We start from the raw sequence: 55,673 nt of genomic DNA, 5'->3' as shown, positions 1-55,673 counted from the left end.
ACGTTGAACGCGGTGCCGCCATGGATGGCGCAGATCGAGATTACGGCGGACTGCAGCGGATCGACGTTGCGGGCGACGATCGACTGCAACGCGTTGACGATTTGCGCCGCGATCAGGACGCTGTCGACCGCCTTGTGCGGCCCGGAGCCGCCATGGCCGCCCTTGCCAGTGACCTTGATTTCGATCGCATCCGCCGAGGCCAGCATCGCGCCGTGCGAGAGCGAGAAATTGCCTTCGGCAAGTCCCGGCATGTTGTGCATGCCATAGACCTCCTGAATGCCCCAGCGGGTCATCAGGCCGTCGTCGATCATGGCCTTGCCGCCTGCGCCGCCTTCCTCGGCCGGCTGGAAGATCACGATCACGGTGCCGTCGAAATTGCGGGTCTCGGCGAGATGCTTGGCGGCGCCGAGCAGCATGGCGGTATGGCCGTCATGCCCGCAGGCATGCATCACGCCAGGGTTCTTCGAAGCGAAGGGCACGCCCGAGGTTTCCAGGATCGGCAGCGCATCCATGTCGGCGCGCAGCCCGATCACCTTGCCGGACGATGCGTTGCGGCCGCGGATCACGCCGACCACGCCGGTCCGGCCGATGCCCGTGACGACCTCGTCGCAACCGAAGGCCCGCAGCCTGTCGGCGACGATGCCGGCGGTGCGATGCACCTCGTAGAGCAGTTCGGGGTGTTCATGGAAGTCCTGGCGCCAGGCGGCCATTTCGTCGGAGAGCGCGGCAATGCTGTTGATGACGGGCATGAGAGGGGAATGAACTCGCTGTGTGGAATGGAGGGCCTTCGGATGCGCGCCAGTGTGCCGTCGCCAGAGCGGCAGCGGCACGAGGCGACCGGGCACTATCGCCCGCTCGTCGGACCATAGCAAGTTGGCCCAGAGGCAAGTTCCGGGCCGTCAAGCCTCGCTTGCAGACGACCAGGGCGGCGTGGCGTGGGCAAAGCCGCGCCAGGCCTCGCGCAACGCGGCTTCCACGCCGTTCATCGCATGCGCCTGCCAGCCGGTGATCGCCGCGGCCGCGATGGCGCCGTCGGTCGAGTCCGCGCCCAGTCCTGCGAGCAGCCGCGTGGTGGTCGCCATGTCGTTGTAGCCACCGAGCTGTTGCTGCAAGGCGGCGAGCCTGCGGGCGTATTTCCGCGCCGGCTTGCGATCGCTGTAGAGCGGCAGCAGGAAGTCGACGCTGTAGCGCAGCTTCTTCAGCGCAAGCCGCAGCTTGTGGCGCTGCTCCGGTGTGAGCGACTTGAAGTGTCGGCCGCGCTTTTGCACCTTGGCATGCCGTGCCTGCAGCACGGTGGCGGCAAAATCGATCGCGGGCTGGGCCAATTGCCCCAACGTCTCCGGCGAGATGTCGCTGCGCCAGCCGCGCGTCTCGATCCATTCGCCGAGCCCCAGCAGGAACGATGTCGCGCGGCGGTCGGACAGCGCAGCACGGATCCGGCGATAGGCGGTGGTGCGGTGCCGCTCGGCGATCTCGCCCAGCGCCGCAAAGCCGCCGAGCGAGGGGCAGGCCTTGGCAACGACCGGCAGGGTCTCGGTCTGGAACACGTCCCAGTCGCGCGCCGCGGACAGGCTCTGCGCCAGCCAACGTGCGTCCGATCGCAGGCTCTCCAGCCGGCTCCAGGCGCCGATCGTGTGCATCAATTGCAGCGCGGCGCGCAGGCGGCGTAGCGCGACCCGCAGCTGGTGCACGCCTTCGACATCGCGGCCGTCCTCGGCCGCCGGAATGGATTGGAGCAAGTGGGTGAAGCAGCCGCGCAGCACGACCGCAAAGCTCTCGTCGAGCGAGACGGCGGGATCGAGGCTGAGCTTGCGCGGCTTCTCGGCTGTGGGCGCGCGATGGGCGGCGAGATCGAAGCCGCGCGCGGACTTGGCATGGATCGAGGGACGCAGCGGACCGTGCTCGGCGAGCCGCCGCGCGATCTCGTAGATCGCCACGGTGCTGCCGCTCTTCAACTCGAGCTCGATCTCGTTGACAGGCAGCGTGCGCTCGCCTGCGGTGATGACACCCTGATCGAACGCGACCTCGACGGTTCCGGTCGGCAGATCGAGCAGCCGCTGATGACGATGGATGTCGGAGACGAAGACGGTCTCGAGCTTGTCCTCTGTCAAGCCGTCGCGCAGCCTCGCTGGGATGAACGGCAGCGCCAGTGCCAGATCGGGCTGAAGCGATGAGACGCTCGCCTCCCACTCGCCGCGCCGCAGCGGGTTATCGGTCTCTTGGGTTTCCTGCGTCTTCACGGTCTGCACGAAACGGCTGCCGATCTGCCGGACCCGCAAGGTGAGGCCGTTGCGCCAGAGCAGGCGCTTTCGCGTGTCGTAATAGACGGATTTCAGATGCCAGCGTGCGCCCTTGTTGCGGGCATGGGCCGTGATGACCGGGGCGTCGTCGAAATCGGCCAGCCGCCCCGGCTCGACCAGGAGCTTGAGCTCGATCTCATTGCCTGGCGGCACCTCGGGCAGCACGAGCTCGGGAGCCGGTAGGGCACTCGGCGCGTCCGGCCGCAGCGCCGTCACATTCCGATCGGTATCGGCAACAACCGGACCCTCGATCTCTTTGCGCACCGCGGCTGCTGACGTGCGGCCGGGCCCGACAGCAAGACGCCCGTTGCCGCGGGCCAACGCAGTCGCATCAGACTCCCGCATGTCGTCCATCGATTACAGTTTTATGACAGAGCTCGACCATAACCGATGCAGCGGACGAGGAACAGTGGGAAGCGAATGACCGATTGCGTGCAGCATCGCGCATGCGCTGTGGCATGCATTGATATTCCTCAAGCCGTTCATGACACTAGAGCCCCGTTCCGATTGAATCGGAACGGGGCTCTAGCTTTTTGTTTTGACGCGTTTTCTTGACGCGAACCGGTGTCCACTTCGCTTGAAAACGCTCTAGCCGGCGCGGCAGCGACCGGCTTGCATATGTGGCCGACTCAAAAAGCCGTGTGGAGCGGCGCGGCGATTCCCGCTGGCGTGCGTGGGTTCCGTCAAATCGCCTTCACTCCGAGCCAACCCGTATAAAGGCCGACCATCACGATCAGAACAGCCGACGCATAAGGCGCCTGGCGTACGTAGTGGCTGAAGCCGCTCCATCGCCGTTCGATGTGGCGCAGGCTGAGCGCTGCGAGCACGCCGGCGGACACCATCGTGATCGCGAGGCCGATGCCGAAGCAAACGACCAGCGTGAAGCCAAGGCTGAGCTGCTTGAGCTGCAGACAAAGCAACAGCACGGTGATCGCGGCGGGGCAGGGGATCAGGCCGCCGGTGAGACCGAACAGCAGGATTTGCCAGGTGGTGACGGTGCGACCCGCAAAGCGTTTGCGGATGTCGGCGGCATGCGCGCGGGCATGTGCATCGTCCTCGTCGCCGAGATTCATGTGCGAATGATCGTGCTCGGCGAACGTAACCGTGAATGCGTCGCCGCGCAGCGACAGCCTGGCTTCGAAGGCGTGCGGCTCGGGAATGTCGTCGATGCTTTCGAGAAAGCCATCCTTGACGACAAACCGGAACGATTGCGTCGCACCATCGTCGCGGACGGTCTCAAGCTGGATTTCGTCTGCTGCCGGCAAGGGACCGCTCTCGCTCTCGATCCGGAAGCGTGGCGGCACGCCGTCCTCGAAAATCGCAAGCGTCAGCACCGCATTGCCGGTCGCGATGCGCTGCGCCTCCTCGTGATGATGGTGATGATCATGCTCGCCATTCTGCTCGCGCCAGGTCCGCCAGGCCATCCAGGCTGCGATGGCGATGATGATGACCGCGGAGGCGATCTGAAAGTAAGCCTCGCTCTGCTCGCCATTCCATTCGCGGCCGAGATAGAGCCCGCCGAGCGCCACGGCCCATACCACTGCAGTGTGCGAGATGGTGGCGGAGAGGCCGAGCAGGGTGGCCTGCAGCACGGTGCCGCGGATCGCGATGATGAAGGCCGCCATCATCGTCTTGGAGTGGCCGGGCTCGAGCCCATGCAACGCGCCGAGCAGAATCGCGCTCGGCACGAACAGCCACGCGTGAGCGGTGCTCTGCTGCAGGAGCTGCGCGAGGTCCGTCATCGCTTCACTTCAGATAGGTTCTGACAACGTCGATCAGGTCGGCCGCGCCCCTGGCCTTGTCCGGGTCTTTCTCGCGCGCGGGGTCGACGACGTGATGGCGGATGTGGTCCTCCAGCAGTTCGGCGGTGAGGCCGTTCACGGCGCCGCGGACCGACGCCACCAGCATCAGCACGTCGGCACAGCCGAGCTCGCTCTCGAGCGCGCGCTCGACCGCCTCGATCTGTCCCTTGATCCGCCTGACGCGGCCGATCAGCTTCGACTTGTGCTTGATGGTGTGCGACATGCGCGTAGCATAGGGGGGTACCCTATGTGAAGCAAGTGCTCGGGGAATGCAATCGAGCAGTCCGCGTCGAGGGCGCGCTGACGATCCGACAGCCAGCGCCCGACCTGAACGCCGGATCGGGCGGTGATCGATCTTTAGTCTGACAGTATGACTATTGACCTGTGGTATCGCTCTGCTACTTTGAGGTGCGCGCCTCATTTTGCAGGCTGCAGCCGAGTGGTCGTGCCGTCATTTGCAGATCGCGGATGACGGTCGGTTTTTCGTGCGGCGGGATGAGCAAAGCGGGGGCGTTCACCAAGACGACACGACACCATAACGGTATAATGGCGCTCTAGCCTCGACAGAAGGGTGGGCGGCAAAAATTGGGGAGGAGTTTCATGAAGCGTTTCGTCGCTGCCGGTATGTCCGCGGTATTTGCGGTCGCTCTCGGTCTCGGCTCGGCACAGGCGGCCGATAAGAAGGTGCTCGCGTTCGTCGTCAACGGCGCGTCCGACTTCTGGAAGATTGCCGAAGCCGGCGTGAAGAAGGCGCAAGGCGAGCTGCCCAAATACGATCTGCAGTTCAAATATCCCGAGCAGGCGGCCGCCGCGGTGCAGCAGCGCATCCTCGACGATCTCGTCGCTGCCGGCGCCGCTGGCATCATGGTCAGCGCGATCGATCCGAAGAACCAGACCGAGGTGCTCAACAAGGTGGCTTCGCAGACGGTTCTGTTCACCACCGACTCCGATGCCCCGCAATCGAAGCGCATCGCCTATATCGGCTCCTCCAACACCGATCTCGGCAAGGATGCCGGCAAGCTGATGCTGAAGGCCCTGCCCAATGGCGGCAAGTGCGTCGGTTTCGTCGGCCTGCCGGGCGCCGACAATGCGCGTGAGCGGATCGAAGGCGTGAAGGAGGCGATCAAGGGCTCGAAGGTCGAGCTGGTCGACGTCCGAGGCGACGAGATCGACCAGACCCGCGCCAAGCGCAATGTCGAGGACGTCCTCGCCGCCAATCCGGATGTCAGCTGCCTGGTCGGCTTCTACTCCTACAACACGCCGCGCATCTACGAGGTGCTGAAGGAGGCCGGCAAGCTCGGCAAGATCCAGATCATCGGCTTCGATGAGGATCCGATCACGCTCGGCGGCGTCAAGGAAGGTGCCATCATCGGCACCGTCGTGCAGCAGCCGTTCGAGTGGGGCTATCAGGGCATGAAGCTGATGGCGAAATATATCGAGGGCGACAAGTCGGGCATCCCGGCCAACGGCATCATCATCGTGCCCGGCAAGGTGATCGAGAAGTCGAACGTCGACGACTTCATGGCCCAGATGAAGCAGATGCTGAAGAAGTAGCTGGCGGGGCGAGGAACAGGTCGGGGCCTCATGGTTCGAGACGCTCGGCTTCGCCGAGCCCTCACCATGAGGATTCGCACTTGCTCCGCGAAAAGACCCTCATCCTGAGGAGCCCGCCGGAGGCGGGCATCTCGAAGGATGTCTGCAGCCGTTCAGAGATGTCAGCCGCCGTGCGCCGTCGGCACCGCGAGCATGAAGTGTCGTCGCAATGCCCGAGCCGTTTCTCGAACTGGTCGATATCAGCAAGGAGTATCCTGGCGTGGTCGCGCTCGACCGCGTCAGCTTTTCCGTCTCCCCGGGCGAGGTGATCGCGCTGCTCGGCGAGAACGGCGCCGGCAAGTCGACCTTGATGCGCGTGCTCGGCGGCGTGGTCGCGCCGAGCAGTGGCGTCATCCGCGTCGACGGCGTCGAACGGCGCTCGCTCGACGTCACCGATGCGATCAAGGCGGGCATCGCCTTCGTCCACCAGGAGCTCAACCTGTTCGACAACCTCGATGTTGCCGCCAATGTCTTCATCGGCCGCGAGCCGGTCTATGGCGGGCCGCTGAGGCTGGTCGACCGCAAGCGTCTGCACGCCAAGGTGCAGCCGCTGCTGGATCGGCTGGGCGTGGATTTCGCGCCGGATACGCCGCTCGCCGACCTGTCGCTGGCGCAGCGCCAGCTGGTCGAGATCATGAAGGCGCTGTCGCTCGATGCGCGGCTCGTCATCATGGACGAGCCGACCTCGAGCCTGACCTTGTCCGAGACCGAGCGCCTGCTGAAGGTCATCGCCGGCCTCAAGGCCGAGGGCGTCAGCATCATCTTCATCACCCATCGCCTCAATGAGGTGATGCAATGCGCCGACCGTGCCGTGGTGCTGCGCGACGGCCGCATGGTCGGCGCGCTGACGCGGGCCGAGCTGTCGCCGGCGGCGATGATCCGCCTGATGATCGGGCGCGATCTCAAATCGCTTTATGTGCCGCCGGCCGCGCCGCCCGGTGAAGCCGTGCTCGATATCGTTGGCGCCGTGACCGACACCTATCCCGAGCGCGCCGTCAGCCTGCAGGTCCGCCGCGGCGAGATCTTAGGGCTGGCCGGCCTTGTCGGCTCCGGGCGCACCGAGCTTGCGCGCGCTGTCTTCGGTGTCGACCGCCTGCAGCGCGGCGCGATCCGGCTCGAGGGTGCGCCGATCCAGGTGACGAGCCCGCGGGCGGCGATCGCGCATGGCATTTATTTGATCCCGGAGGATCGCAAGGGCTGCGGCCTGCTGCTTGACCTGTCGATCGCCGAGAACATCTCGCTGCCCGATCTCGCCTCCTATCTGCGCCTGGGGCTGGTGGACACCGAGCGCGAGACCGAGAACGCGAAAGACCAGCGCGAGCGCCTCAAGATCCGCGCGCCTGACGTGGCGACCGCGGTCGGCACGCTGTCGGGCGGCAACCAGCAGAAGGTCGTGCTGGCCAAATGGCTCTCGATGCGGCCGAAGGTGCTGATCTTCGACGAGCCGACCCGCGGCATCGACGTCGGCGCCAAGCAGGAGATCTACGATATGCTGCGCCGGCTCACCGACGCAGGCGTTGCGATCCTGATGATCTCGAGCGACATGGAAGAGGTGATCGGCGTGAGTGACCGGATTGCGGTGATGCACGAGGGCGCGATTTCAGGCTTTCTGGAGCGCAGCCAGTTCAGCGAGCACAACGTGCTGCAGCTGGCTGTCGGCCACAGCATATAGGCGAGGTTCCCGTGCAGAAGAAAGATCTCAGCCTGCTGATCCTGATCCTGGTGGTCGGCGCCGTCGTCGCCTTCATCAACCCGCGTTTCCTGCTCGCCGGCAACTTGTCCAACACCGCCAATCAGGTTGGATTGTTCGGCATCTTCTCGATCGGCGAGGCCTGCGTCATCATCATCGGCGGGATCGAGCTGTCGGTCGGCTCGGTGATCGCGCTGCTCGGCGTGCTCTTCATCGACCTGATCGTCAATCATGACGTCGACTGGATCGCGGCCGTCGCGCTGATCATCGGCGGCGGGCTGTTGATCGGCGTGGTACACGGCCTGCTCGTCACCAAGATGAAGATCCAGCCTTTTGTGGTCACGCTGTGCGGGCTTCTGATTTATCGCGGCGCCGCGCGCTACTACACCGAGGATTCCACCGCCGGATTCGGTTATGGCGCGAGCTTCCCGACATTGGAATGGCTGACGGCGGGCCGCACCGACGTGCTCGGCTTCCCGCTGCCGCACAGCGTGATCGCACTCGCCATTGTTACTGCAATTGCCTGGGTGGTGCTGCACCGCTCGGTGGCCGGCCGCTATCTCTATGCGGTCGGCAAGAACGAGGAGGCGGCGCGCTATTCCGGCATCCGCTCCGATCGTGTCGTGATCTCGGCTTACGTGATCTGCGGCGGGCTCACCGCCTTCGCCGCGATCCTGATCGCGATGTACACGCGATCGATCTCGCCGGCGGTGCACGGCTCGTTCTACGAGCTCTACGCGATCGCTGCGGCCGTGCTCGGCGGCTGCTCGCTGCGCGGCGGCGAGGGCTCGGTGCTCGGCGTCGTGCTCGGCACGGTGCTGCTGCAGGTGCTGCAGAACCTGGTCAACCTGCTCGGCATTCCGAGCTCGCTCAACTTCGCCGTGATGGGCACCGTCATTCTGATCGGCGTGGTCGCCGACCAGTATCTGGTGCAGCGCCGGCGTCGCGCGACCTCGGCCAAGGGTCATGCGAGGCCCGGCCTCGCCGGCGCACCGCTGGGGCAGGCGAAGGCGGAGTGAGTACGCCTTCGATCCAAAGCAGCGGTCGGTGTGGTGGACTGCCGAGCTGACTAGCCACAGATAAGCAGTTGATGGGCCACGCTTAATAGCCATTCTCGTATATTGCGAACGGGCTGCTTATCGCTGTAAGAAGAGGATCCAGACGTATCGCCACAGGAAGGCTGCCATGGCCGATATCACGGTACATCTCGACGATGAACTTTACGACAAGGCCTCGCGGGTTGCCAGATGGGACAACGTCAGCGTGAAAGAGCTTTTTGAGGAGGTCATGCGCCGCCACCTGGACTATGTCGAGGTGGTGAAGGACTTCTCAAAGATGCTCCCACTTTCGCTGGAGAATTATGAGCTTCATCGCGATGCCGACGAGAGCGATGAGGATTACGCGTTTAGGCGGTCACTTTTCGAGTGAGGGCTGCATGGCTCCGCCTTTTCGACGCGGTGACATGGTCTGGAGTTACTTCCCATTTTCTGAGGCTCCGGATAGTCCTGCACGAACGCGTCATGCAGCAATCGTCGTCGGTGCTTTTTCTGCCACCGACGCTTCCAGAACGTTAGGACACCTGACGCCGGCATACGGAGCCGTTGTCGCAGTTTATACCTCGTCGCAAGTCAAGAAATTCGGCGGCCGCCTGCCGATTGGAGTGATCCAGGTGCCGCTGGACAGAGCGCGTCAGAACAAAAACGATGTCGCGTTCTTCATCGATACACGCGTCCGCGCTTATCTTCCGATACATAAGGACTTCTTTCCCGATTTGGATGCGCCCGATCATGGAGTGATCACATCCATCGATCCGGGATTGTTCAGATCAGTGATGGAGGAGTTTGCTCGGGTGAACGCCCGGGCAAGGGAGCAGATCATAGCGGTCGGGCCGCTTCGGCCTCGCTGAACGCCAAATATCTGGCGCTGCGGATTTAGATACCCGGTTCGGCCAAGCCTGCGCTGCGCGGTGCCCGCTACAGCTGATAGGTCGACGGCAGGTCCGCGGACAACTTGACGCAGGCGTGTTGCCGTCAATTTGGAGTGATTCCATTCGTCTTGCCGCGATGGCCCCGTTTAAAACGCTTCCACATCGCAGCGGCGATGCCGCGTCATTGGGCGGTGCGGGGGCCGGCAGACATGATCAGAAACACGGGGTCAAGCTGGGGCAGCGTGTCGCGCGCCCTGCACTGGCTAATCGGCCTCACCATCGTCGGCATGCTCGCCTTCGGCTGGTGGATGAACCACATTCCGGCGCGCCCCGATCGCTTCTTTTACCGCCAAATCCATGCCGACATCGGCTACGTGCTGCTGGTCTTGCTCGTCCTTCGCATCGTCTGGCGCCTCTTCAATCCCGGGCCGGTGCTGCCGCAGGGAACGCCGCGCTGGATCGGCGTCCTGGCGCGCTTCCATCAGTGGACGCTCGATTTCGCGGCACTCGTGGTCATCATGCTGGGCTGGGCCCATTCCGGCGCGCACACCCCGAACTATGCGAACTGGTTCGGGCTGTTCCAGGTGCCGCAGATCACCTCGCCGGACAAGGCAGAGGCGCAGCTCTACGAGGACCGCCACATCCTGTTCGCCTATGTGCTGCTGGCGCTGGTCGTGATCCATGTCGCGGCTGCGATCTGGCATCACCGGATCAGGCGCGACACGGTGGTGCTGCGGATGGTGCGCGAGGAGGCGGGCTGACCGACAGTCCGAGCGACGTCCGCGCCCTTTACCGCAGTGTCTTCCGTTATTGCCAGGAGCGAAGCGGACGAAGCAATCCAGTCTTTTTTCTTGGCTCTGGATTGCTTCGCGGAGCCTGTCTCGGGCCGCGCATTCGCGCGGACCCGTTGGCTCGCAACGACGGATTAACTACACCTCGCCGAACACGCGCCTGAAGATCGTGTCGACGTGCTTGAGGTGATAGCCGAGGTCGAACTGCTCGTCGATCTCGGCGTCCGTGAGATATTTCTTCACGTCAGCGTCCTGCTTGAGCAGCGTCTTGAAGTCGCCTTCGCCGCGCCAGACCGGCATCGCGTTGCGCTGCACGAGCTTGTAGGCATCCTCGCGGCTCGCGCCCTTCTGGGTCAGCGCGATCAAGAGCCGCTGCGAGTGCACAAGGCCGCCGAGCCGGTCGAGGTTCTTCTCCATGTTGGCCGGGTAGACCAGGAGCTTCTCGATCAGGCCGGCGAGGCGCACCAGCGCGAAGTCGAGCGTGACCGTCGCATCCGGGCCGATCATGCGCTCGACCGAGGAATGCGAGATGTCGCGCTCGTGCCAAAGCACGACGTTCTCCAGCGCCGGTGTCACGTAGCCGCGCACCATGCGCGACAGGCCGGTGAGGTTCTCGGACAGCACCGGATTGCGCTTGTGCGGCATCGCGGAGGAGCCCTTTTGCCCTTCCGAGAAGAACTCCTCCGCCTCCAGCACCTCGGTGCGCTGCAGGTGGCGGACTTCGGTGGCCAGGCGCTCGACCGAGGAGGCGATCACGCCGAGTGTCGCAAAATACATCGCGTGGCGGTCGCGCGGGATGACTTGCGTCGAGATCGGCTCCGGGGTGAGGCCCATCGCCTTGGCGACGTGCTCCTCCACACGCGGGTCGATCTGGGCGAAGGTGCCGACGGCGCCTGATATGGCGCAGGTCGCGACCTCCTTGCGCGCGGCGAGCAGCCGCTCGCGCGCGCGGCTGAACTCGGCATAGGCATAGGCGAGCTTGAGGCCGAAGGTGACCGGCTCGGCATGGATGCCGTGCGAGCGGCCGATGGTCGGTGTCATCTTGTGCTCGAGGGCGCGCTTCTTGAGCGCGGCGAGCACCTTATCGAGGTCGGCGAGCAAGAGGTCGGCGGCGCGGGTGAGCTGGACGTTGAGGCAGGTGTCGAGCACGTCGGAGGAGGTCATGCCCTGGTGCACGAAACGCGCCTCGGGGCCGACGATTTCAGCCAAGTGGGTCAGGAACGCGATGACATCGTGCTTGGTCTCGCGCTCGATCTCGTCGATGCGTGCGACGTCGAAGGTGGCGTCCTTGGCCTTGGCCCAGATGGTCTTGGCGGCGTCCTTCGGGATCACGCCCAGTTCCGCCAGCGCGTCCGCCGCATGCGCCTCGATCTCGAACCAGATCTTGAAGCGCGTCTGCGGCTCCCAGATCGCGGCCATTTCGGGACGGGTATAGCGGGGGATCATCTGATGGCTCCAAACACGGCGGCCGGGCGCAGCAAAAAGGGCTGCCCCGGCGAGGTTTCAAGGCCGGGCTTTAGCAGATCGCCTGCGCAGGGGACAAGGGAGGGCAGGGCGGGTGAACCGCCCGCTACAGCGCGGTCAGTCCGCAGGCGGCGGCGAAGCGCACCAGCTGCGCGTCGGTCTGCAGCCCGGTCTTGGCCTTGACCAGATAATGGTAGTTCTGGACCGTCTTGACGCTGATATGGAGATTGGCCGCGATCTCGTCGGTGGTCAGCCCGGCCGCGAACTGCCGAAGGATCTCAATCTCGCGCTCGCCCAGCCGCTCCAGTGTCGCCTGCAGCGGATCGAGGCTGTCGGCCGCAAGACTATGGGCGACGTCGTCGCTGATGGCGCGCTCGCCGCGGGCGACCGCCCGGATGGCGCGGATCAGGGCCGCAGGCTCGCTGCTCTTGGTGACGAAGCCCCCGGCGCCGGCACTGAAAGCCGCCTTCACCACCGCGGCCTCGCTGTGCATGCTGAACACCAGAATGCGGGCAGAGCGGTCGCGGGCGCGGATGTTGCGGATCGCCTCCAGCCCGCTCGCGCCCTGCATCGAGAGGTCCATGACGACAATGTCGGGCGCGTGGGTCTTGAAGGCGGCATAGGCCTGCGCCGCGTTCTCGGCTTCGGCGACGACGGCAAAACCGTCCTGGCTCTCGAGCACGCGCCGATAACCCTGGCGCACCACCGGGTGATCATCGACCAATAGGATCGACAATGGCGCGGCCTCCGCCATCGGCTTCGGCGCTCCCTGTTTCATGCCGCGATCGGGATCGTTGCTGCGACACTGACGCCGCGCGGCGCAAGGCCGATCGACAGCGAGCCGCCCACGGCGGCAATCCGTTCGCGAATTCCGGTCAGGCCGAAGCCCGGCGACTGTGCCAGATCGGCAGTGTCGCCGCCGCCATCATCCTCGACGCAGATCAGGAGCGCGTCTTCCGCTCCGCTCTGTCGCGCGACGCGGAGCGAGATTTCCGAGGCGGTGGTGTGGCGCAGCGCGTTGGTGAGGCATTCCTGCGCGACGCGATAGGCCGTCACCGCGACCGGTCCTTGCAGATCGGCGAGATCGCCCTGCAAGTCGAGACGGATGGTCGGACGCGCCGCATGCCGCCAGTCCTCAGTGAGCGCGATCAGGCTGGCCTCGAGCCCGACCTCGGCGGCAAGCGGTCGCCGCAGCCGGCTGAGCGTGCCGCGCAGGCAGGTCATCAGATGCGCGGTTGCCTTGGAGATCATCCGCGCGTCCTGCGCCACATCGGCATCATGGCCTGCGCCAGCCGCCTCGATCGTGCTGGCAAAGGCGAGGATCGCGGTCAGGTTCTGACCGAATTCATCGTGCAGCTCGCGCGCCAGCGCCCGCCGCTCCTCGTCGCGAACGTCGAGCAATGCCTGCGTCAGTGCGGCGCGCTGTTCAGTGGCCTGCGCGAGGCGATCGCCGAGCTCGGTGACGGCGCGACCGATCATCGCAAGATCCATGGAGCGGAAACGCGGCAGCTCGGGATGGTAATTGCCGCCGGCCATGCCACGCAGCGCAGCGACGATGGACCGTGCCGGCGCCAGCGCCTGCGCGATCGCCAGCGAAGCCAGGATGCCGATCGCCAGCGCCATCGTCAGCGCGACGGTGAAATTGTCCTGGATGCGCTGCCAGGCGAGCTGGATCGCCGCATCTGAATCCGCCACCGCCGAAATCGTCCCGGCGGTGCTGGTACGGATGCTGATCGGCTGCGCGACCGTGCTGTGGTCGCCGAGCACGGTCTGCACCAGCGACCGGAACCAGCGCGGCGGCGCCTCGCCCAGTCCCTTGCTCTGGCCACAGAGCGGCTTTTCGAACGGCGCTTGCGGCTGGAACTCGACGCAGATGCCCGGCGAGATCAGCTTCATCGTCTCGGTGGTGCGCCAGTCCGGCACCGGCAGCAGATGCTCGCGTGTCCTGCTGCTGCGCAGCAAGACCTCCTGCCAGTACAGCGCCTCCAAGGCCTGGGAGACGCGCTTGGCCGATGCGCTCGTTGCCCGGTCGATGCTGTGATAGGCGTCCACGGTGACCCACATCGTGGCGGCCGCGAGGCAGAGCACGACGATCAGCACGAGGCGGCAGATGAGCTGAAGCACGAGGCGCATGCGATCATCTCCACAAATTTCAGTGAAGGGTAACAACATGCGCCGCCGCCGCCAAGCATGTGCGAGGCGCTGGGCATTAATCGGGAAAATTTCCCAGCGGCTTCTGGGCATATCCCTTTGGACGCCATCCCGTGCCTCTGCTTAACTGCCCGCCAATGCGCCGGCGAAAGACCGGATCATCAAGGGAGCGGATGCGAGATGAGTGCGGTCAGCGGTGCCGAGATGGCACTTCCGTCGGCAGAGGGCCCGGAGCGCAGCCCGCTGCTGCTGTGGATGATCTTTACTGGTCTGTCGATCTTCGCCGCGGTGGTGCTGTGGCGCTACGGCTTCATCCATTCGATGCTCGCCTCCGACCGCACCTACATCTCCAGCGTGATCGCCGTCCTCTACGTCGTCACCTCTGCGCATTGCTTCTGGCGCACGCGGCGGATCTCACGCGAGGCCGAGATCGCGGGGCGCTGCCGCGCCGTCCTCACCGGGCCCGATCGCGCGCGAGCGCTGCAAATGGAGGCGCATCTGCTGCCGTCAGGCCTCGTGCCCGATCACATCAAGAGCCTCGTCACCAAGGCGGAGACGCAAGGGGCAGGGCGCATCGACCAGACCTTGCTGCTGCGGACGCTTGCCGACCGGTTGCGCGGCTCCAACGGCTTTGGCGCGTTCGCCTCGGACACGCTGATGAAGCTCGGCCTGCTCGGCACCATCGTCGGCTTCATCATCATGCTGGCGCCGATCGCCGGCCTCGATGTCGGCGACAAGCTGGCGATGAAGTCCTCGATGGGATTGATGAGCGACGGCATGGCGGTGGCGATGTACACGACCCTCGCGGGCCTCGTCGGCTCCATCCTGGTGCGTATCCAGTACTACATGCTGGATACCGCGACCCAGCGGGTGTTCTCGGATGCTGTCGTGCTGACCGAGACGCGGGTGACGCCGCTCTTGGAGCGCTCGCTGGAGAGCTCCTTGGAGCGTCCGGCATGATGGACGATTTCGGCCTCTATCCGCGCAACGAGCAGTTCGATCCGTTCAGCGTCATGCTGTTCAAGGCGCTGCAGATCGTCGCTTTCTTCTTCTTCATCGCGGTGCTCGCGATCTCGCCGGACGCCAAGGATGGCAAGGTCGACACCAAGGCCGAGTTCATCATCACGATGGACTGGCCCGACAACCATCCTGATGATCTCGACCTGTTCGTGCAGGACCCGGTCGGCAACATCGCCTGGTATCGCCATCGCGAGGCTGGCTTCCTGACGCTCGATCGCGACGACCGCGGCGGCGCCAATGATTTCATCCTGGTCAACGGCATGAAGATCCCATCGCCGATCCGCGAGGAGATCGTCACAGTGCGCGGCCTCGTGCCAGGCGAGTACACCGTCAACGTCTCGCATTTCCAGGCGGTCAGCGGCCAGCCGGTCGAGGCCACCGTGAAGGTGCAGAAGCTCAATCCGAACGCGCAGGTGATCTTCGACGACAAGGTGGTGGTCGATCACAATGGCGACGAGAAGACGGCAGTGCGCTTCAGGCTGGATGCGGAAGGCAAGGTGGTCGACGTGCAACGGCGGCCGAAATCACTTCTGGAGACGTTCCGCAACGTTCACGCCAACGGCGCCGATATCGATCCCAAGACCGGCGTACGGATGCTGCGGCCATGAGCAATCTGCAGTCCGTCATCATCACGCTTTCGGTCAGCTACGCGGTGATCGGCGCGCTGCTCTTGCTGGTGCTGGTCTATGCCCGGCTGCCATGGGCGGCCAAGGCTACCGCCGTGATCATCACCAGCGTCTTCTACGTCGTGAGCTTCGCCGGCAGCCGCAGCCTGCTCGGCTGGGCCAGCATCGACCACCTGCCGCGCCAGTTCAAGCTGCTGCAGGCGCGGATCGTCGATCCTCACACAATCGAGGGCGATCCGGGCTCGGTCTATCTGTGGGTCGAGGCGCTCGACGAGGACAACCGGCCGAGCGGCGTGCCGCGCGCGTATCGGCTGCCCTACAGCGATGCGCTGGCCGACAAGACCCAGCATGCCTCCGACCAGATCGCGGCCGGTCATCCGCAAGGCGGCCGTGCCGCCGATTTCGGCACCGGTGAGGGCGGCGTCATCGATGCGGCGCGCGAATACATCCTGCCGAAGACCATCATCCAGACGGCAGGCGGCGATCCCTCGACCGGCGAGTTCAAGGCGGCACAACGCGCCGGCGACGGCGTCTCCTTCACGCCGCTGCTGCCGCCGCGCATGCCGCCCAAGGATGAGCAACAATAAAGGATGAGCAGCAATAGGCCGCTTCATGCGCACCGTTGCATCAACTTGAAGCGAGACCGGCCTCGATCCGCTGAGCAATGAAGGTGCCGTTGGGCTGGTGGAAAACCAGTTCGTCGACCGCGCCGGTCGCGCCGCGCCGAAACTCCACGCGAAATCCTTCGAGCTCGATGATGGTGAAGATGCCCCCTTGGTAGGGCCGAAGATGGTAGAGCGGCTGGTAGTCCGGCTTCAGCGTCAGCTCGCCGTCATGCTGCAGCGAGACCACATGCGTGATGGAGCCGTGCCTCCAGCGGCCGACGCATGCAGCGCGAAAGGTCGCATCCATGCAGTCGCCGCCTGGAGCGCGCGTGAACACGATGTCCGCCACCATCGGCTCGAACTGCGCCGACAGGCTGGCGACGTTGCCATCGCGATCCGTAGAGAACGAGATGGCAAGACGGTCCGGGTTCAGCTCATAGGGCAGTCGCGGCGTTTCGAAGGTCTCATAGTGTCGATGCGCGAGCTGGCCGGAGAAAATCCGGTACGCCCAATGAAGGCCGTCTGCCGTCGCCGTGATGGTGATCCGCCCATAGGCGGGATGCTCATAGCTGCCGGCATAGTCCGAGAGCGGGTGGGCGGGCGGCGCGTTCGGCTTGCGGGCCGCGCTTCGATTCTGCTCGTCGATCTCTTCCTGCGCCAGGGCCTTGCGGCGGAGATCGCGCAGGCGCGTGAGCCATGGAACGGGCTCCTTGCCGCAGATGCGGTCGAACAGATAGTTGATCAGGATGCTCGGAACAGGGGCTCCCCCGAGATTGCAGAACACGGCGATCCCGAGATTCCTCTCGGGGATCAGCCGCATCAAGGTGCTCCAGCCGATCCAGCCGCCGGAATGTCCGATGATCCGCTCGCCGCGATAGGTCGTCGAGACGAAGCCAAGGCCAGAATGGACATGTCCGAACTCGAATTCCGGAGTGCCCGAATGAACGCGCGGCGCCTGCATCTCGCGCACCAGGGCCGCGGACAGCAGCCGCTGGTTTTCGAATTCGCCCTCGGCGAGCAGGAATCTCATCCAGTTGGCGATCGCGGCAACCGACGTGTTGATGCCGCCTGCGGCGGTTGCATGGATGGGCCAGAGCTTGCTGGGACGGCGCTGGTCGCGATGGCTGACATAGGGCGTGGCCGCATCCTCCGCATTCGCAAGGCCGTCAATCGAAAACGTCACCGGCATCTTCAGCCGCTCGGTGATGCGCGTGCGGGTGAAATCCTCCCAGCTCTGGCCGCTGATCCTCTCGGCGACGATGCTGGCCGCGTTGTAACCGAGATTGCTGTATTGATAAGTCGTCCGGATGTCCCGGCTCGGCTCGATGTGGCGCATTGCGGCCAGCATCTCCATGCGGGACAGCCCGCCCGGCATCCAGATCCAATCATGCCGCGGCAGGCCGCTATGGTGACACAGCAGGTCGCGTACCGTGACGCGCTCCGTCGCGACCGGATCGTGCAGCCGGAACTCCGGCACATAGTCGCGGACCGGCTTTTTCCAATCGAGGCGGCCGTCGTCGACCAGCATTGCGAGGCCTGTCGCCGTGAAGGTCTTGGTGATCGAGCAGTTCGTGAATTGGGTGTGCGGCGTCGCCGGCAGGCCGGCTTCCGCGTCGCGCTGACCGTAGGCTTTCAAAATGGCGGTCTCGCCGTTCTGGACCAGCGCAACCGCGACGGCGGGCACCTTCCACTCCGTCATCGCCTCTTCAGCGAGGGCGTCGAGGCCGGGTATCATGCTGGTCAGGATCGTATCGTTCGCTGCGGGATCGGGCATTGCGAGCTCTCGGGAATGTTGAGACGGCCTGTCCTTTGAACGGCAAACCCGTCATTCGGCATGGTCAATGTACGCGGGCCCGGAACTGCTACATACCGTAGCATTTAGGGCGCGCGGCTGCAATCAGAGATCGTATGGCACGCAAAGAAATTCCTGGCGAAATCCCACACCCAAGCTGCGCGACATGGGGCCCGGTCGCCGGGGTGGAAAAGCGGCGCGCGGTGCTGCATGGTGCTGCTATTGTTCAGGTCCGGGATGAACACGGGCTGCTTCCGTGAGAGGCTAGACGAGAGTGCTGCTGGCGTTGTTTTCCGATGTCCATGCCAACCGGCCGGCGTTTGCCGCTTGCCTCGAGGCGGCGCGTGTGCGCGGCGCCGAGCGGTTCATCTGCCTTGGCGATATCGTCGGCTATGGCGCCGATCCGGAATGGTCGGTCGAGACCGTGATGGAGCTGGTCGCACAGGGCGGGCTGGCGGTGCGCGGCAATCACGACAATGCGATCGGATCGCCCAGCGAGAGCATGAATGCCGACGCGCAGGCCGCGATCGACTGGACGCGCGGGCGGCTCAGCACCGCGCATCGCCAATTCCTGGCCGCGCTGCCGATGAGCGTCGAGGACGAGGACCGGCTCTATGTGCATTCCGAGGCCTCCAGTCCGACCCGCTGGCGCTATGTTCAGTCGACACCGGACGCCGCACGCAGCATGATCGCCACCACCGCACAGGTCACGTTCTGCGGCCATATCCATCGTCCGGCACTGTATTCGCTCTCAGCGACGGCCAAGATGACGAGCTTCGTCCCGACCTCCAACGCGCCGGTGCAGCTCTTGCGCGGCCGGCAGTGGCTTGCGGTGGCGGGCTCGGTCGGCCAGCCGCGCGACGGCGACCCGGCGGCATCCTTCCTGACCTTCGACACCAGCACCAGGCAGGTCACCTATTGCCGCGTGCCATACGACGTCGAGACGGCGGCGCGTCGCATTCTCGATAGCGGGCTGCCGCCATGGCTCGCGGAGCGGCTCATCCTTGGACGATAGAGCGATGGCGAAATCTCCGGTCCATCCCGGCGCTGTCATCGATGGCTTCGTCGTCGGCGAGTGCGTGCATGCCGGCGGCATGGCGACGCTATGGAGCGTGACCCGTGCCGACATCGACCGGCCGCTTCTGATGAAGATCCCGCGCGTCGCCGAGGGCGAGGATCCGGCCGCGATCGTCTCATTCGAGATGGAGCAGCTGATCCTGCCGAAACTGTCCGGGCCGCATGTGCCGGCCTGCTTCGGCATCGGCGACTTCGCCCATCAGGCCTATGTCGTGATCGAGCGCATTCCGGGCGAGACGCTGTACAAGCGCCTGCCGGAGCTGCCGCTGGCTTACGAGGAGGCGCGGGGACTGGTCACGGGGATCGCGACCGCGCTCGCCGACCTGCATAAGCAGCACGTGATCCATCACGACATCAAGCCGTCGAGCATCATGTTTCGCCCGTCCGGCGAGGCCGTGCTGATCGATTACGGCCTGTCATGTCATAAGCATCTGCCGGACCTCTTGCAGGAGGAATTCAGGCTGCCCTATGGCACCGCGCCCTACATGGCGCCGGAGCGGCTGACCGGCGTGCGCAACGATCCGCGCAGCGATCTGTTCTCGCTCGGCGTGCTGCTCTATTTCTTCACCACGGCCGTGCGGCCGTTCGGCGAGACCGAGACCTTGCGCGGCATGCAGCGGCGGCTGTGGCGCGATCCTTATCCGCCGCGCCAGCTCAAGGCGGACTATCCGCCGTGGCTGCAGGAGATCGTGCTGCGCTGCCTGGAGATCGAGCCGAAGGGGCGTTATCCGACCGCTGCGCAGCTCGCCTTCGATCTCAGCCATCCCGACCAGGTGAAGCTCACGGCGCGCGCCGAGAAGGCGAAGCGCGATTCCATCACCACGGTGTGGCGACGGCGTTTCAATCGCGGCCTGGTGCAGCCGGAGTCTGTGGCCGACGTCGCGGCGCAGATCGCCTCCAGCCCGATCGTCGCGATCGCGGTGGACACCGCGGAAGGAACGGACGAGCTCAACGGCGCGCTGCGCCTCGCCGCCGCGCGCATCCTCGCGCCGCTGCCTGCGGCACGGCTCGCCTGCGTCAACGTGCTGAAGCTTGGCCGCATCACCATCGACCGCACCCTCGACGAGCAGGGCAAGAACAAGCATGTCGACCGCCTGGTGCAGTTGCGGCACTGGGCCTCGCCGCTCAAGCTCGATGCCAGCCGGTTGACCGTGCATGTGCTGGAGGCGGTCGATCCGGCCTCCGCGATTCTCGAATTCGCGAAAGCGAACCAGGTCGACCACATCATCATCGGCGCACGGCGGGATTCTGTGCTGCGCACGCTGCTCGGCAGTGTCTCGGCCAAGATCGCCGCGGAAGCTAATTGCACTGTCACGGTAGTCCGCCCGCCACGGTTGGCCGCGGGCGGGATGGCGGTCGCAGAGGCGGCAAAGCCGGCGAAGCGCTGAGGGCATTTCGGCTCGTCACTCGGCGCATGGCCTTGCTGAAGCAGGCCTGCGTTGTGCTAGTCCGGCGGGAGCCGCGAGAACCGGAAATTGCAGTGGCTCGCTCCGCCCGCCAATGTTTGCGTCCTTTCCAGGCGAATGCCTTGCGCTGCATAGGCGTCGAAATCGAGCCCACAAATGTTCGGCAGGATTTCCTTGTCTCCATGGCGAGCCGCGAATTTGCAGAAGCCGCAAGCTTTGTAGTTGATGCCGAACTCAAAGGTGTCACCCGGGCCCGGTTCGACGAAATCGTAGACGAAATCTTCCGGAAACCGGTTCTGATGGCCTTCTGTGGCGCTGCTGCTAGCCTGCTCGCGCAGCAAAGCCTGGTTCTCTGCCGACATGAATTGACGTCCCGAAGCAAGACGTTCCGCCTTCGGGACAGAGAGCCATTGCGCCTTGTAGGTTTCTCGCTCGATCTCGCCGATCACGGATGGCGGCACGCCGCGTCGCCGGAGCACCCGGCTGATGGCCATGAAGCCCATCAGACGCATGAAGGATTCGCTCATGCGATTTGCTGCGCCTCCGACATAAGGCATTTGGGTGAGCACGATGTCGAATTCGTTCATCACCTCCTGCCTGATCGCCTCAAGATCGGCGAGATGCGCGCGCTCGCGCAACATCGCTTCGGCAAGGTCGAGGCGATGGCGCATGGCGGCCTCCATTGCACTGCGATGCTGCTCGTAAAAGGGATGGATGATCTCAGCCATTGGGCACCTAACAGATTTGATTTATCGCGGGGGCGGCGAGAGCGGAGTTCATTCCGCAGCGATCGCCTCGATCTCCAGCAACCATTTGCTGTCGACGGTCTCAACGATCACCACCGTCAGTGCGGGCTGGTGTTCGCCGAGCACGGTACGGCGAATGGTGCGGTTGGGCACGACTTGATTCCTGTCGGTCAGGAAGGTCGTGACCTTGACCAGATGTTCGAGGCCGAGGCCGGCGGCTGCGAGCACCTCGATGACGTTGCGCCAGGCTTGCTCGCACTGCGCCTCGAATCCTTCAGGCACGGCGCCGTCGGGTGTTTCGGGCACCTGGCCGCTGACGAACAGCAGGCGGCGATGCTGACTGAGTTCAACTCCCATGCTGTACGCGCCGGCGGGCGGGCGGACCGTTGCGGGATTATGCTGGACGATTTGAGCCATGGGATGGGTCTCCGGATTGTGCGCCGACCGTATCGGGCGACATCCGCGCCGGCAAAGCATTGTTACTGGGGTTCAGCGCAAGAAAATCTATTGCAAGGTCACGGCCCAGCAGTGTCAAACTGCGGTGCGATGACCTACACCCTTCCACCGCTCAATGCGCTGCGTGCATTCGAAGCTGCCGCGCGGCACCTCAGCTTCAAGCTGGCCGCGCACGAGCTGCACGTGACGCCGGCCGCCGTGGGGCAACAGGTGAAAGCGCTGGAGGCACGTCTCGGCGTGCGCCTGTTTGAGCGGCTGCATAAGCAGCTCGTCCTGACCGCGGCCGGCCAGGCCTATCTGCCGGGGATATCCGACGGTTTCCGTCGCATTGCGGACGCGACAGCACAATTGAAGCCGGCAGGTGCGGTGCTGCTGCAGCTGGGAGTCCATGGCAGCTTCGACCTGCGCCGCCTCGCCTTGGCGGAGTTTCGCAGCGCGCATGCCGAGGTCGGCTTGCGGGTGCTGCAGCCCGCCGGCTTGCATGAGTTGGTCGAGGGCAAGATCGACCTGCTGATAGCCCGCGGTCTTGGCCACCATCCGGGCTATCGCTGCGACCGGGTCAATGAGGGATCCGGTTTGGGTGATTGGCTGGTCGCGCCTGAAGGCACCGCGGATTGCCCGGAGATCGTCAGCTTCCGCCAATGGCTGCGCGCGCTGGCGGCCGAGAACCCGCTCGCGAACCACTACCGTCCTCGTCTGATTGGCGGCGTCGGAAGTTGAGGCGACCGTGAAGTCGAAAGAGTCGTCAAAGACCCGACAGTGACGATCATCGGGCAGGGCGCCCGATACATCGATTGCGGCGGCCGCAAGAGCGCGGTCGCAGTGCTAGTCCAGCGGATTAATACGCACCCTCGGCCGCAAGCTGCTCCAGCAGATCGCGCATCAGACCTTCGAGGAGATCCAGCTTGTAGTGCGTCATTGCCAGCGGCTTGGCACCTGACCTGGCTTGCTTCGCAGCTTCCGCGATCGTTGCCGCGTTAGCGTCATGACCCTGCAGCGCTGTTTCGCACGCCATCAGTCGCAGCGGCACCGGCGCGATACCACCTGCGACCAGGCGCACGAACTGGAACTTGCCATCGGCGATCACCGTGCGCGCGCAGAGCTCGACCAGCGGCCATTCGGCGTGCGCGCGGCCGATCGCGCGCTTGTAGGCGGCGTTCTCGCCAGATCGCGGGGGCGGCAAGACGATCCGGGTAATCATTTCGCCAGGCGCGAGCGTGTGGTCTCGTCGTCCGTCGGAGCCGTCGCCAAGCAGCGCGGCGATGGTCACGCCATCGCGCCGATTGGTGACGATGTGCGCATCGTAAGCCAGCAACGCCGCAGCCATCGTCGAGGGATGCGGCGCGACGCAGTCGCCGAGGTCGAAGGCGACGCCATACAGATGATTGCCGGTGCGCGCGGGGCAGAGATCGCCGCCTTTCTTCAGACACGCGATGTGCGGATTGCGGAAATACCAGCAGCGGGAGCGCTGGGCGAGGTTGCCGCCGAGTGTAGCCAGACGCCGGATCTGCGGCGTGGCGAGGCCTTCGGCGCTGGCCGCGATCCCGGGATAGGCCGCGGCCATGCGCTCATCCGTTGCAATCGCGGCGATCGTCGTCAGTGCGCCGATGGCGGCCGCGCCATCCGCGCCCCACGATATCCCGCTGTCGGCCGAGCCGATGATGTCGATCAGCGATCCCCTGGAGATGCCGCTGCGCCGGCGCTCGGACAGATCGGTGCCGGCCGCGCGGAATTCCGGCACGCTCACGGATGCGATGGTCATGCCGCGTCTCTCCCTTTCAATGCAGCAACCAGCCGGTCCGGGCGGAACGGAATTTCGGTCGGGCGAATGCCGATTGCATTGTGGATCGCATTCGCGATTGCGGCTGATGTCGGCACGGTCGCGACCTCGCCGATGCCGACGCTGCCGCCCGGCACGTGATCGAAACCGGCCTCGTCGAAATGCACGTCGAGTCGCGGCATGTCGGCGATGCCGGGAATGCGGTAGTCCTCCATGCCGGCGCTCAGCACGTGTCCTGTCACTGGGTCGGTTTCGCGGGTTTCATAGAGCGCGTAACCGATGCCCTGGATCAGCGCGCCGGCGGCCTGGCTCCGCGCCAGGGCAGGGGCCGCGAGCTTGCCGATCGCAAGCCCGACATGGGCGTTGAGCACCCGCACCTTGCCGAGCCAGGTATCGACCTCGACTTCGACGACCTGCACCGAGCTCGGCACGCCCGCGCCGACCGCCATCTTGTTGATGAACCGAAGCACCCAGCCGAACACCAAACCGATGAAGCCTGCCTCCCGCAACGCTGGTCTGATACCGGGCGGCGGTTTGCCGTCCTTCGGACGCTTCGCGGATACAACGAGGTCGGGAGCGGACGCGATCAGTTCGCGCCACGGCGCATTCGAGCCGGGAAGCGGTGGTCGCGGCGCGGTCCGCTGAATCTCCGTCTTCAGCTTCTCGACCGCGAGCAATGTCGGCGGCACGATCGAGGCCGTGACGCGGCTGCCGCCGGAGCCTGGCCCTTGCGGCAGGTTCGAGTGTCCGATCCGGACCTCGATATCCTGCGGCTCGAGGTCGAACGCCTTCGCGACCGTGCTCGCGATCACGCTGCGCGTGCCGGTGCCGATGTCCTGCACCGCGCAGCTCGCGACGATGCGGCCGCCCTTGATTGCAAGCTCGACCGATGAGCCGTGCTGCCAGAGATAGAGCCAATAGCCGGTCGCGACGCCGACGCCGCGCCGGTAGCGGCCGCTCTGCATTGAGGCCGGCTTGCGATTGCGCCAGACGTCCAGGCCCGCGGCCCAGTCATAGAGCCGCTGCCGGTTGGGATCAGGGTCCCACCGCTTGCGCAGTTCGATCGGATCGATGTTCATCCGCAGCGCCGCTTCGTCGATCGCCTGCTCCAGCGCGAACGCCATCGGCGGTCCGCCAGGACCTCGGAATGGCGCGCCCGGCGGCAGATTGCTGAGCACGTCGAAGTCGACGAGCTCCTTCGCTTCCGCCGGATAGATCAGCCGCGCAAGACCTGCGATCAATGAGTTCACCCCGGTGCCGGTGTCGGCATGGGCGGTCAGCGACAGCGCCTTGAGCGCGCCTTGCTTTGATGGCAGCAGTGCGATCTGCAATTCCGCGGCAGGACGATAGCCGGTCACCGACAGCTCTTCCTCGCGATCGAAGGCGACGCGTACGGGAGCCTTGGCGGCGCGCGCGAGCTCGATGGCCGCGATGGTCTCCATGCCAAGGCTGCCCTTGGAGCCGAAGCCGCCGCCGACGTGATCGGCGATGACGCGGACCTTGTCGCGGGCGAGATCATAGCGCTTGGCGATCTTCTCCATCATGTCATGCACGGCTTGCGTGGAGATGTGCACCGTCAACTGGTCGCCATCGAACCGCGCCACCGCGGCATGCGGCTCGAGACACGCGTGCTGCTGCGTCGGAACGCGAAAGGTTTGCTCCACGAGAAGCGGGTTGCGCGCGGCGCGTGCCTGCGCGAGCCAGTCCTTGGCGCGCTTGGCCTTTTGCGAGAACATCGCGGAAGGTCCGCGAACGTTTCCCTTCCATGGCGCCGGGCCGCCGCCGCCCTCGGCCAGATTGTGCGCGCGCTTGCGGTCTTTCCGCTCGAACACGATCGGCGCGTCCTCGCGCCGTGCCGCATCGAGGCCGACCACTGCCGGCAGCGCGTCGCAATCGAATTTGATGGCTGCGATCGCGTCCAGCGCGGTGCGGCGATCCTTGGCCGCGACCGCTGCGATCGGTGCGCCGACAAAGCGAACGACGTTGTCTTCGGACAGCAGCGAGACGGCTGCGGCAACGCCGGCAACGGCGCGCGCGGGCGAAAGATCGAGATTCCTGATCCGTGCATGTGCGACCGGTGCGCGCAGGATGACGCCCTCGAGCTGCCCGTCATGATGAATGTCAACCGTGTAGCGCGCCAGGCCGGTCACCTTGTCGCGCGCCTCCAAACGCGGCGCGTTCGGATCAAAGCCGTCAAACCGTCCGGCACAGGCGTCGGCGACCGCGCGATGGATCCCTTCATAAGCGCCGCATCGGCACAGATGACCTGACAGCGCAGCCGCGATCTCTTCGCGCGTTGGAACGGCCGTCCCGCGCGATGCACGCCAATGGTCGTGAAAAGCGGCGGCCTCGACCACGAATCCCGGCGTGCAGAAGCCGCATTGAAGCGCATCAAGCGCCATGAACGCCCGCTGGACCGGGTGCAATCCCGCGCTTCCGAGTCCCTCGATCGTCGTCACCCTCTTTCCCGCGGCCGCACTCGCCGGAAGCAGGCAGCTCACCACCGGTTCGCCGTCCAGCAGCACCGTGCAGGCGCCGCACACGCCCGATCCGCAGACGAGCTTTGTCCCGGTCAGATCCAAGTGATCGCGGATGACGTCGATCAGAAGTGCATCCTGGTCATCGGGAAGCGGCTCGGATCGCCCGTTGATCGTCATCACCTTCATTTCCGATCTCCTGTTTCACGCGATGACCTGCCCGCCGGCGCTTGCGCCAGCGCGCCGGCGATCAGCATTCGCAGCATCATGGCGAGCTGCTTCAGGAAGGCATCGACCGGCTGCATCGACGGATAGGCGGATTTGGTGCCGTGGATCGCCATCTCGACGCAGCGGGCGAGATCTTCTGTTGTCACGCCTCGCGCGAGCTTCAGCTTTCGCCCGCGGCAGACCCGCGCGATCGTAGCGGCGACCTCCTCGCCGAAGCGGGCAGAGTAGGTCTGGTAGAGGTCGCGCGACTGCGCAAGGTGCTCCGAGAGCAGCTCCTCCAGATGGGGCGAGCCCTGCAGTTCGGCGAACAGAACGCGCAGCCGCGCCGTGACCTCGGCGATGACAATGTCCGCAAGCTCACGGCCAGCCGCTTCCGCGGCTCGCGCCGCCTCGATCTCGGCCGCGAGGGCGCGCTCGTAGAACCGCGCGATGGCGCCGCGAAACAGGGCCTCCTTGGACGGGAAGTGATGATAGAGCGCCTGCCGCGTCAGGCCGGCCTCCTCAGCAGCCTGCTCGATCGTGGAGCGCCGAAACCCCTGGCGGCGGAATACCCGCATGGCGGCGTCGAGAATGCGGTCCTCGGGGTTCTCTCTGGCTTGCATTTGTCAAATTTGACATATGAGACATAAACGTCAAATCACGGGTTGATGAAGTCGCCGCCGATCCGCTGCTGCGGCGCATCGCGGCGATTTCTGGCGCGCCGATTTTCGGCGCGCCGTCATCGCGCGGTGATGGGACCGCGTCGCCGCAATACATCGCCTGATTCCGCGGGAGCGACCGTTCAAGCCTAACCTGAGGTAGGCAGAGAACCCGAAGTGACACAATGGGTGTAACGGTTGAGCTGATGTTGCGTAAGGCGGCCGAACATTGCGCAAGCGGCCGGCCCGACTGCGGCGGTGCGCTATGCGCCGATATCTTGAACCTGCAACCCGACTACATTCCCGCCTTGCATCTGGCTGCCGTCATCGCTTTCTCCAGTGGTCGCATGGTTGACGGGACGGCGCTGCTGGAAAAGGTCTTCGTCCTTGATCAGAACTACGTTCCAGCGCTCGTTACGCTCGGTGATGCATTGGCGGTGAAGGGCGAGTGCGACGGCGCCGCGTCGACCTTTCAACGCGCGGTGAATCTGCGGCCGCTCGACATCGGCCTGCGTGCCAAGCTCGGCGCGGCATTGGTGGATGCGGCACGGTTCAACGATGCGGCTTCGATCTATCAATCCGCGCTGCAACTTGATCCCGATGACGTCCCGATCCGCTTCAAGCTTGCGATTTGTTTTGACGCGGCTGGCCGCCTCGCCGAGGCGGAGGAAAGCTATCGCGCAGTGCTTGCGCGTGATCCGGCGCACCAGGTCAGTTGGCTCAGACTCGGCAATTTACTCGCCGGCCGGCACCAATTCGATGACGCCATTGCGTCGTATCGTCGAGTTCTGGCCGGCGATCCTGGCAATCTCGATGCGAACGGTGGAATCGGCGAAGCGCTATATCGGTGCCGCAGGCTGGATGATGCGATCATCCATTACCGCAAAGTGGTGGAGTTGGCTCCGGGCGATGCTCATGCGCTACGAAGACTGGCGCTTATCCTGCACGAGGCGCGCCGCGTTCAAGACGCCGTCCATGCCTACTTGCGACTGATAGAGCTCAATTTCGCCGATGTCGAGATCTACAACAATCTCTGCGCCTGCCTGATCGCTCTCGGGCAGCTCGATGCAGCGAGCGCGGCCGCCAAATGCGCGCTCCAGCTCAATCCAGCCTTTGCCAAGGCACATACCAATCTCGGCGTAATCCTGGAGCATCAGAACCAGACCGAGGCGGCGATTGCCCACTATCGTGCGGCAATCGCCGCCGATCCGGACGATGCGAACGGTTATGGCAACCTCGCGGTAGCGTTGCACAATCTGGGTGACCTCGATGAGGCGCTTGCAGTCTCGCAGCGCGCCGTCGCGCTTGCGCCGGAGCATGCTCTGCTCCACGCCAATCTCGCAGGTATTCTCCACGCAAAGGGTGACCTCGACGCGGCACTTGCAGTTTCGCGCCAGGCCATTGCATTTGCGTCGGAACATCCTCTGCTTCACATCAATCTGGTCGGCATCCTTGAGACCAAGGGCGACCTCGACGAGGCGCTGGCGGTCTCGCAGCGTGCCGTTGCGCTCGCGCCAGAGCACCCGTTGGCGCACGTCAATCATTCGCTTCTCCTGCTGCTTTCCGGAGATCTCAAGAACGGCTTTGCCACCTATTGCCGTTGGCGCGGACTTGTCGAGAGTGAGCATAGGATCATCGGTCCGGAATGGCAGGGCGACTCGTTCGTTGGTCGCACGCTGCTGTTGTACTCGGAACAAGGTGTCGGCGATGCCCTGCAGTTCATCCGCTATCTCCCGATGGTTGCGGCGAAGGGCGGGACGATCGTGTTGCAGGTCCAGCCCGCCCTCGTCTCGCTGTTGCGTGGGCTCCAAGGCGTGTCTGTCATTCGTCGCGGCGCGGCGCTGCCGCGGTTCGATCTGCAGCTGCCGCTGATGCATCTGCCACATGTGTTCGGCACGACGCTGGATTCGATACCGGCCGAAATACCCTATCTGCATGCCGATCCGGAAAAGGTCGAGACTTGGCGTCGTGCGGTGGGCGACGTCGATGCGTTGAAGGTCGGAGTTGTTTGGGCCGGAAGCCCCACGCACAAAGGCGACCGGCATCGTTCCATGTCAGCAGACGCGATACTACCGGCCCTCATTATGCCGGGCGTGCAGCTCTACAGCCTGCAGAAGGAGCCGCGCGCGGCAGATCTGCCGGTGCTGGCTCGGCTTCAGTCCAACGTCATCGACCTTGCGCCGGAGCTAGGCGACTTCGCCGATACGGCCGCCGCCATCTCCGCGCTCGATCTCGTCATCGCGGTCGATACCTCGGTCGCGCATCTGGCAGGCGCTATGGGCCGCCCGACCTGGACCATGTTGCCCTATGCGCCCGATTGGCGCTGGCTGCGCGATCGCGAGGACACGCCCTGGTATCCCGGCATGCGGCTGTTTCGTCAGCAGGCGCCGCAGGCGTGGTCTGGCGTCATTGCCCGAGTATCCGCAGAACTCGCGGAGGTCGCTACTGGCAGGCGTAGTCTGGCCTGACTGCTCGGCCCTACATCGATGCGGCTGGGAGGCTGGTGTGTTGCGGCAAAGTCAGATTGCAAGCGCGATGCGATGACCGAGGCGGACACACTTCTGAAATGCTGAAGCGGCATGAGTGCACTCATGCAAAGCGATGACTTTGCACTGGCGATCGGAATGCGCGTCCATCGGCAGGGGATTGACACGTCCGCCGTTTGATTGAACATGGCGGCGTTCAGGTGCGCCGGTCGGAGGATCGGCGCATGGGAATGCGGTGAGGCGAGATCGAAGGGGTCTGCCAAGTCCGCAACTGCGCCCGCAACTGTAAGCGGTGAGTTCCTTCCACGATGCCACTGGACGCGCGTGTCCGGGAAGGCGGACCAGGAGCGTCGACCCGCGAGTCAGGAGACCGACCTGAACAGTCATCCAGCCGGTGTGCGGTGCGCGCCCCGGGGCGGCTTCCGCTGCGATGGCGCTCTCGACAGGTTTTCGCGGACGGAAGGATCGCCTGCATGCTCGCTCATCTGAGGAACGCGATTGACGACCACTCAGCCGATTCGCGCCCGCGGATCATCGCGCTCTATGTGTTTCTGATCCTGCTCAATGCCGGGGCCTGGACCTGGGCCGTGGTGGCGCTGTCGGACCGGCCGGCGCTGCTCGGCACGGCACTGCTCGCCTATGTGCTCGGCCTGCGGCACGCGGTCGATGCCGACCACATCGCGACCATCGACAACGTGGTGCGCAAGCTGATGCAGGACGGCAAGCGTCCGCTCGCAGTCGGGCTGTTCTTTGCGTTCGGGCATTCGTTTTCGATTGTGATCGCGGTTGCGGCGATCGCTGCCGCGGCCTTCGCGTTGCAGGGCCGGTTCCAGGAGTATCGGGCCATCGGCAGCATCATCGGCACCGGCACCTCGGCGTTCTTCCTGCTCGCCATTGCGGTCATCAATCTCATCATCCTGCGCAGCGTCTGGCGCAATTTCAAACGCGCGCGGCGGGGCGACGATGTCGAACAGCGGGAGCTCGACATGCTGCTGTCAGGACGCGGCCTGCTACCCCGCATGCTGCGGCCGCTGTTCCGGATGGTCACCGCGAGCTGGCAGATGTTTGCGATCGGGCTGTTGTTCGGCCTCGGATTCGATACCGCGACCGAGATCAGCCTGTTCAGCGTGGCGGCGGGCCAAGCCTCCGGCGGGATGAGCTTCGGTACGGTGATGATCTTCCCGGCGCTGTTCACGGCCGGCATGACCTTGATCGACACCACCGACAGCGTGCTGATGGTCGGCGCCTATGGCTGGGCGTTCCTCAATCCGATCCGCAAGCTCTGGTACAATCTGACGATCACGGCGATCTCGGTCGTGGTCGCGGTGCTGATCGGCGGCATCGAGGCGCTCGGCCTGATCGTGAATAAGCTCGCGCTCGAAGGCCCGTTCTGGGACCGGATTTCCGGCCTCAACGAGAGCCTCGCCAATTTCGGTTATCTTGTTGTCGGCGTGTTCCTGGCGAGCTGGGTGATCTCGTTCGCGATCTATCGGTGGCAGGGTTTGGAACGGCCGGTGACGACGGCCTGACCTCTCCACGCGTCGTTCGGCGTCTTACCGGAACGGCCGCAAATTCATGTGCCGGTTGGCGTCCTTGTAGAGCAGATAGCGGAAGCGGCCGGGGCCGCCGGCGTAGCAGGCCTGCGGGCAGAACGCCCGCAGCCACATGAAGTCGCCGGCCTCGACCTCGACCCAGTCGCGGTTGAGCCTGTAGACCGCCTTGCCCTCGAGCACGTAGAGCCCGTGCTCCATTACATGGGTCTCGAGGAACGGGATCACCGCCCCCGGCTCGAAGGTGACGATATTGACATGCATGTCGTGGCGGACGTCGAGCGGATCGACAAAACGCGTGGTGGCCCAACGCCCGTCGGTGTCGGGCATGGCCACCGGTTTGACATCGGTCTCGTTGGTGACGAACGCGTCCGGCACCGCAATGCCCGGCACGGCCTGATAGGCCTTGCGGATCCAGTGGAAGGTCGCCGGCGCCGCGCCGTCATTGCACAGCGTCCAGCCGCTGGCCGGTGGAAGGAAGGCGTAGCCGCCAGCGCCCATGCGATGCGACGTGCCACCGAGCGTCAGCGTGATCTCGCCGCCGACCACGAACAGCACGCCCTCGGCGCCGTCATCCGGCTCCGGTTTGTCGCTGCCGCCGCCCGGCGCGACCTCCATGATATATTGCGAGAAGGTCTCGGCGAAGCCGGAGAGCGGCCGTGCGATCACCCAGACGCGCGTCTTGTCCCAGAACGGCAGTGCCGAGGTGACGATGTCGCGCATCACGCCCTTGGGGATCACGGCATAGGCCTCGGTGAATACGGCCCGGCCGGTCAGCAGGTCGGTCTGCGGCGGGTGGCCGCCGCGCGGAACGAAGTAGTCGGGCTTATCCATGCTTGATCTCCAGGGCGCGCGCCGTTGCGTCACGCCATCATCAACGACATCGGTTGATCCAGCCAGATTTCTTCGAGATTGTCCTGACCGATGCGGTCGACGACCAGGAAGCGCTCGCCGTCGCCGAGCACGAGCAGCGGATGATGCCAGACGTCGCGGGCGTAGTTGACGCCCTGGCGGCCGCTGGCCGTGAAGGCGCGATAGCTCGAAAGATCATGCGGGTTCGTGCAGACCACGACCAGCCAGGGCTTGTCCTGCAGCGGCATGAACAACTGGCTGCCGAGCGGATGACGCTCCATCAGCAAAATCTCGATTGGCTGCGGGCGCGGTCTCGCCTCGAACAGGCTGATGTTGACCGCAGCGCCGCCTGAGGTGATGTCGATATTGGCGAGTGCATTCCAGCGGCTGGCAAAGCCCTGGTTGATCTCGATTCCCGCGGTGCCGTCGGTCTCGACGACATCGCCGAAGGGAGCGAAGGCCAGCTTGGTCAAAGGCTCCGGCGTGAGCGCGCGCATCGGACTATCTTAGATCGCCTCGCCGCGGGCCTGCGCTGCCGCATTGCGAATCGCGGAGATATTGCCCCGGTAGGACTCCATGGTGCCGCCCTTGAACACGGCCGAGCCCGCGACGAAAGCATTGGCGCCGGCCGCGGCCAGGGGACCCGCAACGTCCGGGCCGACGCCGCCATCGACCTCGATGTCGATCGGCCGGCCCGCGAGAATCGCGCGCAGGTCCTGGATCTTGCCGAGAGCAGCAGGAATGAACGCCTGGCCGCCGAAGCCCGGGTTGACCGACATGATCAGCACGAGATCGATCATATCGAGCACGTATTCGATCACGTTCAGCGGCGTCGACGGATTGAGCGAGACGCCGGCCTTCTTGCCGAGCGCGCGGATCGCCTGGAGCGAGCGATGCAGATGCGGGCCGGCCTCGGCATGGACGGTGATGTGATCGCAGCCGGCTTTCGCGAAGGCTTCGAGATAGGGATCGCAGGGCGAGATCATCAGATGCGCGTCGAAGATCTTCTTGGTGTGCGGACGCAGCGCCTTGATCACGTCAGGGCCGTAGGAAATGTTGGGCACGAAATGCCCGTCCATCACGTCGAGATGGATCCAGTCGGCGCCGGCCGCATCGACCGCGCGCACTTCATCGCCGAGCTTGGAGAAGTCGGAGGCGAGGATCGAGGGCGCAATCACGAGAGGACGCGGCGTGAATGACGAGGTCATGGGCGCAGTTTCCGGATCGGGTGGGGAGGTCAGGCCGTAACATGCAGGCTCCGATCCGGCAACGAAGCGAGGGAAAAATCTGCCGCAGGCGGCACGAAATGCCGGGACGGCCGGTCGGCGCTTTCAGAAAAAGCAATGATATTTCAAGCGCTTTCACATTGGCACGCAGCTTGCGATGGGCTTTTCGGCAAATATCTCGCCGCCGGCCCTCGGCGGCATCGGGCGGAGTTCTGTCATGTGGTTTGCGCTTGGTGCAGCATCCTCGATCCTCGACGGGCTGCAATCCCTTGGCTCCTCGAAATCGACGTCGGGCCAGTCGGGTGCCGGGTCGGCGTCCAACCTGTTCGATTTCCTCGGCGGTTCCAATTCGAAAGCCGGAGCCTCCATGTCCACGCCGGCGTCCTCTGGCACGAATGCGGGCGCGCAGATCGCGCCGCAGACCATGAGCGCGCTGATTTCAGCGCAGAGCGATGCGAGCTCGGTGGGCACCGCGTCGGCGAGCCAGAATACGAGCTACACCGACCCGCTGCAGGACCTGTTCGCGCAGATCGACGGCAATGGCGACGGCCAGATCAGCAAATCCGAGTTCGAGAGCGCGCTCGGCGCCGGCGGCACCAATCTCGCCCAGGCCGACGATGTCTTCAGCAAGCTCGACAAGAACGGTGACGGCAGCGTCGGCCTCGATGAGATGAAATCGGCGCTGCAGGGCGCAGGTCACCATCACGGCCATCATCATCAGGTCGCCGACGCATCGAACTCCGGCAACTCGGGCACGAGCACGAGCCCGGATGGTTCGACGAGCAGCGATCCCCTGCTGCAGGCGATGTCCGGCGCATCGAACTCGGCGACGTCGTCCTACAATCTGATCGAGAAGCTGTTCCAGCACGAGGCGAACGCGCTGTCGAACCCTGCCGGAGCGACCACCTCGATCACCGCATAGAGAACGCGCTACTTGCCGAACCGGTCCTGCCACGCCGGGAGCGCGCCGGCAAAGGGCAGGGCGGTGGCGTGATAGACGCCGCGGCCAATTGCCCGGGCCAGGACGTTGGCGGCGACCATGCCGAGCTCGCTCAAGCCGACCAGCGGCTCGATCGGCTTGACGCCGGTCGCAGCCGCAAACACCACGTCGCCATCGAGCGGCAGATGCACCGGATAGATCGCGCGCGCCATCCCGGTCTGGGCAACGATCGCCAGCCGCTTCGCCTGCGCCTTGGTCAGGACGGCGTCCGTGATGACGACGGCAAGCGAGGTGTTCTCGATAGGCGTCGCGGCTGATCCGCCCTTGATCCGCATCGCCAGCATGTCCGGCGTGAATGCCGCCGGCAGGCCGCGACCGCCGAACTCGCCCCCAACTTCGAACGGCGCCGCCCAGAACCAGGGACCATCACCGACCGTGACGCTGCCGACCGCATTGACCACGACGAGCGCGGCGACCTTGATGCCATCCGCAGTCATGGCTGACGCCGCGCCGAGTCCGCCCTTGAGCGTCGCCGTGGTGGCGCCCATGCCTGCGCCCACGCTGCCGAGGGCGAACTCCGTGCTGGCGACCGCCGCCGCCTGATAGCCGAGATCGCGATAGGGCGGGAAGCGGCCCCAGGCCTTGTCGCCGCCATTCAGGAGATCGAACGCCACAGCGCCCGGCACGATCGGCACGCGCGCCTCGCCGACCGCGAAGCCGCGGCCCTGCTCGGCGAGCCAGGCCTGGACGCCGCCGCCGGCATCGAGGCCGAGCGCCGAGCCGCCGGACAGCGTGATCGCGTCAATGCGCTCCACCGTGTTGACGGGATCGAGCAGGGCGTCATCGCGCACGCCCGGACCGCCACCGCGGATGTCGAGCGCGGCTATGGCCGGGTGGTCGAACAGGACGGCTGTGACACCCGAAGCGAGCCTGGCGTCATCGGCATGGCCGACGCGGACGCCCTCGATGTCGGTCAGCAGGTTCTTCACGGGATCGATCCGTCGGACTGAGCTGCACGTTCTCCTGATCGATATATCAGCGCCGCCGGCTACTCAACGGCCGAGCGCGATCCGGATCATCCGGGCGAGCTCGTGCTTGCGATAGGGCTTGGCGAGCAGCAGCACGCCGGCATCGAGCCGGCCCTGATGCACCACCGCGTCCTCGGTGTAGCCGGAGGTGAACAGTGTCTTCAGCGACGGCCGCCGCTGCCGCGCGGCCTCGGCGAGCTGCGCCCCGTTCATCGCGCCCGGCATGATGACATCGGTGAACAAGAGATCGATATCGGGATTGCCATCGATGATCTCCAGTGCCTCGGCGGCGTTGGCGGCCGACAAAGTCGCATAACCAAGGCTCCTGACCTGGGCCACGACATGTCTGCGCACCAGGGCGTCGTCCTCGACGATCAGGATCGTCTCCTCGCCGCCCTTCAAATCATGCGCCGCTGTTGCCGCAGTCTCCGGCCGCTTCTCCTCCCGTGAGCGCGGCAAATAGAGTTTGACGCAGGTGCCCTGGCCGACCTCGCTGTAGATCACGACGTGGCCGCCCGACTGCTTGACGAAGCCGAACACCATGGAGAGGCCGAGCCCGGTGCCCTTGCCGACGCCCTTGGTCGAGAAAAAGGGATCGAAGACCTTCTGCAGATAAGCGGGCGGAATGCCGGCGCCGGTGTCGCTGACCGCGATCATCACATAGTCGCCGGCGAGGACCTCGGTGTTGGCATGCGCGTAGTCCTCGTCGAGCGACACGTTACGGGTTTCGATCGTAAGCTTGCCGCCCTCGGGCATGGCATCGCGCGCATTCAGCGCCAAGTTGAGGATCGCGGTGGTGAGCTGGTTTGGATCGACCAGCGCGGCCCAGGCATCGTCGCTGAGCCTGGCCGACACCTCGATGTGCTCGCCGAGCGTTGGACGCAGCAGCTTGGCCGCCTCCGCGACCAACGCATTGACGTCGAGATCGACCGGCTGCAGCGGTTGCTTGCGGGCAAAGGCCAGCAATTGCTGCGTCAATTGCGCACCCCGCGTGACAGATTCGTCGATGAGCCTGGCGATGCCCGCGAGTTCGGGCTTGTCGGCGACCGCGTCGGCCAGGATGCCGATCGAGCCGGTGATCACGGTGAGAATGTTGTTGAAGTCATGGGCGATGCCGCCGGTGAGCTGTCCGATCGCCTCCATCTTCTGCGCCTGGCGGGCCTGGGCCTCATTGGCGCGCTTCTCCGTCTGGTCGCGACCGATGAGGAAATAACGTTGCACAGGCTCCGACCAGCTCGCCATCCAGTTCAGGACGACGGCATGGCCGTCCTTGTGCAGCAACTGCACCTCGTGGCTGCGCATCTGCCGGCCCTGCCGCGCAGCGCGCATCTCGCTGCGGGCGCGATCGAGATCGGCAGGATGGGTGAACTCGGCGGCGTTACGTCCGATCATCTCATCAGAACGATAACCAAGGATCGCAAGCGAGCTCGGGCTGACCTGGACGAGCTGGCCAGTGGGATCCGTGACCAGGATCAGATCCTGCGAGGTCTCGAACACACGCTGCCGTTCCTCGATCTCGCGGCTGAGCGCGCGCTGCGTCCGTCTGCTCTCGGTGACGTCGCGCACCACCTTGGAAGCTCCGACCACGGCGCCATCAGCGGCATGGATCGGCGAGATGGTCGATGAGACCTCGAGCAGCCGCCCGTCCCGGCGCTTTCGCACCGTCTCGCGCTGCTCGATCATTTGGTTGCGGCGAAGCTTGGAAAGATTGTCCTCCACCTCGGCAAGGCGCTCGGGCGGGACGATCAGCGAGATGTGCTGCCCGACCGCATCGGCTGCCAGATAGCCGAACAGCTGCTCAGCAGCCTGATTCCATGAGGTGATGGTGCCGTCGAGCGTCATCGTGAGGATGGCATCGCTCGAGGACTCCACCACCGCGCTGAACAGGCGCTCGCGCTCGCCGTGCCGCTCGCGGAGCTGGTGGAGCAGGCGCGACAGCTTGACCTGCATCCCGACATTGTCGACCAGAAGAATGGCCAGCACGATGCTCGCTGCGCAAAGCGCAAAGACCCGACCGGCGTAATAGCCGACGTCGAACGGGGCAATATTGAAGATCGTGGTCAGTCCGATGTCGAACAACCAAGTGATCAATCCGACCATCAGCCAGACATCGAGCACGCTGCGCGGCCGCCGCATCCACAGCACGAGCAGCGTCGCCACTGTGAGGATCGCAATCAGCGCCATCGCGGGCGTGAGGAAGGAGCTATTCGATCTGTCACCGAGGATCAGCGCCGGAAGCAGATCGTGCCTGACGACGACGATCCATGTCAGGAGGGCAACCGTGATTAGCACGGCCGCACCGCTGACGAGAATCGCGCGTGCCGTCGATCCGCCGACTCGGTTGCCGTCGTGGTCCTTGGAAAGCCCGTAGGCCAGCGTGAACGAAGGAAAGCCCGCATGCCAGATCATGTAGAGCCAGGCGACGCTTTGCGGTCCGGCACCGAACGGATCGGCCTGGGTGAATAGGCCGAGAAACGCCAGCGTATGAAGCAGCACGACTGCGGCGGTGAACAGGTAGCCACAGGCGAGCAGCAGTAGCGCGCGCGACTTCAGAAGCGCAAATTGCGAGAACAGCAGGACCGCGGTGATGAAGCCGTTGATCGCAAGCGCGGACTGATAGCCCGAGATCAACGCCGGCACGCGAGCGAGCTTGACACCGGCGAAAGGCAGCGTGATCGCGAAGGCGGCCGATGCTGCCCCGACCGCCGCAAGCACGGCGATCCAGTCGCGGCGCGTCGGCTGCGCGGTCGAAAGAAAGATGCTGCGGTCGTCGTTCGCCTGCATGTCCAGTTCCCGCGCGCCGGCCGCGACGTCCGCGGGAACCCGGCAGGCCGGTTGCAAATAACAAATAGGAAGCACCTCAGATCAATCAGAGGTTACATGGTACCAATTCGCCGCAGATGGCCTGCAGCAGTGGGATGAATGCAGTAACCGCCCTTTTACTGCCTCATCGGAATAATAACTCGTAGTTGTACCGAATCCCTTTTTCCGTTGCAGGCTGTCCATAGAAAAAGTGAGGCTTCTCATGCCGCGCATTCTCGTGGTTGACGATCAGAAGGACGTCCGCGCCATGATCTGCATGGTGCTGCGGGTGAATCACTTCGATGTCGTCGAGGCGGCCAGCGCCGAAGCGGGCCTCAAGGCATTCGGCGAGGCGCATTTCGACGCGGCCATCATCGACATTTTCCTGGAGGACGCGAGCGGCCTCGAGCTCATCGCGCGTTTGCGTGAGCGAGTTCCCGACGTTCCGGTGATAGCGGTGTCCGGCATGGCGGCCTTCGACGGTACGGCGAGGTCGGATGATCTGACGCGTGTGGTCTACTTGCAGAAGCCGTTCCGCCCCGCTGAGCTGATGGGTGCAATCGCCTCCGCGCGTGCTGCTGTGCAGGCGCCTGAAGTCGAGCGCGCCGGGGTTTAGCTCCGGCGGCCTCGCGCTGCGACGGCAACACGGCAACAAAAACGCCCCGGCATGCCGGGGCGTTTGGGGATCGAGAGGCGGGGAGGCCGATCGTCTGTCTCCGCCGCCGGGATGATTTGTCCGATATCCGTGCCGGATATCAGGAGCACTTGGATCAAGAGCCTTTGGGATTGAGCTCGGCGTAGTTGCCGTTGGCGTCCCACTTGTAGACCACGTAGTCGAGCTGCTTGATGTCGCCCTTGGCGTCATATTCGAGCTTGCCGATCACGGTGTCCCAGGAACCGGCCTTGATGGCGTCCATCACCTTTTTCGGATCGGTGGTGCCGGCCTTCTTCGCCGCCTGCGACCAGACCTGGATCGCGGCGTAGGTGTAAAGGGTATAGCCCTCCGGATCGATGTTCTTGGCCTTGAACTTTTCGACGATCGATGCGGCGGTCGGCTTCTTGCGCGGGTCGGGGCCGAAGGTGAAGAGCGTGCCTTCGCCGGCAGGACCGGTGATGGAGGCATATTCCTTGTCCGCCATCGCATCGCCCGCCATCAGGATCGTCTTCAGGCCCTGATCACGCATCTGGCGCAGGATCAGGCCGGCTTCCTGATGATAGCCGCCGACATAGACGAGATCGATGTTCTCGCGTTTCAACCGCGATACGATCGCGTTGAAGTCCTTGTCGCCCTTGTTGTAGCTCTCGTAGAGCTTCTCGGTCACGCCAGCCTTGTTGAGTGCCTTCTTGGTCTCGTCGGCAAGACCCTTGCCGTAAGTGGTCTTGTCGTTGAGGATCGCGATGTTCTTGCCTTTGAAGTTCTTCGCGATGTAGGCGGCCGCGACCGCACCCTGCTGATCGTCACGACCGCAGACGCGGGCGACGTTCCACAGCTTGCGCTCGGTGAACAGCGGGTTGGTCGACGCCGGCGTGATCTGCAGCACGTTGCCGTCGGCATAGGCTTCCGACGCCGGGATCGACGACGAGGAGCAATAGTGACCAGCGACGAACGGAATGCCGGCGCCCGCGATCTTCTCGGCGACCGAGCGCGCTTGCTTCGGATCGCAAGCGTCGTCTTCGCTGTCGAGCGCGAGCTTCTTACCGAGCACGCCGCCGGAGGCGTTGAGCTGCTCGACGGCCATTTCGGCGCCGTTCTTCATCTGCCGTCCAAAAGCGGATTCGGTGCCGGTCATGGGACCAGCCACCGCGATGGTGATGTCGTCCGCCAGTGCCGCAGTCGAGAGCGCCACGGTTGCGCCCAGAGCCAAGCCGATGAGTTTGAGTGGTTTCATGAGAAATCCCCGATGGTGATCGACACGGACGATCCGGCGGACCGGATCGTCAGAGCGAGCGCATTGTGGCTGATTTTACCGCGAAGTCACCGGCAATTTTCGGGCAAATGACGGGCGTAACCCGGTATTCGCTCGCATCGGGTGCGGCGCATGTCAGCCGTGGCGGCCACCTTCGAGATAGGCGGCGCGAATTTCCGGGCGCTGCAGCAGTTCCGCGCCGGAGCCGGCAAGCGTGATCAGCCCGTTGACCAGCACATAGCCGCGATGGGCGAGCTTCAGCGCATGGTTGGCGTTCTGCTCGACGATCAGCACGGTCAGACCGTCCTGCTTGTTCAGGGTGCGGATCGCGTCAAAAATCTGGCGGGCGATCAGCGGCGCCAGCCCGAGCGACGGCTCATCCAAAAGTAGCAGGCGTGGGCGGCTCATCAGCGCGCGCCCGATCGCCAGCATCTGCTGCTCGCCGCCCGAGAGGGTGCCGCCGCGCTGCTCCATGCGCTCCTTGAGCCGCGGAAACAGCGCAAACACCCGCTCCAGGCTGCCGGCGCGCTCGGCCTCGCTGGTATCGGTGGCGTCCGCGCCCATCTGCAGATTTTCGGCGACGCTCATCCGCGGGAAGATCCGCCGGCCTTCCGGTGATTGCGCGATCTTAAGCCGCGCGATCTGATGGGTCGGCACCCGCGTGATGTCGGCGCCGTCATACAGGATCTGGCCGGCGCTGGCGCGCGGCCGGCCGAAGATCGTCATCATCAGCGTCGATTTGCCGGCGCCGTTGGCGCCGATCAGGGCGACGATCTCGCCGGATTTGATCTCGAGATCGACGCCCTTGAGCGCTTCGATCTTGCCATAGGCAGCGCGCAGGTTGCGGATCGCGAGCAGAGGGAAGGTGGGACCCTTGTTGTTCGGCGCGATCACGTCCCGCTCTCCATTACCGCGAGCGCTTCCTCCTCATCGGCGCCCAGATAGGCCGCGATGACCTTGGGATCGTCGCGCACCGCATTGGGCGTGCCCTCGGCGATCTTGACGCCATAATCCATCACAATGACGCGGTCGGAAATCTCCATCACCACGCTCATGTCGTGCTCGATCAGGAGGATCGAGGTGCCGTGCTCGGCGCGGATCGAAAGCAAGAGCTCGCTCAAGCTCGCGCTCTCGCGCGCATTGAGGCCGGCCGCCGGCTCGTCGAGGCAAAGCAGAGCGGGCTCTGTGCACATCGCGCGCGCGATCTCGAGCCTGCGCTGGTCGCCATAGGCGAAGTTGCCCGCGGCCTCGTCGGCACGGTCGAGCAGGCCGACCCGCTTCAGCCAGAAGGTCGCCGCCGCGATCGCTCGCTTCTCCGCGCTCTTGTAGGATGGCGCGCCAAGCAGCCCTAAGAACGTGAAGCCGGAGGCGCGCATCAGCGCATTGTGCTGCGCGACCATCAGGTTCTCGAGCGCCGTCATGCCGGGAAACAGGCGGATGTTCTGGAAGGTGCGCGCGACCTTGGCCTGCTTGGAGATCTTGAAGTCGTTCAGCGTCTGCAACTGATACTGGCTGTCATCGACATGGGTCAGACGGATCGCGCCCGAGGTCGGTTTGTAGAAGCCGGTGATGCAGTTGAAGACCGTGGTCTTGCCGGCGCCGTTGGGGCCGATCAGCGCGGTGATCTGCTGCCGCTGCGCCTCGAACGACAGGTCGTTGACGGCCACGATGCCGCCGAAGCGCATGATCAGATGCTCGACGGCGAGAATGGGGGACGCACTCATCCGTGGCCTTCCTTGACGAGGTCTGAGGAGATCGCCTCGGCTTTCTTGAGGAAGACCGTGGGGGCGCGGTGGCCGATGATGCCGCGCGGACGCCAGATCATCAGCAGCACCATGGCAAGTCCGAACACCAGCATGCGGTAGGTCTCGAGGCTGCGGAACAGTTCGAAGCCGCCGATCATCGCCAATGCCGCAAGGGCGACGCCGAGTTGTGAGCCCATGCCGCCGAGCACGACGATCGCAAGCACCAGCGCCGATTCCTGGAAGGTGAAGGATTCCGGACTGATGAAGCCCTGTCGTGTCGCGAAGAAGGCACCGGCGAAGCCGCCGAACATGGCGCCGGTCGCGAATGCCGTGAGCTTGGTGGTGGTGATGTTGATGCCGAGCGCGCGGCAGGCGATCTCGTCTTCGCGCAGGGCTTCCCAGGCGCGTCCGATCGGCAGCCGCCGCAGGCGAATGGTCACCCAGTTGGTGAGCAGCGCAAGCGCCAGGATCAAATAGAACAGGAAGACGATGCGGTGGGTCGCGGAAAACGGGATGCCGAGTTTGGCGGCGAGCCCGTCGGGACCAGGCGTCAGCGGAATGCCGAACAGGCTCGGACGGGGAATCCCGGAGAGGCCGTTCGGGCCGCCGGTCAGGCTCTGCCAGTTGAGGATGACGAGGCGGATGATCTCGCCGAAGGCCAGCGTCACGATGGCGAGATAGTCGCCGCGCAGCCGCAGCACGGGGAAGCCGAGCAGCACGCCCCAGAAGGCGGCGAGGATGCCGGCCAGCGGCAGGCAGACCCAGAACGACAGGCCGAAGGTGGTCGAGAGCAGGCCGTAGGAATATGCGCCGACCGCGTAGAAGGCGACATAGCCGAGGTCGAGCAGCCCGGCGAGGCCGACCACGACGTTGAGGCCCCAGCCCAGCATCACATAGGTCAGCACCAGGATCGCGAGATCGAGAATGTAGCGCTGATTGTAGAAGATCACCGGCACCAGCAGCGTGAAGACCAGCAGCGCTGGGGCGAGGAAGGGGCCGGCAACCGCGACGCCCTGCTGTATCGGCTTTGGAATGAGACGGGCGGTGCCGCCGCGGGGGCCGAGCCAGCGCCGGAACAGCTCGACCGCGATCGAGCCGACGAACACCGCGCCGACCAGCATCGCGAGCTCGTTGAAGCGGGTCCAGAATACCAGTTGTCCAGTCGGGCCCGCTTCGGTGCGGATCCCGACCATCAGCGAGAACAGGCCGAGCGCAACCAAGGCGCTGAGGAAAGCCTTCTTGAGGATGAACGCCACACCTGTCGGCTGGCTTTCGTTTGTGGATCCGGGAAAAGACGCGCTCACGCGAGACCGCCGTCAGACTTTTTCGACTTCGGGCCGGCCAAGCAGGCCGGTCGGAAGGAAGATGAGCACCACGATCAGGATCGAGAACGCCGCGACGTCCTTGTACTCGACCGAGAAATAGGCCGACCACAACGTCTCGATCAGGCCGATCGCAAGGCCGCCCAGCATCGCGCCGGGAAGCGAGCCGATGCCGCCGAGCACGGCAGCCGTGAATGCCTTGATGCCGGCGACGAAGCCCATGAAGAAATCGACCAGTCCGTAGTAAAGCAGATACATCATGCCCGCGACAGCGGCGAGCGCGGCTCCAATGACAAATGTCATCGAAATTGTGCGGTCGACGTCAACACCGAGCAGCGAGGCCATGGTCTGGTCCTGCTCGCAGGCGCGCATGTCGCGTCCAAGCCGGGTCCGCGACACCAGCCAGGTGAACAGCGCCAGCAGCACGACCGTAGTGATGACGACAACGATCTGGATGTTGGAGAGTTGCACCACGAAGCCCTCGCTGCTTTCATGCAGCGTGTACCCGCCGGTGATGATCGGCGGCACCGGCTTGACGCGCGCGCCCTGCGCCACCTGCGAATAGTTCGTGAGCACGAAGGACATGCCGATGGCCGAGAGCATCGGCGCGAGCCGGAAGGAGTGGCGTAGAGGACGGTAGGCGATGCGCTCCACCGTCCAGCCATAGAGCGCGGTGATCGCCATCGAGACCAGCAGCACCAGCAGCAGGATGACCGGCACGGCGGTCAATCCCATCGAGACCAGGATCAGGAACGAGATCAGCGCGATGAAGCCGCCGATCATGAAGATGTCGCCATGTGCGAAGTTGATCATGCCGACGATGCCATAGACCATGGTATAACCGATGGCGATCAGGCCGTAGATCGAACCGAGAACGAGGCCGTTGATAAGCTGCTGCGCAAAATAATCCATGAACTGCCGATCGTTTGTCCGCACGCGACAAGCCCAGCGGCAGAAGCCAGCCTCCGGACCACGCGTCGAAGCAATTACTAACAGCAAGGAACCGCGGGCGGCAACAGCGTGCGGTGCCGCAAAAGCGTGCTTGTCCCGCCTTCTTTGGTAGCGGTGTTCCGTTTGCCACGTTGGCGACACATGGCGGCCACCGAATGATCCCTGGAACCGGCGGCGACCATGCAACGCCCTCGCTGCTCGTGGGTTGGCGCAGGCGCGATGCTCAAAAGGAGATCGGGAAATGAGCAGTCAGAACCAGAACCCGGGCCAGCAGAACCAGAGCCCCAGTCAGAAACCAGGTCAGCAACAGCAGGGTGGCGGGCAGCAGCCCGGCCAGCAGCAGCAACAGGATCCGCGGCGGTAGGATCACTTAAAACAATTACTGGTTGAAGCCGCCGATTCGGGTTGAGCGAGACTCTAATAAGCGTGAGATGCGAACCAGGGAAAGAAGGGGTCCCGCGGCAGGTGGGACCCCCTCGCCGTGTCCGGAGCGCATGATGAAGGAAGACAACGACGAGGGAGGACAATCGCACCTCCGCAGGCCCATTAACGTAAACAAAAGGTTTAAATTGCCCGCCGCATTTCCAGCGCGTTACCTCGCTCAATACCGTTGATGGAGCCCAGAACAACGGGCGCGGGAGAGTGACATGTTCAAAAACTGGCGGCTCAGTTCCTTCAGTGGCGCGTTGCTCGCGGCCTATTTCATCCCGGCCTGGAGCATCGTCAGCTTCCACATCATGCTGTCTCCGGTTCACGGCCTGTTCGAACGTCCGAACATCTCGGTCGCGCTGTTCATCAGCGACACCTTGCAGATCTCCGGCATGGGCACGGTGCGCGTGGCATGGCTGCTGGCGCTGGCGCGACTGACGGTCGCTGCCTTCTTCGCGATCTTCCTGGTCCTGATCAGCCTGCCGCGGGTCCGCAAGGCCGGCGGCTGCGACGAGGCGCTGGGGATCGCCCTTCTGCTCGGCAGCGTGATCAGCTTTGCAGGCATGCTGATGGCCTCGCATGCTCATGAGCTCGAGGCGCTGCGGCTGCATGCGACCGAGCTGATGATGCTGCTCGGCACTGCGATCGTGCTGCTGGTCGAAGGGCCGGCGCAGAACGTGGCGCGTGTTTCAGATGTAACAAGCGAGCCGCGCGCCGGTGAACAGCAAGGCCTGCACGGGCAGGCCTTCCCCGCACGATAGCGTTGTCGCAGCGCTTTGCCGTCAGCGCTGGGTCAAGAAGCCCAGCACCGCGTCGTTGAAGGCGAGCGTCGCCTCGACATTGGAGATGTGTGCGGCATCGAGGATGGTCATGCTGGCGCCCGGGATCTTGCTGCGGATCGCTTCCGCCATCGCGATCGGCGTCGACTTGTCGTAGCGGCCGGCGATCACCAGGGTCGGGCTCTTTATCTTCGGCAGATCATCGCGCAGGTCGAGCCGCGACAGCGCCTCGCAGCTGGCGAGATAGCCCTCGACCGGCGTCGCGGTCAGCATCGCCTTCATCTTCGCGGCAATGTCGGGCTGCCGGTCGCGAAAATCCTGCGTCAGCCAGCCGCCGATCACGGTGTCCGCGACCGATGCCAGCCCGCCTTCCTTCACCGCCTTGATGCGGGCGTCCCAGATCGACGGGTCCGGATAATAGCAGGTGGTGTTGGACAGCACGATCTTGCCGAGCCGCTCCGGCGCGTGGGCGCCGAGCCACTGGCCGACCATGCCGCCCATCGACAGGCCGCACCAATGCACCTTCTCGATATTGAGGTCGTCGAGAATCGCCAGCACGTCGCGGCCGAAGCGCTCGACCGAATAGGGCCCTCGCGGCACGCCCGATTTGCCGTGACCGCGGCGGTCGTAGCGGATGACACGAAACACCTTGGTGAGGGCCTGCATCTGCGGCTCCCACATTTGCAGGGTGCAACCGAGCGAATTCGACAGCATCAAGGTGGGGCCGCTGTCACGGCCCTCGACCGTGACATTGAGCAGGCAACCATCGGCATCGATCATCGGCATGGTGTTGCGTCCCTCAAGCAGTCGCGCTGATTCTTGGGGCGACCTAAACACTCATCTTCGAATCTGCCAACTTCGAATCTGCCAACTGGCAAGCGGTGGCCGGGTGGGTCGATTTCCGCATGTCCATCAATTTCTGCATCGCCATCCGGCGCCTGCGCCCTTCCTTTTGCCGCGCCAGTGCATTAGTTGAGGTTCCTCAACCAAGTCCAAAACCAGCCAGCCTCTAAAAAACATTTTTGGGAGCTCTCACATGGCCATGACAATGACAGGCGAGGTTCAGCTTGCGGCGCCGCGCGAGGCTGTATGGGAGAAACTGAACGATCCGGCGGTGCTCAAGACCTGCATTCCCGGCTGCGAGGAATTGGAGAAGACCGAGGACGGCGGCTTCCGCGCTGTGGCCAAGATGAAGGTCGGCCCGGTGTCGGCGCGCTTCAAAGGCAAGGTGACTTTGAGCGATCTCGATCCGCCGAACGGTTACAAGATCTCGGGCGAGGGCGAGGGCGGTGTCGCCGGCTTCGCCAAGGGTGGCGCGACGGTCAAGCTCGCCGATAAGGACGGCGGTACGCTGCTCTCCTACGACGTCGAGGCCCAGATCGGCGGCAAGCTGGCCCAGCTTGGCCAGCGTCTGATCAACGGCACTGCAAAGAAGCTGGCCGACGAGTTTTTCGCAAACTTCGCCAAGGCGGTGCAAGGATAACTTCAAAGGATAGCTTCAGCCGCAGGGGTGGGCCGCTCCCGGCAAGGTTGCCCGCTGCGGGGATGGCCCATATGATGGTTTTCGACCGATTTTTGCTGAACTGTGCTGCGGTGCAATGCCGTGGCGCTGTCGATAGAGAGTCCTGAATGGCCAAAATTTCCCTGATCGTGAACGGCAGTCCCGTCACCGCGAATGTCGACCCGCGCACGCTGCTGGTGCAGTTCCTGCGCGAGAATCTGCGGCTGACCGGCACGCATGTCGGCTGCGACACGTCGCAATGCGGCGCCTGTGTCGTGCATCTCGACGGCAAGGCGGTGAAGTCCTGCACCACGCTTGCGGTGATGGCCGACGGCCACGAGGTCAAGACCATCGAAGGTCTGGCGCCGGACGGCGCGCCGCTGCATCCGATGCAGGAGGCCTTCCGCGAGCATCACGGCCTGCAATGCGGCTTCTGCACGCCCGGCATGATCATGACCGCAGTCGACTTGGTGCACCGCAAGGGCCACGATCTCAGCGAGGCGGTGATCCGCGAGGAGCTGGAAGGCAACCTCTGCCGCTGCACCGGCTACCAGAACATCGTGCAGTCGATCGCCGCCGGTGCCAAGGCCATGGCGAAGTCGGACCTCGCATAAGTCGGATCTGCATAAGTCAGCTATTTCCCGCGGTCGGGACTTTCCCAGGACATTTCCATGTACGAATTCAAATATCACCGCCCCGAGACGGTGCGGCAGGCGGCCAATCTCCTGGCCAAGAACGAGGACGCCAAGCTGATCGCCGGCGGCCATACGCTGGTCCCGGTCATGAAGCAGCGCTTGGCCAGCCCGCCGCATCTGGTCGATCTCTCTCATATCGAAGGGCTCAACGCGATTGAGCTCAAGGGCAGGGCGCTGGTGATCGGTGCCACGGCCCGGCATGCCGAGGTCGCAGGTTCCGCCACCGTCGGCGAGGCGATTCCGGCGCTGGCCCATCTCGCCGGCCTGATCGGCGACCCCGCGGTGCGCCATCGCGGCACCATCGGCGGCTCGCTCGCCAACAATGATCCGACCGCCGACTATCCGGCGGCGTGTCTTGCGCTCGGCGCCACCATCGTCACGAATAAGCGCAAGCTGAAAGCAGAGGAGTTCTTCCAGGGCCTGTTCACGACAGCGCTCGAGGGCGACGAGATCATCACCAAGGTGAGCTTTCCGCTGCCGAAGAAGGCGGCTTACGTGAAATTCCGCAACCAGGCCTCGCGCTATGCGTTGGTCGGCGTGTTCGTGGCACGGCGGCCATCGGATGTGCGGGTTGCGGTCACCGGTGCCGGCTCGAACGGCGTGTTCCGTGTCACGGCGTTCGAGGAGGCGCTGCAGAAGCGCTTCTCGCCGAAGGTGCTGGAGGGCATCGACGTGCCGGCCGAAGGTCTCAATAGCGACATCCATGGCAGCGCCGAGTATCGCGCCCACCTGATCGGCGTGCTGGCGCGGCGCGCGGTCGATGCCGCCAATGCCGAGGCCAAAGCATCGGATGCGAAGGCGTCGGCCGAATCCGAAGCGTCTCCTGAGCCGGAGGCTCCGGCTTCGTGACGGCGCTCCGCGGTCAAACGAGGCAGGCGCGCTCATGAGTGCAGCGGCATTGCCAAGCTCGGTCGATGGGATGCTCGAGCTGCTCAGCTCGCGCGGTTACCTGGCCGAGCGGGCGCTCGCGACGGTGACCTTCCTCGCGCTGCGCATGGGCCGGCCCTTGTTCCTGGAGGGCGAGGCCGGCGTCGGCAAGACCGAGATCGCGAAGGTGCTGTCGGCGGCACTCCGGCGCAAGCTGATCCGCCTGCAATGCTATGAAGGGCTCGACGTCGCCTCCGCCGTCTATGAGTGGAATAGCGCGTCGCAGATGATCGCGATCCGGCTGGCGGAAGCCGGCGGCGATGTCGATCGCGACCAGCTCACGTCGGACATCTTCGCCGACCGCTATCTGATCAAGCGGCCGCTGCTGCAGGCGCTGGAGCCGGACGTGGCGGGCGCGCCGGTGCTCTTGATCGACGAGCTCGACCGAGCCGATGAGGCATTCGAGGCATATCTGCTCGAAATCCTCTCCGACTTCCAGGTCACCATCCCCGAATTCGGCACGGTCAAGGCGCCGCATCCGCCGATCGTGATCATCACCTCGAACCGGACCCGCGAGATCCACGACGCGCTGAAACGGCGCTGCCTGTATCACTGGGTCGATTATCCCTCGACCGAGCGCGAGCTTGCGATCGTGCGGACGCGGCTGCCGGGCATCCCGCAGCGGCTATCTCAACAGGTGGTGCGCTTCGTGCAGGCGCTGCGCGACCAGGACTTCTACAAATCGCCGGGCGTTGCCGAGACACTGGACTGGGCGACCGCGCTGACCGAGCTCGATGCGCGCGGGCTCACGGCCGAGGTGGTCGGCGACACGCTCGGCGCGCTGCTCAAATATCAGGACGACATCGCGCGGATGCAGGGCGACGCGTTGGCCAAGGTGATCAAGGACGCGACGAGCGAGGAGTAGGACACTCTCGTCATTCCGGGGCGCGCGAAGGCGCGAGCTATGATGCGCAATTGCGCATCTGAGAATCCATGCTCCCCGATGGTGCTTATGGATTTCCCGGCCCATGCTTGGCATGTCCCGGAATGACGAACCCAACTTGAAGTTCGCCCGGAACGAAGGTCAATCGAACGGTGCCCACGTCCATCAACCACCTTGCCCCTCCAACAGGCGCCATCGCCGACAACATCACCGGCTTTGCCCGCGCGCTGCGGGCGGCGGGCCTGCCGGTCGGGCCGGGCGCGGTGCTCGACGCGCTGACCGCGTTGGAGGCGATCGACATCGGCAAGCGGGCCGATGTCTTCGCCACGCTTGAGGCGATCTTCGTCAAGCGCCGTGAGCACGCGTTGATCTTCGCCCAAGCCTTCGACCTGTTCTTCCGCGCTGCGGAGGAATGGAAATCGATGCTGGATTCAGTGCCGCTGCCGGACGAGGCCAAGAAGAAGCCAGCGCCGGCCTCGCGCCGCGTCCAGGAGGCGATGGCGCAGCCGCGGACCCATGAGGAGCCGCAGGCGCAGGAGCAGGATCTGCGGCTGTCGGTGTCCGATCGCGAGGTGCTGCAGAAGAAGGATTTCGCACAGATGAGCGCGGCCGAGATCGCGCAAGTGACGCGCGCGATCGCCAAGATGCGGCTGCCGCAGGCCGAGCTGACAACCCGCCGTTACCGCCCCGATACGCGCGGGCGCCGTATCGACATGCGCAAGACCCTGCGCCAGGCGCTGCGCACCGAGGGCGAGATCATCAATTTTCATCGGCTCGGGCGACTGGAGAAGCCGGCGCCGATTGTGGCGCTGCTCGACATCTCCGGCTCGATGAGCGAGTACACCCGCCTGTTCCTGCATTTCCTGCACGCGATCACCGATGCCCGCAAGCGCGTCTCGGTGTTCCTGTTCGGCACGAGGCTCACCAATGTCAGCCGGGCATTGCGGCAGCGCGACCCGGACGAAGCGCTGGCGAGCTGCTCGGCCTCGGTCGAGGACTGGGCCGGCGGCACCCGGATCGCGACCTCGCTGCATACGTTCAACAAATTGTGGGCGCGGCGTGTGCTCGGGCAGGGCGCCATCGTGCTGCTGATCTCCGACGGGCTGGAGCGCGAGGCCGACGCCAAGCTCGCCTTCGAGATGGACCGGCTGCACCGCTCCTGTCGCCGGCTGATCTGGCTCAACCCATTGCTGCGTTACTCCGGCTTCGAGGCCAAGGCGCAGGGCATCAAAATGATGCTGCCCCACGTTGACGAATTTCGCCCGGTACATAATTTGAGTTCGATCGAGGGACTGATCTCGGCGCTGTCGAAGCCGCTGCCGCCGCATCATCGCAGCGCGATCCGTCCCGCCGCATAAAGGAGGCTCAGATGACGGCCACGCTCAGTCGCGACGAGGACATCCTGAAGGCCGCGGAGGACTGGCAGAAGGCCGGTCACGGCGTGGCGCTTGCGACCGTGGTGGAGACCTGGGGCTCGGCGCCGCGCCCCGTTGGCTCCAACCTCGTCATCAACGATGACGGCACCTTTCTCGGCTCGGTGTCGGGCGGCTGCGTCGAGGGCGCCGTTGTCACCGAGGCGATGGACGTGATCGAAAGCGGCGCGCCCAAGATGCTGGAATTCGGCGTCGCCGACGAGACCGCCTGGAATGTCGGGCTGTCCTGCGGCGGCACCATCCGTGTGTTCGTCGAGAAGGTCGGCTGAGATGAAGCTCGCAACGCTTGCGGAGCTCAATGCCGAGCGCGCCGCGCGCCGCCCGGCGATCCTGGTCACCGATGTCGCATCCGGCGAGCAGCGGCTGGTGAAAGCCAAGGACATCGCAGCCGATCCGCTGCAGGCCGAGCTTGCGGCCCATCTCCGCATGGGCAAGAGTGGCATGGTCGAGGCCGCGGGCAAGAGGCTTTTCCTGAACGTCTACGCGCCGACGGCGCGGCTCGTCATCATCGGCGCTGTTCATATCAGTCAGGCCCTGGCGCCGATCGCGCGATCGCTCGGTTATGACGTCACCGTCGTCGATCCGCGCACGGCGTTCGCAAGCCCGGAGCGCTTTCCGGACGTGCCCCTGATCGCGGAATGGCCCGACGTGGCGTTGCCGCCGCTCAACATCGATCACTACACGGCATTCGTCGCGCTGACCCACGATCCCAAGATCGACGATCCGGCGCTGCTGCACGCCTTTGCGCGTGATTGCTTCTATATCGGTGCACTCGGCTCGCGGAAGACCCATGCCAAGCGCGGCGAGCGGCTGCGCGCGCAAGGGGCGACCGAGGCCGACATCGCGCGCATCCATGCTCCGATCGGGCTTGCGATCGGTGCGGTCTCGCCGGCGGAAATCGCTGTCTCGATCATGGCCCAGATCACCGCGACACTGCGGCTGCCGCGCGCCGAGAAGGAAGCCGCGGCATGAAGTTCGGTCCTGCCAGTCCGGCGGATGCGATTGGCGGGGTGACCGTGCACACCCTGCGCCAGGGCTCCCTGGTGCTGAAGAAGGGGACCACGATCGGGCCGGCGGAGGTCGCCGCTCTCACCAAGGAAGGCGTCAAGGAGATCGTCGTGGTCCGGCTCGAGGACGGCGACGTTTCCGAGGATCAGGCTGCCGCCAGCATCGCCGCGGCGGTGGCCGGCGAGGGCATCCATGTCGACCGTGCCTTCACCGGTCGCGCCAATCTGTTCGCGGCGCAAGCCGGCGTGCTGGTGATCGACCGTGCCGCCGTCGATCGCATCAATGCGGTCGACGAAGCCATCACCTTCGCGACGCTCGCCGCCTTCAAGCCGGTGGTCGAGGGCGAAATGGTGGCCACCGTCAAGCTGATTCCGTTCGGTGTTGAACGCAGGCTCTGCGATGAAGCGGTGGCGGCCGCAGGTCGCGACGCGCTGAAGGTCGCGCCCTATGTCGTCAAGCGGGTCGGCATTGTTTCGACCATGCTGCCGGGTCTGTCGTCCAAGGTGATCGACAAGACGCTGCGCGTTACCGCCGAGCGGCTGGCGCCGGCCGGTGCAGCCATCATTGCCGAACGCCGGGTGCCTCATGAGGAAGCCCCGCTGGCAGCCGCAGTCCGGGAGCTGCTCGCGCTCGGGGCCGAGCTCGTCATCGTGTTCGGGGCGTCCGCGATCGCCGACCGCCGCGACGTAATCCCGGCCGCCATCACCGGCATCGGCGGCCGGGTCGAGCATTTCGGCATGCCGGTCGATCCCGGCAATTTGCTGCTGATCGGCAGCGCCGCCGGCGTGCCAGTGCTGGGGGCGCCCGGCTGCGCCCGCTCCCCGGTTGAGAACGGTTTCGACTGGGTGCTGATGCGGCTCCTAGCCGGAATCAAGGTGACGCGCACCGAGCTGATGGGCATGGGCGTCGGTGGCCTCTTGATGGAGATCGTGACCCGGCCGCAGCCGCGCGCCAAGCCGGAGGCCGAGGGCGAGCGCAAGGTCGCGGCCATCGTGCTCGCGGCCGGCCGCTCGACGCGCATGGGCGGTCCGAACAAGCTGCTCGCCGAGCTCGAAGGCAAGAAGCTGGTGCGCATCGTCGCCGAGCAGGCGCTGGCCTCGAAGGCGAGCGAGGTTATCGTTGTCGCCGGTCACCAGGCCGAGCTGATCGAGCAGGCGCTGTCCGGGCTCGATGTCCGCTTCGTGCGCAATCCCGATTTTGCCGGCGGCCTCGCCAGCTCGGTCAAGGCCGGCATCGCCGCGGTGTCGAAGGAGGCCGATGGCGCGGTGGTTTGCCTTGGCGACATGCCGATGGTCTCCTCAATTCTGCTCGACCATCTGATCGAAGCTTTCGCCCCCGACCGCGGCAATCTGATCGTGGTGCCGGTCGCCGAGGGACGCCGCGGCAATCCGGTGCTGTGGTCGCGGCGCTTCTTCGAGGAGCTGATGACGCTCGATGGCGATATTGGCGCGCGGCATCTGATCGCCAAGCATGCGGAAGCCGTCGCCGAAGTACCCGTCGAAGGCGACGGCGCCTTCCTCGACATCGACACGCCGCAGGCGTTGGAGGCGGCGCGTAGGTCGTAGGCGTAAGAAATCGTAGCCCGCGTGAGCGATAGCGACACGCGGGAATCCCGGATGTCGCTTCCCTCATCCGGGCTACGAATTGCCGCCCCCAATTTCAAGCCCTCGTTCACCAAGTTGAAACGACCGACCGGCTAGATTTGCCCTGTTGGACCTCAGGGGTGGGGAACATGATCGTTTCAGGGCCAGCGCGACGTTTCGCGCTTTTTGTATTTGGAGTGATGGTCGCGATCGGTGCTGCGCGGGTCACGGGCGAGAATTTCATCGCCGAGGCGAATGCCGCCGGCGCGTTCGCGATCGGGCAGTGCGCGGCCTACGGCCAGGCCTATGACTATCCGGCCGAGAACCTGGCGAAGGAAGCCGCGCTCAAGCAGTGCAAGGGGAGTTGCACCGCTGTCACGATGAAAAAGGCATGCGCGGCCTTTTCCGTCGACATGACCAATCCGTGCGGCCCCCACGGCTATGCGGTGCGGCCGAAGATCTCTGCTTCGCTCAACGAGGCGACGCGCGAGTGCTACAAATATGGCGGCAAGGAATGCGTGATCCGCGCCTGGGTCTGCGACGCCAAGGGTTGAGTCGAACCGTTCCTTCGACGATGGTCGTTCCCGGTGGGGCGCTGACGCGCCAGTCCGGAACGACGTTGTTTGAGGGAGCCGCATGCAATTCGATACCAAGATCGCGCTGGTCATCCGTACCGATCTCGAAGCCTGGCAGAAGCTGAATGTCGCCGCCTTTCTGTCGAGCGGCATCGCTGCGGCCTATCCCGAATGCATCGGCGCCCCTTACGAGGACGGCTCAGCTACGCAATATCACGCGCTGATCGGCCAGCCGATCCTGATCTATGGCGCGCCCGACGGCGCCGCGCTGTCGCGTGCGCTCGACCGGGCTTTGACGCGCGGCGCCAAATGCGCTGTTTACACGGAGGACATGTTCAAGACCACGCATGACGAGGCCAACCGCGCGGCGGTCAAGGCGATCGGGCGCACCGACCTTAATCTCGTCGGGCTGGCGTTCCGTGCCGAGCGCAAGGTGGTCGACAAGATCGTCGATGGCCTGAAGTTTCACAGTTAGGTCTTGATCGAGCGCGATCTCCGCAAACGCGTTCCGCGTTTGTTGCGAGGGAAGACCGCTACGCACTTTCCCGATCATGTTCTACCGAGAATCTCGAATATTGTTAGGAAAGAACGCGAGCCAATATCGAGATTCCCCGGTGCGTAATTACGCATCTGAGGTGCGGCCTTGCGCCGGAATGACGGCAGTGATGGCGCAGTAAGTCTTCGCGCCAGCGCGCGCCCGTCACGGCGTTGTCATAGTTCGCGCGGCTTGACGCCGATCAAGTTCACATTCTGCACCGGCGTTAGTTTGCGCCTCGAACGAGAGGAGCAGAGCTATGCAGACCATGAAGGCCGCCGTTGTGAAGGCGTTCGGCGAACCGCTTGTCATCGAGGATGTGCCGGTGCCCGGTCCCGGCGAGCTTCTGGTCAAGCTGAAAGCGTGCGGCGTCTGCCATACGGACCTGCATGCGGCTTCCGGCGATTGGCCGGTGAAGCCGGTCCCGCCGTTCATTCCGGGCCACGAGGCCGCAGGCGTCGTCGCAGCGCTCGGATCCGGCGTCACCGATTTCAAGGTTGGCGATGCCGTCGGTGTCGCCTGGCTGCATGATGCCTGCCTGCGCTGCGAATATTGCGAGACCGGTTGGGAGACGCTGTGCGAGCACCAGCACAACACCGGCTACAGCGTCAACGGCGGCTTCGCTGAATATGTCATCGCCTCGGCGGCGTTCGCCGCGAGGTTGCCCGCAACGGTGGACTTTGCCGCAGTGGCGCCGATCCTCTGCGCCGGCGTCACCACCTACAAGGGCCTGAAGGAGACCGACACCCGGCCGGGCGAGTGGGTGGTCGTCTCCGGCGTCGGTGGCCTTGGCCATGTCGCGGTCCAATACGCCAAGGCGATGGGGCTGAAGGTGATCGGCCTCGACATTGCCGAGGACAAGCTGAAACTGGCGCTGGAGGCGGGCGCCGAGCACGCCATCAACGCGCTCGACAAGGACGCGGTCGAGCGTGTCGTCGGCATCACCGGTGGCGGCGCGCATGGTGTGCTGGTCACGGCGGTGTCGACGCCGGCCTTCGCGCAGGCGCTGCGCATGGTCCGCCGCAAAGGCACCGTAAGCTTGGTCGGCCTGCCGCCGGGCGAATTCCCGACGCCGATCTTCGATGTCGTCCTGAAGCGCATTACCGTGCGCGGCTCGATCGTCGGCACACGGCGCGACCTCGACGAAGCCATTGCGTTCGCCGCCGAAGGCAAGGTCAAGGCGGAGATCACCAGGGCGCCGCTGTCGGAGATCAACGCCATCTTCGAGCGGATGAAGGCCGGCAGCATCGACGGTCGCATGGTGCTCGACTTCACCTGACCTCGACTCGTCGCATCGATGCCGCGGCGCGTCCGGAACCGCCGCGGCAATCTCATTCGGAGGTCCGATCCGCTCCCGGCCCGGCCTAGTTCGCGATTGACAATGACTGACTAGTCAGTCATAATGCAGAAATGGCAAAACAGACGCGACCATCACGATCCGAGGAAGCGCCGCGCCCCGCGAGCAAGACGATGGGTGCGGACGAGACGGCGCCGGCCAGGGTGGCGGAAGCCGGAGGCCGCGCCGGGCGTGCCGCCCAGCGCCGAGCGGCCATCGTCGAGGCGGCGATGGAGGAGTTCATCGCGCGCGGCTTTGCCGCGACGCGGCTCGATGACATCGCGAAGCGCGCCGGCGTCGCCAAGGGGACGATCTACCTGCACTTCAAGGACAAGGAATCGATGTTCGAGGAATTGATCCGCACCGCGATCGTGCCGTTCGTGAACCGGATGACAGCGCCGCCGGCCACGACCGGCTCGGTGCGCGATGTCATCGAAGGCATGGCGCGGATGTTCATCCACGAGGTGGCGAACACCCGGCGCGGCGATCTCGTGCGCCTGGTCGTGGCGGAGGGGCCGCGCTTTCCGGAGATCGCTGATTTCTACTATCGCGAGGTGGTGTCGCGCGGGCTGGCCGCGCTGCGGCGCCTGATCGAACTCGGCGTCGCGCGC

Annotated in this window: 55 protein-coding genes, 1 pseudogene and 1 riboswitch (2 of these 57 running past the window's edge); of the genes and pseudogenes, 30 read left to right on the top strand and 26 right to left on the bottom strand. The window is 64.9% G+C overall.

What is annotated here, in order from left to right; translation table 11 throughout:
* From P6U24_RS26430 to P6U24_RS26410, 5 genes are all read right to left on the bottom strand, one after another.
* Positions 1–749: the 5' portion of a M20 aminoacylase family protein gene (locus P6U24_RS26430; RefSeq protein ID WP_407155390.1), read on the bottom strand. The gene continues 424 nt to the left of window position 1, outside the view; the window shows 749 of its 1,173 coding nt (coding positions 1–749); it begins with the start codon at positions 747–749; its stop codon lies off the left edge, out of view.
* Positions 750–899: 150 nt separating this feature from the next.
* Entirely contained in the window at positions 900–2,645 is a 1,746-nt protein-coding gene (locus P6U24_RS26425; RefSeq protein WP_407155389.1) for a CHAD domain-containing protein, read from the bottom strand.
* Complete coding sequence (locus tag P6U24_RS26420; RefSeq protein WP_407160588.1) at positions 2,632–2,748, bottom strand: hypothetical protein; 117 nt, start codon at positions 2,746–2,748, stop codon at positions 2,632–2,634. The genes P6U24_RS26425 and P6U24_RS26420 overlap by 14 nt, the downstream gene beginning before the upstream one ends.
* Before the next feature lie 235 nt (positions 2,749–2,983).
* Positions 2,984–4,042 carry a nickel/cobalt efflux transporter gene (locus P6U24_RS26415; protein ID WP_407155388.1) on the bottom strand — a complete coding sequence of 353 codons (1,059 nt, stop codon included), beginning with the start codon at positions 4,040–4,042 and terminating at the stop codon, positions 2,984–2,986.
* Between the two features lie 4 nt (positions 4,043–4,046).
* Positions 4,047–4,325 carry a metal/formaldehyde-sensitive transcriptional repressor gene (locus tag P6U24_RS26410; RefSeq protein WP_407155387.1) on the bottom strand — a complete coding sequence of 93 codons (279 nt, stop codon included), beginning with the start codon at positions 4,323–4,325 and terminating at the stop codon, positions 4,047–4,049.
* A gap of 377 nt (positions 4,326–4,702) precedes the next feature.
* On the opposite strand from P6U24_RS26410, the gene P6U24_RS26405 reads away from it, so the two are divergent.
* The 6 genes from P6U24_RS26405 (at position 4,703) to P6U24_RS26380 (ending at position 10,073) form a co-directional block, all read left to right on the top strand.
* Positions 4,703–5,656, top strand: a complete 954-nt coding sequence (locus tag P6U24_RS26405) for a sugar-binding protein (protein ID WP_407155386.1) — start codon at positions 4,703–4,705, stop codon at positions 5,654–5,656.
* Between the two features lie 208 nt (positions 5,657–5,864).
* On the top strand, positions 5,865–7,367 hold the full coding sequence (locus P6U24_RS26400) for a sugar ABC transporter ATP-binding protein (RefSeq protein WP_407155385.1): 1,503 nt from the start codon (positions 5,865–5,867) through the stop codon (positions 7,365–7,367).
* Positions 7,368–7,378: 11 nt separating this feature from the next.
* Positions 7,379–8,404, top strand: coding sequence for an ABC transporter permease (locus P6U24_RS26395; RefSeq protein ID WP_407155384.1), 1,026 nt, complete (start codon positions 7,379–7,381; stop codon positions 8,402–8,404).
* Positions 8,405–8,570: 166 nt separating this feature from the next.
* Positions 8,571–8,813 carry a hypothetical protein gene (locus P6U24_RS26390; RefSeq protein WP_407155383.1) on the top strand — a complete coding sequence of 81 codons (243 nt, stop codon included), beginning with the start codon at positions 8,571–8,573 and terminating at the stop codon, positions 8,811–8,813.
* Between the two features lie 7 nt (positions 8,814–8,820).
* Positions 8,821–9,291: a hypothetical protein gene (locus P6U24_RS26385; RefSeq protein WP_407155382.1), complete on the top strand. Its 471-nt coding sequence runs from the start codon at positions 8,821–8,823 to the stop codon at positions 9,289–9,291.
* 230 nt (positions 9,292–9,521) lie between these two features.
* Positions 9,522–10,073, top strand: coding sequence for a cytochrome b (locus tag P6U24_RS26380; protein WP_407155381.1), 552 nt, complete (start codon positions 9,522–9,524; stop codon positions 10,071–10,073).
* 168 nt (positions 10,074–10,241) lie between these two features.
* Here P6U24_RS26380 and purB read toward each other — a convergent pair whose 3' ends face one another.
* From purB to P6U24_RS26365, 3 genes are all read right to left on the bottom strand, one after another.
* Positions 10,242–11,549, bottom strand: coding sequence for an adenylosuccinate lyase (gene purB / locus P6U24_RS26375; protein WP_407155380.1), 1,308 nt, complete (start codon positions 11,547–11,549; stop codon positions 10,242–10,244).
* A 124-nt stretch (positions 11,550–11,673) separates the two neighbouring features.
* On the bottom strand, positions 11,674–12,321 hold the full coding sequence (locus tag P6U24_RS26370; RefSeq protein ID WP_407160587.1) for a response regulator: 648 nt from the start codon (positions 12,319–12,321) through the stop codon (positions 11,674–11,676).
* A 20-nt stretch (positions 12,322–12,341) separates the two neighbouring features.
* Positions 12,342–13,700 (bottom strand): histidine kinase, encoded by a 1,359-nt coding sequence (locus P6U24_RS26365; RefSeq protein WP_407155379.1) that lies wholly within the window; start codon positions 13,698–13,700, stop codon positions 12,342–12,344.
* A 198-nt stretch (positions 13,701–13,898) separates the two neighbouring features.
* Here P6U24_RS26365 and P6U24_RS26360 point away from each other — a divergent pair, with 198 nt between their 5' ends.
* Genes P6U24_RS26360 through P6U24_RS26350 form a run of 3 tightly spaced genes read left to right on the top strand, consistent with a single transcriptional unit; the run spans position 13,899 to position 15,951 of the window.
* The gene (locus P6U24_RS26360) at positions 13,899–14,678 is read left to right on the top strand and encodes a MotA/TolQ/ExbB proton channel family protein (RefSeq protein WP_407155378.1); all 780 of its coding nucleotides are present in this window, start codon (positions 13,899–13,901) and stop codon (positions 14,676–14,678) included.
* Positions 14,675–15,346: a hypothetical protein gene (locus P6U24_RS26355; protein ID WP_407155377.1), complete on the top strand. Its 672-nt coding sequence runs from the start codon at positions 14,675–14,677 to the stop codon at positions 15,344–15,346. Before P6U24_RS26360 ends, P6U24_RS26355 begins: the two co-directional genes overlap by 4 nt.
* Entirely contained in the window at positions 15,343–15,951 is a 609-nt protein-coding gene (locus tag P6U24_RS26350) for a hypothetical protein (RefSeq protein ID WP_407155376.1), read from the top strand. The genes P6U24_RS26355 and P6U24_RS26350 overlap by 4 nt, the downstream gene beginning before the upstream one ends.
* A 40-nt stretch (positions 15,952–15,991) precedes the next feature.
* Here P6U24_RS26350 and P6U24_RS26345 read toward each other — a convergent pair whose 3' ends face one another.
* Positions 15,992–17,743 (bottom strand): serine hydrolase, encoded by a 1,752-nt coding sequence (locus P6U24_RS26345; protein WP_407155375.1) that lies wholly within the window; start codon positions 17,741–17,743, stop codon positions 15,992–15,994.
* 292 nt (positions 17,744–18,035) lie between these two features.
* On the opposite strand from P6U24_RS26345, the gene P6U24_RS26340 reads away from it, so the two are divergent.
* Together P6U24_RS26340 and P6U24_RS26335 are read left to right on the top strand one after the other, a co-directional pair.
* Positions 18,036–18,776 carry a metallophosphoesterase family protein gene (locus tag P6U24_RS26340; protein ID WP_407155374.1) on the top strand — a complete coding sequence of 247 codons (741 nt, stop codon included), beginning with the start codon at positions 18,036–18,038 and terminating at the stop codon, positions 18,774–18,776.
* A 4-nt stretch (positions 18,777–18,780) separates the two neighbouring features.
* Positions 18,781–20,226, top strand: a complete 1,446-nt coding sequence (locus P6U24_RS26335; RefSeq protein WP_407155373.1) for a serine/threonine protein kinase — start codon at positions 18,781–18,783, stop codon at positions 20,224–20,226.
* A gap of 56 nt (positions 20,227–20,282) precedes the next feature.
* Here the strand turns inward: P6U24_RS26335 and P6U24_RS26330 are convergent, their stop codons facing one another.
* The gene (locus P6U24_RS26330; RefSeq protein WP_407155372.1) at positions 20,283–20,972 is read right to left on the bottom strand and encodes an L-2-amino-thiazoline-4-carboxylic acid hydrolase; all 690 of its coding nucleotides are present in this window, start codon (positions 20,970–20,972) and stop codon (positions 20,283–20,285) included.
* 48 nt (positions 20,973–21,020) lie between these two features.
* Positions 21,021–21,407 (bottom strand): RidA family protein, encoded by a 387-nt coding sequence (locus tag P6U24_RS26325; protein WP_407155371.1) that lies wholly within the window; start codon positions 21,405–21,407, stop codon positions 21,021–21,023.
* Positions 21,408–21,536: 129 nt separating this feature from the next.
* Here P6U24_RS26325 and P6U24_RS26320 point away from each other — a divergent pair, with 129 nt between their 5' ends.
* Positions 21,537–22,166, top strand: a complete 630-nt coding sequence (locus P6U24_RS26320; protein ID WP_407160586.1) for a LysR family transcriptional regulator — start codon at positions 21,537–21,539, stop codon at positions 22,164–22,166.
* Between the two features lie 118 nt (positions 22,167–22,284).
* Here P6U24_RS26320 and P6U24_RS26315 read toward each other — a convergent pair whose 3' ends face one another.
* The 3 genes from P6U24_RS26315 to P6U24_RS26305 are packed head-to-tail and all read right to left on the bottom strand — an operon-like array spanning position 22,285 to position 26,533.
* Positions 22,285–23,208: an FAD binding domain-containing protein gene (locus tag P6U24_RS26315; RefSeq protein ID WP_407155370.1), complete on the bottom strand. Its 924-nt coding sequence runs from the start codon at positions 23,206–23,208 to the stop codon at positions 22,285–22,287.
* Positions 23,205–25,892, bottom strand: coding sequence for a molybdopterin-dependent oxidoreductase (locus P6U24_RS26310; RefSeq protein WP_407155369.1), 2,688 nt, complete (start codon positions 25,890–25,892; stop codon positions 23,205–23,207). Before P6U24_RS26310 ends, P6U24_RS26315 begins: the two co-directional genes overlap by 4 nt.
* Entirely contained in the window at positions 25,889–26,533 is a 645-nt protein-coding gene (locus tag P6U24_RS26305; RefSeq protein WP_407155368.1) for a TetR/AcrR family transcriptional regulator, read from the bottom strand. Before P6U24_RS26305 ends, P6U24_RS26310 begins: the two co-directional genes overlap by 4 nt.
* Before the next feature lie 221 nt (positions 26,534–26,754).
* On the opposite strand from P6U24_RS26305, the pseudogene P6U24_RS26300 reads away from it, so the two are divergent.
* The 3 genes and pseudogenes from P6U24_RS26300 to P6U24_RS26290 all read left to right on the top strand — a co-directional run.
* A pseudogene (locus P6U24_RS26300) lies at positions 26,755–28,071 on the top strand (tetratricopeptide repeat protein); the annotation flags it as partial.
* A 24-nt stretch (positions 28,072–28,095) separates the two neighbouring features.
* A complete protein-coding gene (locus P6U24_RS26295) occupies positions 28,096–29,037 on the top strand; it encodes a glycosyltransferase family 9 protein (RefSeq protein WP_407160585.1) in 942 nt (313 codons plus the stop codon).
* A gap of 199 nt (positions 29,038–29,236) precedes the next feature.
* A riboswitch (cobalamin riboswitch) is annotated at positions 29,237–29,449 on the top strand.
* 79 nt (positions 29,450–29,528) lie between these two features.
* Entirely contained in the window at positions 29,529–30,584 is a 1,056-nt protein-coding gene (locus P6U24_RS26290) for a HoxN/HupN/NixA family nickel/cobalt transporter (RefSeq protein WP_407155367.1), read from the top strand.
* Positions 30,585–30,608: 24 nt separating this feature from the next.
* On the opposite strand, the gene P6U24_RS26285 is transcribed toward P6U24_RS26290, so the two are convergent.
* From P6U24_RS26285 to rpe, 3 genes are read right to left on the bottom strand one after another with little or no spacing between them, the layout of a single operon-like run.
* On the bottom strand, positions 30,609–31,439 hold the full coding sequence (locus P6U24_RS26285) for a bifunctional allantoicase/(S)-ureidoglycine aminohydrolase (protein WP_407155366.1): 831 nt from the start codon (positions 31,437–31,439) through the stop codon (positions 30,609–30,611).
* A gap of 29 nt (positions 31,440–31,468) precedes the next feature.
* A complete protein-coding gene (locus P6U24_RS26280) occupies positions 31,469–31,954 on the bottom strand; it encodes an ureidoglycolate lyase (RefSeq protein ID WP_407155365.1) in 486 nt (161 codons plus the stop codon).
* A gap of 9 nt (positions 31,955–31,963) precedes the next feature.
* Positions 31,964–32,665, bottom strand: coding sequence for a ribulose-phosphate 3-epimerase (rpe, locus tag P6U24_RS26275; RefSeq protein WP_407155364.1), 702 nt, complete (start codon positions 32,663–32,665; stop codon positions 31,964–31,966).
* 235 nt (positions 32,666–32,900) lie between these two features.
* Between rpe and P6U24_RS26270 the strand changes: the two genes are divergently transcribed.
* Positions 32,901–33,605, top strand: coding sequence for an EF-hand domain-containing protein (locus P6U24_RS26270; protein ID WP_407155363.1), 705 nt, complete (start codon positions 32,901–32,903; stop codon positions 33,603–33,605).
* An 8-nt stretch (positions 33,606–33,613) separates the two neighbouring features.
* Here the strand turns inward: P6U24_RS26270 and P6U24_RS26265 are convergent, their stop codons facing one another.
* Positions 33,614–34,612: a P1 family peptidase gene (locus tag P6U24_RS26265; RefSeq protein ID WP_407155362.1), complete on the bottom strand. Its 999-nt coding sequence runs from the start codon at positions 34,610–34,612 to the stop codon at positions 33,614–33,616.
* A 63-nt stretch (positions 34,613–34,675) separates the two neighbouring features.
* Positions 34,676–37,435 carry a PAS domain S-box protein gene (locus P6U24_RS26260; protein WP_407155361.1) on the bottom strand — a complete coding sequence of 920 codons (2,760 nt, stop codon included), beginning with the start codon at positions 37,433–37,435 and terminating at the stop codon, positions 34,676–34,678.
* Between the two features lie 241 nt (positions 37,436–37,676).
* On the opposite strand from P6U24_RS26260, the gene P6U24_RS26255 reads away from it, so the two are divergent.
* Entirely contained in the window at positions 37,677–38,069 is a 393-nt protein-coding gene (locus tag P6U24_RS26255; protein WP_407155360.1) for a response regulator transcription factor, read from the top strand.
* Between the two features lie 154 nt (positions 38,070–38,223).
* Here P6U24_RS26255 and P6U24_RS26250 read toward each other — a convergent pair whose 3' ends face one another.
* From P6U24_RS26250 to P6U24_RS26225, 6 genes are all read right to left on the bottom strand, one after another.
* On the bottom strand, positions 38,224–39,342 hold the full coding sequence (locus P6U24_RS26250; protein ID WP_407155359.1) for a branched-chain amino acid ABC transporter substrate-binding protein: 1,119 nt from the start codon (positions 39,340–39,342) through the stop codon (positions 38,224–38,226).
* Positions 39,343–39,495: 153 nt separating this feature from the next.
* Entirely contained in the window at positions 39,496–40,251 is a 756-nt protein-coding gene (locus tag P6U24_RS26245; RefSeq protein WP_407160584.1) for an ABC transporter ATP-binding protein, read from the bottom strand.
* Positions 40,251–41,084 (bottom strand): ABC transporter ATP-binding protein, encoded by an 834-nt coding sequence (locus tag P6U24_RS26240; RefSeq protein WP_407155358.1) that lies wholly within the window; start codon positions 41,082–41,084, stop codon positions 40,251–40,253. Before P6U24_RS26240 ends, P6U24_RS26245 begins: the two co-directional genes overlap by 1 nt.
* Complete coding sequence (livM, locus tag P6U24_RS26235) at positions 41,081–42,409, bottom strand: high-affinity branched-chain amino acid ABC transporter permease LivM (RefSeq protein ID WP_407155357.1); 1,329 nt, start codon at positions 42,407–42,409, stop codon at positions 41,081–41,083. The genes P6U24_RS26240 and livM overlap by 4 nt, the downstream gene beginning before the upstream one ends.
* Positions 42,410–42,421: 12 nt before the next feature.
* Positions 42,422–43,339 carry an ABC transporter permease subunit gene (locus tag P6U24_RS26230; RefSeq protein WP_407155356.1) on the bottom strand — a complete coding sequence of 306 codons (918 nt, stop codon included), beginning with the start codon at positions 43,337–43,339 and terminating at the stop codon, positions 42,422–42,424.
* Positions 43,340–43,601: 262 nt separating this feature from the next.
* Positions 43,602–43,724, bottom strand: a complete 123-nt coding sequence (locus tag P6U24_RS26225) for a hypothetical protein (protein WP_407155355.1) — start codon at positions 43,722–43,724, stop codon at positions 43,602–43,604.
* A gap of 301 nt (positions 43,725–44,025) precedes the next feature.
* Here P6U24_RS26225 and P6U24_RS26220 point away from each other — a divergent pair, with 301 nt between their 5' ends.
* A complete protein-coding gene (locus tag P6U24_RS26220; RefSeq protein ID WP_407155354.1) occupies positions 44,026–44,568 on the top strand; it encodes a hypothetical protein in 543 nt (180 codons plus the stop codon).
* 21 nt (positions 44,569–44,589) lie between these two features.
* On the opposite strand, the gene pcaD is transcribed toward P6U24_RS26220, so the two are convergent.
* Positions 44,590–45,372: a 3-oxoadipate enol-lactonase gene (gene pcaD, locus P6U24_RS26215; RefSeq protein ID WP_407155353.1), complete on the bottom strand. Its 783-nt coding sequence runs from the start codon at positions 45,370–45,372 to the stop codon at positions 44,590–44,592.
* Positions 45,373–45,622: 250 nt separating this feature from the next.
* Between pcaD and P6U24_RS26210 the strand changes: the two genes are divergently transcribed.
* The 12 genes from P6U24_RS26210 to P6U24_RS26155 all read left to right on the top strand — a co-directional run.
* On the top strand, positions 45,623–46,069 hold the full coding sequence (locus P6U24_RS26210; RefSeq protein WP_407155352.1) for an SRPBCC family protein: 447 nt from the start codon (positions 45,623–45,625) through the stop codon (positions 46,067–46,069).
* A 146-nt stretch (positions 46,070–46,215) separates the two neighbouring features.
* On the top strand, positions 46,216–46,701 hold the full coding sequence (locus P6U24_RS26205; RefSeq protein WP_407155351.1) for a (2Fe-2S)-binding protein: 486 nt from the start codon (positions 46,216–46,218) through the stop codon (positions 46,699–46,701).
* A 57-nt stretch (positions 46,702–46,758) separates the two neighbouring features.
* Positions 46,759–47,631 carry an FAD binding domain-containing protein gene (locus P6U24_RS26200; protein WP_407155350.1) on the top strand — a complete coding sequence of 291 codons (873 nt, stop codon included), beginning with the start codon at positions 46,759–46,761 and terminating at the stop codon, positions 47,629–47,631.
* A 34-nt stretch (positions 47,632–47,665) separates the two neighbouring features.
* Positions 47,666–48,574 (top strand): AAA family ATPase, encoded by a 909-nt coding sequence (locus P6U24_RS26195; RefSeq protein WP_407155349.1) that lies wholly within the window; start codon positions 47,666–47,668, stop codon positions 48,572–48,574.
* 170 nt (positions 48,575–48,744) lie between these two features.
* Positions 48,745–49,950, top strand: a complete 1,206-nt coding sequence (locus P6U24_RS26190; protein ID WP_407155348.1) for a vWA domain-containing protein — start codon at positions 48,745–48,747, stop codon at positions 49,948–49,950.
* An 11-nt stretch (positions 49,951–49,961) separates the two neighbouring features.
* Positions 49,962–50,294, top strand: coding sequence for an XdhC family protein (locus tag P6U24_RS26185; RefSeq protein WP_407155347.1), 333 nt, complete (start codon positions 49,962–49,964; stop codon positions 50,292–50,294).
* Between the two features lies 1 nt (position 50,295).
* Positions 50,296–50,997: an XdhC family protein gene (locus P6U24_RS26180; RefSeq protein ID WP_407155346.1), complete on the top strand. Its 702-nt coding sequence runs from the start codon at positions 50,296–50,298 to the stop codon at positions 50,995–50,997.
* Positions 50,994–52,598, top strand: coding sequence for an NTP transferase domain-containing protein (locus P6U24_RS26175; RefSeq protein ID WP_407155345.1), 1,605 nt, complete (start codon positions 50,994–50,996; stop codon positions 52,596–52,598). Before P6U24_RS26180 ends, P6U24_RS26175 begins: the two co-directional genes overlap by 4 nt.
* Positions 52,599–52,765: 167 nt before the next feature.
* Positions 52,766–53,170, top strand: a complete 405-nt coding sequence (locus P6U24_RS26170; RefSeq protein ID WP_407155344.1) for a DUF4189 domain-containing protein — start codon at positions 52,766–52,768, stop codon at positions 53,168–53,170.
* Positions 53,171–53,252: 82 nt separating this feature from the next.
* Complete coding sequence (locus tag P6U24_RS26165) at positions 53,253–53,666, top strand: DUF2000 family protein (protein ID WP_407155343.1); 414 nt, start codon at positions 53,253–53,255, stop codon at positions 53,664–53,666.
* A gap of 319 nt (positions 53,667–53,985) precedes the next feature.
* The gene (gene adhP / locus P6U24_RS26160; protein ID WP_407155342.1) at positions 53,986–55,005 is read left to right on the top strand and encodes an alcohol dehydrogenase AdhP; all 1,020 of its coding nucleotides are present in this window, start codon (positions 53,986–53,988) and stop codon (positions 55,003–55,005) included.
* A 191-nt stretch (positions 55,006–55,196) separates the two neighbouring features.
* Positions 55,197–55,673, top strand: the 5' portion of a protein-coding gene (locus P6U24_RS26155) for a TetR/AcrR family transcriptional regulator (protein WP_407155341.1). The gene runs 168 nt beyond the window's last position; 477 of the gene's 645 nt are visible here — the first part of the coding sequence; its start codon is at positions 55,197–55,199; its stop codon lies beyond the right edge, outside the window.

Origin of the sequence: Bradyrhizobium sp. STM 3557, assembly GCF_045571465.1 — a bacterium.
In the GTDB taxonomy this organism is placed as follows: domain Bacteria; phylum Pseudomonadota; class Alphaproteobacteria; order Rhizobiales; family Xanthobacteraceae; genus Bradyrhizobium.
This window is presented reverse-complemented; position numbering and strand designations above follow the sequence as displayed.

Excerpts from the sequence above, each read along its gene's own strand:
- P6U24_RS26425 (WP_407155389.1), bottom strand. The coding sequence starts at position 2,645 with ATGCGGGAGTCTGATGCGACTGCGTTGGCCCGCGGCAACGGGCGTCTT.
- P6U24_RS26420 (WP_407160588.1), bottom strand. The coding sequence starts at position 2,748 with ATGCGCGATGCTGCACGCAATCGGTCATTCGCTTCCCACTGTTCCTCG.
- P6U24_RS26415 (WP_407155388.1), bottom strand. The coding sequence starts at position 4,042 with ATGACGGACCTCGCGCAGCTCCTGCAGCAGAGCACCGCTCACGCGTGG.
- P6U24_RS26410 (WP_407155387.1), bottom strand. The coding sequence starts at position 4,325 with ATGTCGCACACCATCAAGCACAAGTCGAAGCTGATCGGCCGCGTCAGG.
- P6U24_RS26405 (WP_407155386.1), top strand. The coding sequence starts at position 4,703 with ATGAAGCGTTTCGTCGCTGCCGGTATGTCCGCGGTATTTGCGGTCGCT.
- P6U24_RS26400 (WP_407155385.1), top strand. The coding sequence starts at position 5,865 with ATGCCCGAGCCGTTTCTCGAACTGGTCGATATCAGCAAGGAGTATCCT.
- P6U24_RS26390 (WP_407155383.1), top strand. The coding sequence starts at position 8,571 with ATGGCCGATATCACGGTACATCTCGACGATGAACTTTACGACAAGGCC.
- P6U24_RS26385 (WP_407155382.1), top strand. The coding sequence starts at position 8,821 with ATGGCTCCGCCTTTTCGACGCGGTGACATGGTCTGGAGTTACTTCCCA.
- P6U24_RS26380 (WP_407155381.1), top strand. The coding sequence starts at position 9,522 with ATGATCAGAAACACGGGGTCAAGCTGGGGCAGCGTGTCGCGCGCCCTG.
- purB (WP_407155380.1), bottom strand. The coding sequence starts at position 11,549 with ATGATCCCCCGCTATACCCGTCCCGAAATGGCCGCGATCTGGGAGCCG.
- P6U24_RS26370 (WP_407160587.1), bottom strand. The coding sequence starts at position 12,321 with ATGGCGGAGGCCGCGCCATTGTCGATCCTATTGGTCGATGATCACCCG.
- P6U24_RS26365 (WP_407155379.1), bottom strand. The coding sequence starts at position 13,700 with ATGCGCCTCGTGCTTCAGCTCATCTGCCGCCTCGTGCTGATCGTCGTG.
- P6U24_RS26360 (WP_407155378.1), top strand. The coding sequence starts at position 13,899 with ATGAGTGCGGTCAGCGGTGCCGAGATGGCACTTCCGTCGGCAGAGGGC.
- P6U24_RS26355 (WP_407155377.1), top strand. The coding sequence starts at position 14,675 with ATGATGGACGATTTCGGCCTCTATCCGCGCAACGAGCAGTTCGATCCG.
- P6U24_RS26350 (WP_407155376.1), top strand. The coding sequence starts at position 15,343 with ATGAGCAATCTGCAGTCCGTCATCATCACGCTTTCGGTCAGCTACGCG.
- P6U24_RS26345 (WP_407155375.1), bottom strand. The coding sequence starts at position 17,743 with ATGCCCGATCCCGCAGCGAACGATACGATCCTGACCAGCATGATACCC.
- P6U24_RS26335 (WP_407155373.1), top strand. The coding sequence starts at position 18,781 with ATGGCGAAATCTCCGGTCCATCCCGGCGCTGTCATCGATGGCTTCGTC.
- P6U24_RS26330 (WP_407155372.1), bottom strand. The coding sequence starts at position 20,972 with ATGGCTGAGATCATCCATCCCTTTTACGAGCAGCATCGCAGTGCAATG.
- P6U24_RS26325 (WP_407155371.1), bottom strand. The coding sequence starts at position 21,407 with ATGGCTCAAATCGTCCAGCATAATCCCGCAACGGTCCGCCCGCCCGCC.
- P6U24_RS26320 (WP_407160586.1), top strand. The coding sequence starts at position 21,537 with ATGACCTACACCCTTCCACCGCTCAATGCGCTGCGTGCATTCGAAGCT.
- P6U24_RS26315 (WP_407155370.1), bottom strand. The coding sequence starts at position 23,208 with ATGACCATCGCATCCGTGAGCGTGCCGGAATTCCGCGCGGCCGGCACC.
- P6U24_RS26310 (WP_407155369.1), bottom strand. The coding sequence starts at position 25,892 with ATGAAGGTGATGACGATCAACGGGCGATCCGAGCCGCTTCCCGATGAC.
- P6U24_RS26305 (WP_407155368.1), bottom strand. The coding sequence starts at position 26,533 with ATGCAAGCCAGAGAGAACCCCGAGGACCGCATTCTCGACGCCGCCATG.
- P6U24_RS26290 (WP_407155367.1), top strand. The coding sequence starts at position 29,529 with ATGCTCGCTCATCTGAGGAACGCGATTGACGACCACTCAGCCGATTCG.
- P6U24_RS26285 (WP_407155366.1), bottom strand. The coding sequence starts at position 31,439 with ATGGATAAGCCCGACTACTTCGTTCCGCGCGGCGGCCACCCGCCGCAG.
- P6U24_RS26280 (WP_407155365.1), bottom strand. The coding sequence starts at position 31,954 with ATGCGCGCGCTCACGCCGGAGCCTTTGACCAAGCTGGCCTTCGCTCCC.
- rpe (WP_407155364.1), bottom strand. The coding sequence starts at position 32,665 with ATGACCTCGTCATTCACGCCGCGTCCTCTCGTGATTGCGCCCTCGATC.
- P6U24_RS26270 (WP_407155363.1), top strand. The coding sequence starts at position 32,901 with ATGTGGTTTGCGCTTGGTGCAGCATCCTCGATCCTCGACGGGCTGCAA.
- P6U24_RS26260 (WP_407155361.1), bottom strand. The coding sequence starts at position 37,435 with ATGCAGGCGAACGACGACCGCAGCATCTTTCTTTCGACCGCGCAGCCG.
- P6U24_RS26255 (WP_407155360.1), top strand. The coding sequence starts at position 37,677 with ATGCCGCGCATTCTCGTGGTTGACGATCAGAAGGACGTCCGCGCCATG.
- P6U24_RS26250 (WP_407155359.1), bottom strand. The coding sequence starts at position 39,342 with ATGAAACCACTCAAACTCATCGGCTTGGCTCTGGGCGCAACCGTGGCG.
- P6U24_RS26240 (WP_407155358.1), bottom strand. The coding sequence starts at position 41,084 with ATGAGTGCGTCCCCCATTCTCGCCGTCGAGCATCTGATCATGCGCTTC.
- P6U24_RS26230 (WP_407155356.1), bottom strand. The coding sequence starts at position 43,339 with ATGGATTATTTTGCGCAGCAGCTTATCAACGGCCTCGTTCTCGGTTCG.
- P6U24_RS26220 (WP_407155354.1), top strand. The coding sequence starts at position 44,026 with ATGTTCAAAAACTGGCGGCTCAGTTCCTTCAGTGGCGCGTTGCTCGCG.
- pcaD (WP_407155353.1), bottom strand. The coding sequence starts at position 45,372 with ATGCCGATGATCGATGCCGATGGTTGCCTGCTCAATGTCACGGTCGAG.
- P6U24_RS26210 (WP_407155352.1), top strand. The coding sequence starts at position 45,623 with ATGGCCATGACAATGACAGGCGAGGTTCAGCTTGCGGCGCCGCGCGAG.
- P6U24_RS26205 (WP_407155351.1), top strand. The coding sequence starts at position 46,216 with ATGGCCAAAATTTCCCTGATCGTGAACGGCAGTCCCGTCACCGCGAAT.
- P6U24_RS26200 (WP_407155350.1), top strand. The coding sequence starts at position 46,759 with ATGTACGAATTCAAATATCACCGCCCCGAGACGGTGCGGCAGGCGGCC.
- P6U24_RS26195 (WP_407155349.1), top strand. The coding sequence starts at position 47,666 with ATGAGTGCAGCGGCATTGCCAAGCTCGGTCGATGGGATGCTCGAGCTG.
- P6U24_RS26185 (WP_407155347.1), top strand. The coding sequence starts at position 49,962 with ATGACGGCCACGCTCAGTCGCGACGAGGACATCCTGAAGGCCGCGGAG.
- P6U24_RS26180 (WP_407155346.1), top strand. The coding sequence starts at position 50,296 with ATGAAGCTCGCAACGCTTGCGGAGCTCAATGCCGAGCGCGCCGCGCGC.
- P6U24_RS26175 (WP_407155345.1), top strand. The coding sequence starts at position 50,994 with ATGAAGTTCGGTCCTGCCAGTCCGGCGGATGCGATTGGCGGGGTGACC.
- P6U24_RS26170 (WP_407155344.1), top strand. The coding sequence starts at position 52,766 with ATGATCGTTTCAGGGCCAGCGCGACGTTTCGCGCTTTTTGTATTTGGA.
- P6U24_RS26165 (WP_407155343.1), top strand. The coding sequence starts at position 53,253 with ATGCAATTCGATACCAAGATCGCGCTGGTCATCCGTACCGATCTCGAA.
- adhP (WP_407155342.1), top strand. The coding sequence starts at position 53,986 with ATGCAGACCATGAAGGCCGCCGTTGTGAAGGCGTTCGGCGAACCGCTT.